A 55,577-nucleotide genomic window follows, 5' to 3' on the forward strand; every position below is an offset into this window, starting at 1 on the left:
CGTGTTCACGAACCCGACGGGCGCGAATCTGCCGCAGGGCGTCACCAGCGCGCTGCTCGCTGATGCGACGCTCACCGGCCGCATCCGTGCCGACGTCGCCGTGCTCGAGATCGACGAGGGCTACGCGGCGGATCTCGCGGATCGGCTCTCGCCGTCGGTGATCCTCTCGCTGAACGTGCAGGTCGACCAGCTGTACCGCTTCTACGAGACCGAGCGCGTGGCCGACATGATGCTCGAGGCGTCGAAGCGTGCCACCGGTCATGTCATCGTGAACCGTGACGACCCGTACCTGAGCAAGATCGACACGAGCGCGATGCGCGGTGAGGTGTCGTTCTTCGGCGTCTCGCCCGAACTCGTCGCGGCCTCAGCGCACGGCCTCGCGAATGCCGCGGACACCCGGAGCGGCAACGCCGGAATCCTCGACCACGACGCCTTCGCCGAGGTCGTCAGCGCCCGTGGTCGTGATGTGGTCGTCCGCGTCGACGGCGTGGACGCCGAGATCACCCTCCCCGCCCGCGGCCTGCACTACGCGGCCGATGCGGCCGCCGCGCTGACCGTGGCGTCGCGGGTCCTCGGATCCGACTTCACGGTGGAGAGCGCCGCGAAGGGCTTCGCGCAGATGGCGCCCGCGTACGGACGCGGCGAGGTCATCCCGCTCCGCCGCGACCCGGCGGGCGAGCAGGTCGAGTTCGTCATGTTCAAGAACGCGCCCAGCCTGCAGATGAACCTGGATGCGCTGGAGGGGGCCCCCGAGCGTGCCCTCATCGCGATCGACGAGGGCACCCCCGACGTCTCCTGGCTGTACGACGTCGACTTCGACGTGGTGAAGCGCATCGACGTCGTCACCGGGGAGAAGGCGTACCAGCTCGCTCTCAGCCTCGAGCACGCCGGCGTCGAGATCGGCGTCGTCGAGCCCGACATGGAGAAGGCCGTGGCTCTCATGCGGGCGCTCGAGCCCGCGGCCTCTGGTCGTCAGACCTGGTTCGTCAACTACGAGCTGATGATGATCGGGCGCAGGCTGCTCGGTCACGGAGATCAGGAGATTGCGCGCCGATGACCGACACCGTGCGAATCGTCCAGCTCTATCCGGTGGAGCTCGGTATCACCGGCGACCGCGGCAACGTGCGTGCCCTGCAGGTGCGCCTGGAGCGCGCCGGAGTGCCTGTCGACGTCGTCCGCGTCGGCATCGGGGAGGCACTCCCCGCGGATGCCGACATCATCGTGCTCGGCAACGGCCCCCTCTCCGCCATGCGCATCGTCGCAGACGACCTCCGGGCGCGCGCCGCGGAGCTCGAGAGGTTCGTCGAAGCCGGCCGCTCGCTCTTCGCGATCGGCGCATCCGCCGAGCTCCTCAGCGAGGGCGTCGATCTGCTCGACGGCGAGACCCTGGAGGGCCTCGGCCTGTTCCCGTTCCGTGTGGCGCGCACGCGCGACCGCAACGTCGGATACATCATCGCCGACGCCCCGTTCGGTCGAGTCATCGGATTCGAGGACCACGCCTCCCGCTGGACCCTCGGCCCGCAGGCCGAGGCCGCCGGCACAGTGGTGGCGGGCAAGGGCAGCTTCTCTCATGACGGCGCGGCCGGCGAGATCGTCCGCAGGGGAGAGTCCTACGCGTCCAACGTGCAGGGGCCGGCGCTTCCGCTGAATCCGCAGTGGTCCGACGCGATCCTCACCGCGGTGACCGCGCGGCGCGGCATCGCATGGTCCGCCGGCGAAGCGCACACGCATCTGAACGAGTACGCAGACGGAGCCCGCGCGGCCATCGAGCACCTCGTTCACAGCAAGGACTTCAGCACGATCGGTCTGTGATGATCAGCAGCGCGCTTCCCCGGGCGGTGATCTCGCGATCGGCGCTCACCGCATCTGCGGCGGCCGCTGTCGCCGCAGGAGGCCGAGTGGCCGATCTGCGCTCCGATGCCTGGGGGCACGGCATCCTCTCCGTCGCCCACGCGGTGACGATGGCGGGAGCAGAAGCGGTGCTCGTCGACTCGGCGAGTCAGGCCGAAGCCCTGTCCCTGGAGGGCATCGGCGCGGTCGTCGGCATCGAGCCCGACATCGACTCCGCGCGGCTCTACGGGCTGCCGGACGATGACGGCGTGCTGCTCACCGATCCCGTGATGCGGCTGGCCGGCCGCGTGATGTCGACCAAGAGGCTCAGACCCGGTGACGCCGTGTCCTACGGGTACACCCACCGCGCGACCGCGCACACCGTGGTCGCGCTGGTGACCGGCGGATACGCACAGGGGATCGTGCGAGCGCTCGGCAACAGCGCCCACGTCGAGGTCGACGGCAGAGAACGGCCCATCGTCGGCCGGGTGGCGATGGATGTCTGCGTCGTCGACCTGCAGGGCGAGGACGTTCCCGTGGGCACAGAGGTGACGTACTTCGGCGGCCGAGGTCCTGCCGGACCCGCCCTCGCCGGGTGGAGATCGGTGACGGGGCTCTCCGTCGCGGAGCTCGTGACGGTCGCAGGGTCCCACGCCGAGAGGGAGTGGGAGTCATGACCCGTCCGCAGCTGCGTCTGAGCAGCGCCCGCTTCATCGCGAACATCGACGCGGTGCGGGAGCGCATCTCGCCGTCCGAGCTGATGCTCGTCATGAAGGACGACGCCTACGGGCACGGGATCACCTGGGCCGTGGAGACCGCGGCGCGCACGAGCGTGGAGTGGTTCGGCAGCTACGACGTCCGCGGAGGTCTCGAGATCCGTCGCATCCTCGAGCGCCCGGCGCGCGTGTTCGCCTGGGCGACGGCGACGGATGACGAGATCGACGATGCTCTCCTGCAACGGATCGACCTCGGGGTGGGCACCGATGAGTACCTCGACCGGATCATCGCGAGGGCCCTCGCTCTCGGGCTCCGCGCGCGCATCCACCTGAAGATCGACACCGGGCTGCACCGCAACGGCGTGCTGCCCGAGGACTGGGCCGCGGTCGTGGAGCGCGCCCGTGGGGCCGAAGCCTCCGGCGCCATCGAGCTGGTCGGCGTCTGGAGCCACCTCGCGGAGGCGAGCGATGCCGAGGACGACGACGCCCAGAATGCCTTCCTCGACGCTGTGCAGGTCGTGAACGCGTCCGGCGCCGCTCCGGACGCCCTCCACCTCACCGCCTCAGCGGCGTCGTGGTGGCGTCCTGAGCTGCGCGGATCCGTCTCCCGGATCGGGGCGTTCTGCTACGGCGTCCGATCGGCCGATGGGCCTGATCTCGACGGGGTCCTGCCGGTGGCGGAACTCACCGCGACGGTTGTCGAGATCGCAGACGGCGCCGCGGTGATCGGCATCGGCAGCTTCGACGGCCTGCTCTCGACCCTCGCGGGCATGCCCGTCGGGACGGAGTCCGGAACTCGGCTGCTCACGAGCATCGGCCACACCACGTCCGTGATGTCCGATGCGGCCGACCTCGCGGTCGGCGACACCGTCTGGATCTTCGGTGCCGGCGCTCACGGAGAGGTGAGCGCGACCTCGCTCGCGGAGCGGGTCGACACCGTGGGCGAGGAGATCCTCACCCGTCTCACCTCACGCGTGCGCCGCGTGGTCATCGACTGACGCACGCGGCGCCGGTCGAGAGCAGAGAGTCAGGCCTCGATGAGGCGAGCGGTCTCGTCGTGCCAGCTCGTCGCGATGCTGCGGAGCTTCTCTTCGTACTTGCGTCCGTGGTGAGCGCAGAAGAGCAGCTCGGAACCGTTGACGACCGCCGCGATGTAGGCCTGAGCGCCACACGAATCACAGCGATCCATGGCGGTCAGGCGGAACTCGACGGCGGAGGTCTCACGTTCGGTCGTTGCATTCATCTCGGTGCCTCCTTGGGTGTCGGGTTCACTGTCGGGGTGTGCTCAATACAACCACGCGCAACCTGTACGCATGCCCGGCTTACGGCGTGTTTCGCTCAGCGCGTACGCCACGGTGGCGGTCTGGCGCAGATCGGGGAGTGTCTGCGGCTCTGGAGGGGGTCGCGAGAATAGAATCGGAGATTGTGACCGCCGAGTATTCCGCCCATCATCTCCAGGTGCTTGAAGGGCTCGAGGCCGTCCGGAAGCGCCCCGGCATGTACATCGGCTCCAACGGCTCGCCGGGCCTCATGCACTGCCTCTGGGAGATCATCGACAACGCCGTCGACGAGGCCGTCGCGGGCAACGGCTCGAAGATCGACATCATCCTGCACACCGACGGCAGCGTCGAGGTGCACGACAAGGGCCGCGGCATCCCCGTCGACGTCGAACCGCGCACGGGTCTGACCGGTGTCGAGGTGGTCTTCACCAAACTGCACGCCGGCGGCAAGTTCGGCGGCGGCTCGTACGCGGCATCCGGCGGCCTGCACGGTGTCGGCGCCTCCGTCGTGAACGCGCTCTCCGAGCGGCTCGACGTCGAGGTCGACCGCGGCGGCAAGACCTATGCGATGTCCTTCCACCGTGGCGAGCCGGGGAACTTCGCCGACACGGGGGAGAAGCGCCCCGACGCGCCGTTCACGCCGTTCCAGGACAAGAGCGAGCTGCGCGTCATCGGGAAGGCCCCCCGCGGTGTCACGGGCACTCGCATCCGGTACTGGGCCGACCGGCAGATCTTCACCAAGGACGCGGCCTTCCAGCTCCCTGATCTGGAGACCCGCGCACGGCAGACAGCGTTCCTCGTCCCCGGCCTCGAACTCGTCGTCCGCGATGAGCGCGCCGAGGAGAAGAACGAGACCTCGTATCACTACGAGGGCGGCATCTCCGAGTTCGTCGAGTACCTCGCCTCCGATGCGCCGGTGACCGACACGTGGCGCATCCAGGGCGAGGGAACCTTCAAGGAGACCGTGCCGGTGCTGCAGGCCGACGGTCACATGGTCGCCACCGAGGTCGAGCGCGTGTGCGCGGTCGACATCGCGATGCGCTGGGGAACCGGCTACGACACGACGACGCGCTCATTCGTGAACATCATCGCGACCCCGAAGGGCGGAACGCATCAGCAGGGCTTCGAGCAGGAGCTCCTCAAGGTGCTGCGCACGCAGGTGGAGCAGAACGCCCGCCGGCTGAAGGTCGGCAACGACAAGCTCGAGAAGGACGACGTGCTGGCCGGGCTCACCGCCGTGCTCACCGTCAACGTGCCCGAGCCGCAGTTCGAGGGCCAGACGAAGGAGGTGCTCGGCACCCCCGCTGTGCGCCAGATCGTCGCCCAGGTGCTCCGGAAGGACCTCGGCGACCGCTTCAGCTCGACGAAGCGCGACGACAAGAGCCAGGCCGTGCAGCTGCTCGACAAGATCGTCGCCGAGATGAAGGCGCGTGTCTCCGCGCGCGCACACAAGGAGACGCAGCGCCGCAAGAACGCGCTGGAGTCGTCCACACTGCCGACCAAGCTCGTCGACTGCCGCACGAACGAGGTGGAGCGCAGCGAGCTCTTCATCGTCGAGGGCGACTCGGCTCTCGGCACGGCGAAGAACGCGCGCAACAGCGAGTTCCAGGCGTTGCTGCCTATCCGCGGCAAGATCCTCAACGTGCAGAAGGCCTCGGTCGGGGACATGCTCTCCAACGCCGAGTGCGCCTCGATCATCCAGGTGATCGGCGCCGGATCTGGGCGCAGCTTCGACATCGACGCCGCGCGCTACGGCAAGGTCATCCTGATGAGCGACGCCGACGTCGACGGCGCCCACATCCGCACCCTGCTGCTCACCCTCTTCTTCCGCTACATGCGGCCGCTGATCGAGCAGGGGCGCGTCTTCGCCGCTGTGCCGCCGCTGCACCGGGTAATCGTGATGAACCCGGGGTCCAAGCCGAACGAGACGATCTACACATACAGCGAGCAGGAGATGCACGCGCTGCTGACGAAGCTGAAGAAGTCGGGCAAGCGCTGGCACGAGCCGATCCAGCGGTACAAGGGTCTCGGCGAGATGGATGCCGAACAGCTCGCGACCACCACGATGGATCGGGGCGGACGCCTGCTCCGGCGGGTGCGCATGGAGGATGCGGAGGCCGCTGGGCGCGTCTTCGAACTGCTCATGGGCAACGAGGTCGCCCCTCGTCGCGAGTTCATCATCGAGTCGTCCGACCGTCTGTCGCGCGAGGCGATCGACGCCTGAGTCGTCGCGGAGGTCGGTCATGGGTCGGTTGGACGGATTCCTCGATCGGCCGGGCTCCCGCATCGCGTTCGCGGACCACGGCGGACGGGGCCGTCCGGTCGTGCTCACCCACGGCGCGGGCATGGACCACCGCATGTACGACGATCAGGTGAGGGCGCTGGCCGCGGCCGGCTTCCGGCCGATCGTCTGGGATCTGCGCGGTCATGGGGAGTCGACCCTGATCGGGCGACGGTTCACCGCTGAGGATGCCGTCGGCGATCTGAGGGCGCTGCTCGCATCGATCGGAACCGAAGGCGCCGTTCTCGTCGGGCACTCCCTGGGCGGCAACCTCTCCCAGGCAGTGATCCGCGAAGCCCCTCTGGCCGCACACGGACTGGTCGTGGTCGACGCGAGCTGGAACACCGGACCGCTGTCCGCGATCGAGCGCTTCGCTCTGCGCATCGCGGCGCCCTCGTTGGCCATGATCCCCGCGCGGGCGCTCCCCGGACTCATGGCGAGAGCGTCGGCGACCACCCCGGCGGCCGTCGCCCGCACGGAGGAGGTCTTCGCGCGGATGCCCAAGCGCGTGTTCCTCGACGTCTGGCGCGCCACCGCCTCCCTGATCGCTCCGGAGCCCGGCTATCGCACGCCGGTTCCCCTCGGTCTGATGCGGGGCGCAGAAGACAGGACGGGCAACATCTCGACCGCGATGCGGGCCTGGGCCGATGCCGAGGGCGTCGTCGAGCACGTCATCGCGGGTGCAGGGCACATCGTTACCTGGGATGCACCGGACGCCGCCTCGACGGCGCTTCTGCGCATCCTGGACGGTGCCGCCTTCAGGGGCCGAACGTCCTGAGACGCGGGGATCGACAGACCCCGCGCGGGCTCTCGGCTCGCGCGGTCTGCGCGACGCAAGGGCGATGGGCGTTCTCGGTCGCGCTCATCCCGGCCCCTCGGAGGCCGCGACTCAGACGATCGTGCGGCCGATCGAGCCGATCACGCCGTCGATCGGCTGGCCGGACGCGTCGCGGCGAGAGCCGCTCTCGGGAAGCTTGCGGACCGCACCGGTCGGATCGACGGCGAGCGCGGGGTCCGGACCCACCCACGCCACCGTGAGCCGGTCCTCGCCCTTCAGGAAGGCGTGCGCACGGACACCGCCCGTGGCACGGCCCTTGGCGGGGTACTCCGCGAAGGAGGAGACCTTGGCGCGTCCCGGCTCGGTGCCGGGCAGAGCACTGTCTGCGCCCGACACGGTGGCGACGACGGCCTCGGCCTCTGGGGACACCGCGCCGAAGAACAGCACCGAGGCGCCGGCTCCGAGCTTGACGCCCGCCATGCCGCCGGCCGGTGCGCCCTGCGGACGCACCGCGGATGCCCCGAACCGCAGCAGCTGCGCATCCGTCGTGATGAACACGAGCTCGGCCTCGTCCGGAGCTTCGGCGGCTCCGACCACGGTGTCGCCGGGCTTCATCCCGATGACCTCGAGATCCGGGCGCACGGGGAGGGTCGAGGGGACGATGCGCTTGACCGTGCCCTGCGCGGTGCCGAGTGCGATCGGCGTCTCGCTGTCGAAGCGCACGAAGCCGATGACACGTTCTCCGCGCGTCGTGACGCCCAGGTAGTCCCGCAGCGGGGTTCCCGCGGCGAGCTGCACCGACGTCGACGGCACCGACGGCAGATCGACGGGGGAGAAGCGCAGGACGCGCCCCTCGCTGGTCAGCGCACCGAGATCCGCACGCACGGTCGTCTGGACCGTGGTGAGGATCGCGTCGTGCTTGCTGCGGCGCGCCGGTGCCGTCAGCTCCTGCCCCTCGGCGAGGTCGACGCGCACGGCACGACCGGTCGTGGAGAGCACGAGCACGGTCGGGGCATCGGCGATCTGCAGATCGGCGGCGCCCTTCGTGGCCCGCGGCTTCGGAGGGGCGGCGTTCATGAGCAGTGTGCGCCGGGGGGTGCCGTAGGCGTCGGCCACGGCATCCAGCTCCCTCGCCACGGCAGCTCGCAGCAGCACCGGGCTCGCGAGGAGCTCCTGCAGTGCGGCGATCTCCGCGCGCAGGGCATCGCGCTCGGCCTCCAGCTCGATCCGGGAGAACTTCGTGAGACGACGCAGCCGCAGCTCGAGGATGTACTCGGCCTGCAGCTCGCTGAGGTCGAACACCGACCGCAGGCGGGTGCGCGCCTGCTCGGAGTCGTCGGACGAGCGGATGACCTGGATGACCTCGTCGATGTCGAGGATCGCGATGAGCAGACCTTCGACGAGGTGCAGGCGCTCCTCACGGCGGGCGAGGCGGTAGCGGCTGCGACGCGTGATGACCTCGAGGCGGTGCGCCACGTAGACGCTGAGCATCTCCTTGAGGCCGAGCGTCCGCGGCTGTCCGTCGACCAGGGCGACGTTGTTGATGCTGAAGGAGTCCTCCAGCGGGGTCAGCCGGTAGAGCTGATCGAGCACGGCGTTCGGATCGAAGCCCGTCTTGATGCCGATCGCGACGCGAAGGCCGTGGTTGCGGTCGGTGAGGTCGGTGACGTCGCTGATGCCCTGCAGCTTCTTCGACTGCACCGCGTCGCGGATCTTCTCGATGAGGCGCTCGGGGCCGACCATGTACGGCAGCTCCGAGACGATGATGCCTGTGCGGCGCGGGCCGAGCGGCTCGACGGAGACCTTGCCGCGCACCTTGAGTGCACCGCGTCCGGTCGTGTAGGCGTCCTTGACGCCGTCGAGGCCCATGAGGATGCCGCCGGAGGGGAAGTCCGGCCCCGGCACGAACTCCATGAGCTCCTCGGTGGAGGCGTCGGGGTTCTCCAGCAGATGCGTCGCCGCGGCGACGACCTCGATGAGGTTGTGCGGCGCCATGTTCGTCGCCATGCCGACCGCGATGCCGCTGGCGCCGTTCACGAGCAGATTGGGGAAGGCCGCGGGGAGGACCGACGGCTGCTGGAACTGCCCGTCGTAGTTCGGGATGAAGTCGACGACGTCCTCGTCGAGGTTCTCCGTGAGGGCCATGGCGGGCGACGCGAGGCGGGCCTCCGTGTATCGCGCGGCCGCGGGGCCGTCGTCGAGCGAGCCGAAGTTGCCGTGCCCGTCGACGAGGGGCACGCGCAGGGCCCACTCCTGAGCCAGGCGGACGAGGGCGTCGTAGATGGCCGAGTCGCCGTGGGGATGCAGCTTTCCCATCACCTCGCCGACGACGCGGGCGCTCTTGACGTGTCCGCGGTCGGGACGAAGACCCATCTCGGCCATCTGGTACAGGATGCGTCGCTGCACGGGCTTGAGACCGTCGCGGGCGTCGGGCAGAGCGCGCGAGTAGATGACCGAGTAGGCGTACTCGAGGAACGAGCCCTGCATCTCGCTTTCGAGGTCGATGTCCTGGATTCGTTCCGGGGCGAGCTCGGGCGGCGGGGTTTTCGGCATGGAGTTCCTGAGGGCGTAGATGGAGCCTGTGTCAGACTGGCTCGGATGTCCCTCATGCTACCGTCCGAGTCCCCGACAGCCCGGAGCGTCGTCGGGGTGGCGGACGACCTGTTCGCGTCCCTGCGCGGTGAGTCCTCGGTGCTGCCGCGGGCGGACTCCGTCGTGCTCGTCCTCATCGACGGCCTCGGGGCCATCAGCCTGCGAGCTCACGCCGGACACGCGCGGAGTCTGACGGCCGGGATGGCGAAGAAGGACGTCGCGCACTCGGTGTTCCCCTCGACGACGGCGGCCGCCCTGACGAGCATCCTCACCGGGGTGTGGCCCGGCGAGCACGGCCTCGTGGGATACCGCGTGCTCGACCGCGAGCGCGATGTGCTGGTCAATCAGCTGTCCGGGTGGGAGTCCGAGGGCATCGACCCCGCCGTGTGGCAGTCGGCGCCCACGGTGTTCGAACGCGGACGCGCCGAGGGCAGGCCGGTCTTCGCCGTGGGGGTCGCCGCCTACGCGGGCAGCGGGTTCACGCGGGCCACGCTGCGCGGTGCGGACTTCGTCGCGGCGCAGTCGCCCGCGGATCGCGTCGAGGCCGCCTACGAGCTCGCGGAGCGCCACCCCGGTGCCCTCGTCTACTGCTACCTTCCCGAGGTCGACAAGGCGGGGCACAAGCACGGCATCGCATCGCGCCAATGGGTGTCGGCGCTCGAGGACGTGGACGCCGCGCTCGCACGCAGGATCCCTCCGGGCGTCGGGGTCATCGTGACCTCCGACCACGGGATGGTGGACGTGCCGAGCCATCGGCAGACGGTGCTGGAGGCCGAGCACCTCGACGGAGTACGGCACGTCGGAGGAGAGCCGCGGATGCTCCATGTGTATCTGCAGCCCGAGAGCGACGTCGATGCAGTCCTCACGCGGTGGCGGTCGGACCTCGACGGCGTCGCCGACATCGGGTCGAAGGCCGAGGCCATCGCCTCGGGGCTCTTCGGGCAGACGGTGACGGATGCCGCGGCATCCCGTATCGGCGACCTGCTCGTCGTCGCGCGGGGGAGCGGGGCCGTGTATGACGGGACCGCCGCCGATCAGCGCAGCCGAGGGATGGTCGGGCAGCACGGCGGGCTCACTCCCGAGGAGCGTCAGGTGCCTCTGCTGAGATTCGGCGCGTTCGCTCGCTGAGCGGTCGCGCGCGGATCACTCGTCGGTGCGCGCTCCGAAGACGATCTCGTCCCACGACGGCATCGCGTTGCGGCGACGGCGGCGGCCGTTGTCCTGCGCGGGCTCGGGGGTGGGCTCCGGCTCGTCGTCCGGCTCGTCCTGCGACGACTCGAGAGCGTCGAACAGGGCGATCGGACTCGGCTCCGGCGAACGGTCCTCGTCGTCAGCGTCGATGTGGGGCGCGCTCTCGCGCTGGCCGCGACGACGGCGCAGAGCCTCGAGCAGGTCGGCCGTCTCCGGGCTGGTCGTTTGGGACTCCGGTGCGCGCTTGATCGCGGCATCCTGAGCGGCGGACGGCGAGCGCTCCGGGAGGCTCGGGTCTTCGACGTCGGCCTCCGGCGCCGGGACGAGACGGGGTCCGAAGGCTCCGGAGTCGAAGCGGCTCTCGTCCTTGTAGGGCGAGGCGGGGCGCTCCGCGTCCACGGCGCGCAACCGCGGGATAAGACCTTCGGGCAGGGATCCCTGGCGGGAGAGCTGGGTGGCATCGGCGTTCAGCGGTGCGAGAGCGCTGCGGCGCGGGTCGAAGCTCCAGCGCGCATCGTGCTCGACCTCGTTCGCCGTGAACTCGAGCTTGACGATCCAGCCGCTCTCGTCCTTCCAGCTCGCCCAGCGCTCGGCGGATGCCTCGAGCTCTGCGAGCTTGGCGCGGATGGCGGTGCCGAACGTCGGCTGGGCATCGGGCTCGACTTCGCTCCCGATCAGGACGGGCACGGCGAGCGCCTGCCCGATGACGTGCTCGCGCTCGGCGAGCACTGGCCCTTCGAACCGTGCGACGTCATCGACGCCGATGCCGAGGAGCTCGGCGACCTCCGGTGCCGTGAGTCCGGCGCGGATCTGCGCCTGGATGTCGCGGGGGCTGGCGGCGAGGCGCTGCACGACGGGCTCGCTCTGTCGCGTCGCGCGGCGGATCTCCCGGTGCAGCACGTCGTCGATGGGCAACGCGAACCGCGCGCCCGATTCGGTCGCGAGTACCAGCACTCCTGCTTCAGTGCCGACGATGGTGACGTTTTCCATGCGAATGCCCCTCTGGTGGGTGTGCTTTCATGGTGTCACGCATGATCCGGCAGGGCCGGGAATACCCTGGGCGTGCCGTGAGTTTGCTCTGTCGCATGCGAGGGCATTTGCGAAATCTCTCGCGGTCATGCAAACTATGGCCGCCGATTACCCGACGGCGCATCCCGACCACTCGCACCATGAAAGTGGAGATTTACCACATGGCAACCGATTACGACGCTCCCCGCAAGAGCGAAGACGACTCCGAGTCGATCGAAGCCCTCAAGGAGCGTGTGCCGGACAAGCTCTCCGGCTCGACCGGGGACGAGGACTCGGACAACCCGTCCAGCTTCGACCTCCCGGGTGCCGATCTGTCCGACCTGGAGCTCGACGTCGTCGTGCTCCCCGCTCAGGAGGACGAGTTCACCTGCATGAGCTGCTTCCTCGTGAAGCACCGCTCGCAGCTCGACCACGAAGACGCTTCCGGTCCGATCTGCAAGGAGTGCGCTGCCTGACGCAGCGACACGCGATCGTCACGCGCTCTGAACCTCACGGTTCAGGGCGCGTCGTCGTATCCGGGCGCTGGTCGCCGCGGTGCCGGAGGGGCCGGCCGGTCGAGACGGATCAACTGGCGAGCGGACGGACGGCGGATCAGTCGGTGACGGGCCGGGCGGCGCGGATCGCCGCGGCGAGGCGGTCGGGGGTCCGTGTGGAGATCGTCCAGGTGTCGACAGGGTCGTCCGGATCGATGTTGGGGACGGTCACGACGCCGTCGATGCCGCCGCGGATGAGGTGCCAGCCCCGTGCGGGGAGCCGCGGGCCGCGAGCCTGCCGCGCCTCGTCGCCGGTGAAGGCCTCGGGATCGCCGAGGAAACGCGCGTCGATGTGCGCCCTGCCGGCGCGCAGCACAGTGCCCTCGACGGACAGCACAGGAGTGAAGCCGATGAACGCCGCCACGAGCGCAGCCGAGACGGCGGCGCCGGCGAGGAGAGCCACGGTCGAGCCGATCGGGACGAAGATCAGAGACACCATGGGGCCCGCGAGGGCGACGGTCACGAGCAGCCAGAGGCTCGGCGACAGCCGCTCGCGGTAGAGCGGACGTGTCTGTGGGGCGCGGTTCTGCATTAGCCTCGTGGGGTGACTGAATCGGTGGACATCCCCATTATCGCCCCTGTGCTGAACGACGCCGCCGTCGTTCCCGGTTACGCGCACCCCGGAGACGCCGGAGCCGACCTCGTCGCGGCGGAGGCCGTGCATCTCGGACCGGGCGAGCGCGCGCTCGTCGCGACCGGCGTCCGCATCGCTCTGCCCGAGGGATACGCCGCGTTCGTGGTGCCTCGCAGCGGCCTCGCCGCCAAGCACGGGATCTCGATCGTGAACTCCCCTGGGACGGTGGATGCCGGCTACCGCGGGGAGATCAAGGTGAGCCTGATCAACACCGACATCCACAGCGCGTACGATGTGGCCGTCGGCGATCGCATCGCCCAGCTGATCATCATGCCGGTGACCCGAGCGACCTTCATCCCCGTCGAGGAGCTGCCAGACAGCGTCCGCGGCGAGGGCGGGTTCGGATCCACCGGATACCAGGCAGCATCCCACCAGAACGAAGCAGGACAAGGCTGATGACTGACAACAACGCCACCCCGTCGAAGTCGGCGCCCGACAACCGGGCCACCGAGGGCCCCCTGGACGACTCCGAGGCGAATCCCGTCCGCCCGTACATCGACCTCGGCGGCATCAAGATCCTCCCGCGGGAGGGCCTCAACCTGCGCCTCGAGGTCGAGGAGCAGACCAAGCGCATCGTCGCCGTCGGACTCGACTACGCGGACTCCTCCCTGCAGGTGCAGCCCTTCGCCGCACCGCGCTCCGGGGGCCTGTGGGACGAGACCCGCGTGCAGCTGCGTGACCAGGTCAAGGCCCAGGGCGGCCGGGTCGAGGAGCGCGACGGCCCCCTCGGCAAGGAGCTGCTCGCCGAGGTGCCCGCACCCGCCAACGAGGGCTCCGAACTGCGCCTCGCGCGCTTCATCGGCATCGACGGCCCCCGCTGGTTCCTGCGCGGCGTGATCGGCGGTGCGGCGGCATCCGACCTGGAGGCCGCGGCCAAGGTCGAGGACCTGTTCCGCTCGATCGTGGTCGTCCGCGGAGGCGCTCCCATGCCCCCGCGCGACCTGATCCCGCTGAAGATGCCAGCGACGCCGGGCTCCGCGTGAGCGCAGCAGAGCCCGACGACCAGCGCGAGCCCTCCGCATCCGAGATCCTCGGGGCGGCGCTCGGCGGCGCTGCGCGGCGTGCAGGGCTCGATCCCGCCGACAGCGCGAGCACGCAGAAGGTCGTCTGGTCCGCCATGGGCGGCTGGCGCGGCATCCTGGAGTCGGTCCTGCCGAGCCTCGCATTCGTGATCCTGTTCACCATCCGCCCCGAGCCGCTCATCCTCGCGCTGGGAGTGTCCGTCGGTCTCGCGGCGGTGTTCACGATCATCCGGCTGCTGCAGAAGTCGCCGCCGTCGGCCGCGATCGGCGGTCTCATCGCCGCTGCGGCCGCCGCCGGTCTCGCGCTCTGGACGGGACGAGGGCAGGACAACTTCGTCCCCGGTCTCATCACGAACGCCGCCTACGGGACGGTGCTGCTGATCTCCGCACTGATCGGATGGTCGCTCATCGGCCTGGCGGTCGGGTTCCTCATGGGCGACGGCACCGCGTGGCGCAGGGATCGCCGGAAGAAGCGCGCGTTCCTGTGGCTCGGGATCGCCTGGTCCGCGCTGTTCTTCGCGCGGCTGGCCGTGCAGTTCCCGCTCTACCTCGCGGGGGAGGTCACCGCGCTCGGCACTCTGAAGCTGATCATGGGGCTTCCGCTGTTCGCTCCGATGATCGCCGTCACGTGGCTCGTGGTCCGAGCGCTCTACCCCCGCGAGTCGGTTGCCGAGTCCTCCTCCGAGGCATGATAGATTTATCTTGACATCAAGATAAATTGCAGGCTTTCGCCCGAGGCCCGCGGGGAGCAGACTGGGTTAGGTCCACCTTGCTAGCCGGACGGCGTCGGAGGCGAGCAAGATGGAGGCGCCTGTCGCTCCCATCCGAATAGAAGGAGACGGATTCGTGTCCACGGTGAACAGCTTCGGTGCCAAGAGCACCCTGACGGTCGGCAGCACCGACTACGAGATCTTCCGCATCGACACGGTGCCCGGTTTCGACAAGCTCCCCTTCAGCCTCAAGGTGCTCCTTGAGAACCTGCTTCGCACCGAGGACGGCGCGAACGTGACGAAGGCGCAGATCGAGGCGCTCGGGTCGTGGGATGCCGCGGCGGAGCCGAACACCGAGATCCAGTTCACGCCGGCGCGCGTGGTCATGCAGGACTTCACGGGTGTTCCCTGCATCGTCGACCTCGCCACGATGCGCGAGGCCGTGACGGCGCTGGGCGGCGACGCGAACAAGATCAACCCGCTCTCGCCGGCCGAGATGGTCATCGACCACTCCGTGATCGCCGACCTCTTCGGCTCGGAGAACGCCCTCGAGCGCAACGTCGAGATCGAGTACGAGCGCAACGGCGAGCGCTACCAGTTCCTGCGCTGGGGCCAGACCGCGTTCCAGGACTTCAAGGTCGTTCCTCCCGGCACCGGCATCGTGCACCAGGTGAACATCGAGCACCTCGCCAAGGTCATCTACGACCGGAACGTGAACGGCGTCCTGCGCGCCTACCCCGACACCTGCGTCGGCACCGACTCGCACACCACGATGGTCAACGGCCTCGGCGTGCTCGGCTGGGGCGTCGGCGGCATCGAGGCAGAGGCGGCCATGCTCGGCCAGCCCGTGTCGATGCTCATCCCGCGCGTCGTCGGCTTCAAGCTGTCCGGTGAGATTCCGGCCGGCGTCACCGCGACCGACGTCGTGCTGACCATCACCGACCTGCTGCGCAAGCACGGCGTGGTCGGCAAGTTCGTCGAGTTCTACGGCGAGGGCGTCGCATCCGTCCCGCTCGCGAACCGCGCCACCATCGGCAACATGTCTCCGGAGTTCGGGTCCACGGCGGCGATCTTCCCGATCGACGACGTCACCCTCGACTACCTGCGCCTCACCGGTCGCAGCGAAGAGGCCGTCGCACTCGTCGAGGCGTACGCCAAGGAGCAGAAGCTCTGGCACGACGCGTCGCACGAGCCCGTGTTCAGCGAGTACCTCGAGCTCGACCTCGGCACCGTCGTGCCGTCGATCGCCGGTCCGAAGCGCCCGCAGGACCGCATCCTCCTCTCGGACGCGAAGTCGCAGTTCGAGCACGACATCCTCAGCTACGCGACCCCGTCGACCTCCGACGACCTCGTCGACCTCGAGGGCAAGCACTCGTTCCCGGCATCCGACCCCGGTCAGGTCCCCGGAGAGGAAGCCCCGACGACCCGTCCGGTGCACATCAACAGCGGTGCACCCGCCAACGCGTCGAAGCCGGTTCCGGTGACCACGCCGTCGGGGGAGAAGTACATCCTCGACAACGGCGCGGTGACCCTCGCGGCCATCACCTCGTGCACCAACACGTCGAACCCGTCGGTCATGATCGCCGCCGGTCTCGTGGCCCGCAAGGCGCTCGAGAAGGGGCTCAAGCAGAAGCCGTGGGTCAAGACCACGCTCGGCCCCGGCTCCAAGGTCGTCACCGACTACTACGAGAAGTCCGGTCTCGACAAGGACCTCGAGGGTCTCGGCTTCTACACCGTCGGCTACGGCTGCACGATCTGCATCGGCAACTCGGGTCCGCTGATCGAGGAGGTCTCCGAGGCGATCAACTCGCACGACCTCGCCGTGACCGCCGTGCTCTCCGGAAACCGCAACTTCGAGGGCCGCATCAGCCCCGACGTGAAGATGAACTACCTGGCGAGCCCGCCGCTGGTCATCGCCTACGCACTCGCCGGTTCGATGCACTTCGACTTCGAGAACGACGCGCTCGGCAAGGGCACGGATGGCGAAGACGTCTTCCTGAAGGACATCTGGCCCACTCCGGCCGAGGTGCAGGAGCTGGTCGACTCGTCGATCTCGCGTGAGCAGTTCATCAAGCAGTACGCGACGGTGTTCGACGGCGACGAGCGCTGGCGCAGCCTCCCCACTCCGGACGACGACATCTTCCAGTGGGACGAGAACTCGACCTACGTGCGCAAGGCGCCGTACTTCGAGGGCATGACGATGGACCTCACCCCGGTGCGGGACATCGAAGGTGCGCGCGTCATAGCGACTCTGGGTGACTCGGTCACCACCGACCACATCTCGCCCGCCGGCAACATCAAGGCCGGCACGCCCGCCGCTCAGTACCTCACCGAGCACGGCGTCGACCGCAAGGACTTCAACTCCTTCGGCTCGCGCCGAGGCAACCACGAGGTCATGATCCGCGGCACGTTCGCGAACATCCGCCTGAAGAACCTCCTGGTCTCCGCCGTCAACGACGGTCAGGTCGTCGAGGGCGGCTTCACGCGCGACTTCACCAAGTCCGACGGCCCGCAGTCGTACATCTACGACGCGAGCATGAACTACCAGGAGCAGGGCACACCGCTCGTCATCTTCGGCGGCAAGGAGTACGGCTCCGGCTCGTCGCGCGACTGGGCGGCCAAGGGCACCAGCCTCCTGGGCGTGAAGGCGGTCATCACCGAGAGCTTCGAGCGCATCCACCGCTCGAACCTCATCGGCATGGGCGTCGTCCCGCTGCAGTTCCCCGCGGGGGAGAGCTGGGAGTCGCTGGGCCTCGACGGCACCGAGATCGTCTCGATCACGGGTCTCGAAGAGCTCAACAACGGCGTGACCCCGAAGACCGTCCGCGTGACCGCCACCCCGAGCGAGCACTCGCCCGAGGGCAAGCAGGTCGTGGAGTTCGACGCGGTCGTCCGCATCGACACCCCCGGTGAGGCGGACTACTACCGCAACGGCGGCATCCTGCAGTACGTGCTGCGTTCGCTGGTCTGATCAGCTGAGCACGGAAGCGGGCGGAGCGTCTACAGACGCTCCGCCCGCTTTTGCATTCCCCAGAGCACGCAGCCATACGGCGCCGAGGATCACAGGGGGGATGAAGGCCGCGACGAGGTCGAGCATCCGCACGGATGGAATCAGCAGGAGCGGGGAGGCCAGAGCGAGCGGAGGAAGGCTGGGGAAGCGCCCTGTCGCGAGCCCGCACATTCTCAGCAACATCAGCAACAGCGCAATCGCCAGTGCGACGAGCACCGGACTCGCCCAGCGGAGAACGTCGTGCAACGTCCCGGTCCCTGAGGCGACCACCAGCTCCGGCGTGATCCTCCCCGCACAGTCGAGCGCCGTCGAGACGACAGCGGCCAGCGAGAGTGCGATCACGATCGGACCGAGTACGTGTCCACGACGAAACCGTCGCAGACGCGACGCGATGATGGCGACAGCGATGGCAATCGCGATCTGAGCTGCAGCGAGGACGATCTGCGCGACCGCGAACCCGGCCATCATGCCTTCGAAGATCCCGGTCATCTCGTCCCAGCCCGACTGCGGGTTCGCCGGCTTCGGGGTGAAGACGCTGACGATGCCGAGCGCGAGAACCGAGAAGACGAAGGATATGACGATCGAGAGCGGAGACAGAGCGAGCATCCGGCCGAGTACGAGATCGGAACGGCGCCACGCATACCGCGGTGCGGCTGAGAGCATGGAGACTCCTTCGGATCTGTGACGATGCTAGGGCAGACATCCTCCGCGACGGGCGGGGCGAACGCCTTCTCACCGAGGATTCCCGGCCTTGCGCGATAGGATCGTAGCGGCCTTCGAACCGGAACTCGGATGCCGCGTACAGAGCCTGTGAGGAGGCGCAGATGCCCATTCTTCCGAGCATCTCAGGACCCCGAGACCTGGACGCCCTGTCCACTGAGCAGCTGATCGAACTCGCTGCGGAGGTCCGCGACTTCCTCGTGGAGAACGTGTCCCGCACGGGCGGTCACCTGGGTCCGAACCTGGGTGTCGTCGAGCTCACGATCGCACTGCACCGGGTCTTCTCCTCGCCCGACGATCCGTTCATCTTCGACACGGGTCACCAGTCGTACGTCCACAAGCTGCTCACAGGGCGGCAGGACTTCTCCGATCTCCGGGTCCGCGGCGGTCTCGCAGGGTACCCGCAGCGCAGCGAGAGCCCGCACGACGTCGTCGAGTCGTCGCACGCGTCGAGCTCGCTGAGCTGGGCCGACGGCGTCTCTCGCGCTCTCACCGCGACCGGTCGCGCCGACCGCCATGTTGTCGCCGTGGTCGGCGACGGTGCCCTCACGGGCGGCATGACGTGGGAGGCGCTGAACAACATCTCCGACGACAACGACCGCAACCTCGTGATCGTCGTGAACGACAACGGGCGCTCCTACGCGCCGACCATCGGCGGAATGTCCCGCTACCTCAACCGCGTGCGCACCGCAGCGGCGTACAAGGACCTGCACCGCAAGTCCGACCGCCTGTTCCGGGCCTTCGGGCCGGTCGGCCGTGCGGTGTTCCGTGGCGTGCGCGGCGGAACGCACGGGTTCCTCTCCCGGTTCACGAACAACGAGGCGCTCTACTCGAACCTCGACATCAAGTACCTCGGCCCCGTGGACGGACACGATCTGCCGGCGCTGCTGGAGACGCTCGAGCTCGCGAAGTCGTACGGGGCCCCGGTCATCGTGCACGCGATCACCGAGAAGGGCAGGGGCTACCAGCCGGCGCGTGATGACGAGGCCGACCAGTTCCATGCCGTCGGCAGGATCGATCCGGCGACGGGGGAGACGCTCTCCTCCGGCGGGCTGGGGTGGACCGATGTGTTCTCGAAGGCTCTCGTCGATGTGGGCGAGCGCCGGAGCGACGTCATCGCCATGACGGCCGCGATGCTGCGCCCCACGGGCCTCGCGCCGTTCGCCGAGCGCTTCCCCGATCGCGTGTACGACGTCGGCATCGCCGAACAGCACGCTGTGGCATCCGCCGCGGGTCTCGCCTACGGCGGCCTGCACCCGGTGGTCGCCGTGTACGCGACCTTCATGGGACGCGCATTCGACCAGGTCCTGATGGACGTCGCTCTCCACCGCGCGGGCGTCACGTTCGTACTGGACCGCGCAGGCGTCACCGGACCCGACGGGCCCAGCCACCACGGCATGTGGGATCTCGCGATGCTGCAGATCGTCCCGCACATCCGCATCGCTGCTCCCCGCGATGCCGCGCGCCTCACAGAGGCGCTGGAGGAGGCGGTCCTCGTCGACGACGCCCCCACGGTCATCCGTTTCCCGAAGGGCGAGGTCGCCCCCGACCTCCCCGCGATCGAGCGTCTCGACGACGGCGTCGACGTGCTCGCGAGGGGCGAATCGGAAGACGTCCTCATCGTCGGCATCGGCCCGTTCGCCGCGCTCGCGATGGACGTCGCCGCACGCCTCAGGGCGCAGGGCATCGGGGCCACCGTCATCGATCCGCGCTGGGCGATCCCCGTGCAGCCCTCGGTCATCGAGCTGGCCGCGCATCACCGTCTCGTGATCACGCTGGAGGACGGTATCCGCGTGGGCGGGATCGGCACCCGCGTGCGTCAGGTGCTGCGCGAGGCCGGGATCGACACGGCCGTGGACGAGCTGGGGCTTCCCGACGAGTTCATCGATCACGCCTCGCGCGAGCAGGTGCTGGCGGATGCCGGCCTCACCGCGCCGAAGATCGCTCAGGACGTCGTCGCGCAGGTGCTCGGCACGCGCATCCCCGTCGCCCGCAACGCCGGTGAGACCGGGGCGATCGACCTTCCGCTGCACGAGCGGCACTGATCCCCGGCTAGGAAGCGCTCCCGGGCGCACCCCCCTCGGTGTGCGGTCGCCCTGTGCGGTGCTCCGTTCGACGTCGATCCGCGAGCAGGAGCCGGTGAGCGGTGCACCACCAGCCGAGCGGAACCGCGAGTGACGTAGAAACGGCGGTTCAGTTCAAGGCGTGCAGAGCGGCGACAGCCTGGGCGCCGCGGTCTCCGTCGCGCATGGCGGTGGAAAGAAGATAGCCGTCGGTGAGCGCGTCGCCCGTGACCATCACGCGGACGAGCTCCACGCCGCAGGCTCGACGGATCTCCTCTGCGCTGGCGGCGATCACCCTCGTGTTGATCTCGTCGTTGTGGGGCAGTTCCGCACCGTCGAGGCCGCGGATCACGTCGCGCAGCGCGGCGCCGACGATGTTGGACGCTCGTTCCTTGACGTTGACGACGTCGAGCTCGAAGACCCGCATATCTCGTCCGGTCGGTATGGGGCGCCACTCGAACGACGCGTGCACGCGGTGCTGGTGTCCGCCGGCGCCGGTCATCTCGCGCGCGGGGAGATCGGTCGCACGGCAGCGCACATCGATGAGCTTGTACCAGTAGAACAGCGGGAAAGCGCCGTGCGAACCGGGATCGAGCACGACCACTTCACCGACGGCCCCACGCCGGTTGGCCGGTCGGCGCTGCGGACGATTGCGGATGATCGGCTTGCCGTTGCGCGTGCGGATGGCGGCCCAGCCCTCGTCGACGGTGACCACGAAGAGCTTGAGGAGAGCCGGAAGGACCAGGAGTGTCGTGAGGATCGCCGTGCCGGTCTTCAGCAGCCCCGACATCCCCTTGCCGCCCAGCATCGTGAAGAGCATGTCCATGACACCACTGTGCCGCGTCGTGTCGCAGCAGATCGCCTCCGGAGCGCGTGCGGCGGGGGAGTTCATGCGCTGTTCGTCGGCCGTTCGCCGGAGTGCCCCGCAGCGGTTACGCCCCGGCCCTGATCGGCCGCCGCATGGCCTCAGTGGAGGTCGGCGAGAGTACGCTCGACCAGCTCCTCGACGGCGGGGCGGCAGCGTTCCCGGTCGGCGTCGACGAGTCCGACCCTGGTCCGCCGATCGAGCACGTCCTCGGCCGTCATCGCGCCCTCGCTGCGCACGGCGAACTCCACATCGGCTCGTGTGAGACCGGTGATCTCGTCGAGGGGTTCCCCACCGGCCACGGTGCGCTCCACCAGACGCAACGATGCGGTGCGACTCGACGGAGCGCTCAGCTGTCGTGACGAGACGGCGAGGTCGACGGCATCCTCGGCCATCCGACGGTAGGTGGTCAGCTTGCCGCCCAGAACCGTCACGAACCCGGCATCCGACGACACGACGAGATGCCGTCGGGAGACGTCGGAGGTGGCGTCCGCACCGCTGTCGACCAGGGGCCTGAGGCCCGCGAATGCTCCGCGCACCTGATCGCGCCTGACCGGCACGGCGAGGACCCGGTTGAGAGTGCTCAGGAGGAAGGCGATCTCGGGCTCGGTGGGCTGGGCGACGGTCGGCACCGGCCCTGGCGCATCCTCATCGGTGAGGCCCACGATCACCCGTCCGTGCTGCTGCGGCAGGGCGAACACGTATCGACTGATCGACCTCTCGTGAGGGATCGTGAGCGCCGCTGTGGGGGAGCCGAGGTCAGAGGCATCGAGGACGATGTGAGTGCCACGGCTGGGGCGAACGCTGATCGCGCCGTCGAGAGACCCCGCCCAGACGCCGGTCGCATTGATGACGGCGCGCGCCTTGATCTCGAGCCGTTCGCCCGACATGGCGTCCTCGGCCGTCGCGCCGTCCCCTCGAAGCTCGATCGCGCGCACGCGGGTCAGGATGCGCGCTCCGAGGCATGCCGCGGTGCGGGCGACCGTGGCGACCAGGCGGGCGTCGTCGACGAGCTGTCCGTCGTACGACAGCATCCCGCCGCGCAGCCCGAGGGGGTCGAGGGCGGGAGCCAGGCGATGCGCCGTACGCCCGGAGACGAGCCTCGGGGCGGGGAGCACGGTGCGCGGTGTGCGGGCGCGCATCCGCAGCAGATCGCCGAGACCCATGCCGACCGCCCCGGCCGCGCGCTGGCGGAGAGCGACCCCCGGACTGAACGGCAGGAGCTGTGCCAGGGGGCGGATCAGATGCGGAGCGATCGTCGTCATCAGCAGATGCCGTTCGAGAGCGCTCTCCCAGGCCGTCGCCACATCTCCGGTCGCGAGATAGCGCAGTCCGCCGTGCACGAGCTTGGAACTGAACCTGCTCGTGCCGAAGGCGAGGTCCTCGGCCTCGATCAGCACGACCCTGAGGCCGCGGGAGGCCGCGTCGAGGGCGGCGCCGACGCCGGTGATGCCGCCGCCGACGACGAGCACGTCCGCGGTGCCGTCGGCCGCCCTGGCGAGATCGGTCCTGCGCCGAGCGACGTTGAGAACCGTGGGGTCCGGAGTCATGGCCGGAGCAGTCCGTCGAGCGCCGAGCGCAGTTCGCGCTCCCAGGCGGCGTCGGAGATGAGCTCGGACACGGTGCCGTGCGAGAGAACCGCCGACTGGGCGATGAGGAGCAGCATCACGGCGATCTCCAGAGGCTCACCGTGCCGTACCGTACCTCCGACCTGTGCGGTGCCGATCGCCGTGGCGAGCCACTGCAGGATCATCCTCTGGCTCGACCCCACGCGCTGCAGCGTGTAGCGCGTGAACGCCTCCGGCTCGTCGGCGAGGAGACGGCCGTAGACGGCATCGGAGCGGAAGAGCGCGGTGAATCGCAGGACGTCGTCCACCAGATCGGCGCGTGTGCGCGCATGCTCGGGAAACGCGTCCAGGATGCCGCCCACGCGGCGCAACAGGGCGGCGCGGACGACATCGTCGGCGTCGCTCCAGCTGCGGTAGATCGTCGGTCGGCTGAGATCGGCGCGGCGTGCGAGCTCGGCGATCGTCACGCCGTGCACGCCTCTGCGTTCGATCAGCGCATCGGCGGCGTCGAGAATACGCACTTGCGTGGCGTCCCAGATCACTTGACGTTCTTCCATGATGTGTCACACTGTAACGCATGAGCCCAGAAGATGGCAGGGTCGAGGACGACCCGTCGATGAGATGGAACGGCTGGGGCGACCCGGCGAAGGCGAAGGACCTCCCGCTCGCGGTGCGCACGCTGCTGCCCCTTCTGCTCGGACGCATCCGCAAGCCCGAGCAGGCCGCCGCCCTCGGCGAGGTCGTGCTCGGCTCCTCCGCACTCGACGACGACGATCTCGCCGCCTTTCAGGCAGCGGTGGGGGCACAGCACGTCGACCGTTCCGACGAGGCACGCATCCGTCACGCGGGAGGACGCTCCACGCCCGATCTGCTGCGGAGGCGGCGGATCGGTCAGGACGCGCCGGATGCGGTCATCCGACCCGCCGATCACGACGAGGTCCGCGCGTGCCTGCGCGTGGCTGCCGATCGCGGCGTCGCGGTGATCCCGTTCGGCGGAGGAACCAGCGTGGTCGGCGCCCTGGACCCCGAGCGCGGACGACACCACGCCGTCGTCAGCCTCGATCTGCGCAGGCTCAGCGGGCTCGTCCGGCTCGACGAGGTCAGCGGCGAAGCGGTCCTCGCGGCGGGCACCACCGGTCCCGAGGCGGAGGCGCTGCTCTCCGCTCACGGCCTCGAGCTCGGCCACTATCCGCAGAGCTTCCGCTATGCCACGATCGGCGGCTTCGCCGCTGCGCGGTCATCCGGTCAGAACTCCGCGGGCAACGGCCGCTTCGACACCATGGTGACCGGCATCCGCGTCGCGACGCCGACCGGAGACATCGCCCTCGGCCGCTCACCTGGTTCTGCCGCCGGGCCCGATCTGATCAGGGTCTTCCTCGGATCGGAGGGCATCTTCGGCGTGATCACCGAGGTGGCCGTGCGCGTGCATCCGATTCCGCGTGATCGCGTCTTCGAGTCGTGGTCCTTCCCCGACTTCGTGAGCGGCGCCGAGGGGCTCCGCCAAGTCGCCCAGCACGGGAACGGGCCGACCGTCATCCGCCTCTCCGACGAGGCGGAGACCGCGGTGAGCCTCGCTCAGGTCGGGAAGATCGGGAAGGCGCTCGCGAAGGGCGCCAGCGTCGTCACCGTCTACGAGGGCGACGACATCGCGGAGCGCCGGTCCAGGGTCAGCGCTCTGCTCGCGGCAGCAGGAGGCGTCTCCGCGGGCGAGGGAGCGGCGGAGGAGTGGTTGAAGGGGAGATTCGACGGACCGTACCTGCGCGATTCGCTCCTGGACGCCGGCGTCTTCTGCGAGACGCTCGAGACGGCGACGACCTGGTCGAACCTCTCGACGCTGCGATCGGCGGTGGAGGCCGCCCTGAAGGACGGCTTCGCGCAGGCAGGGGCCAGGTGCTACGTCATGTGCCATGTCTCGCACGTCTACCCGACGGGGGCATCGCTGTACTTCACGGTGCTGGCCGGCATCCGCTCCGACCCGCTCGCCGTGTGGGAGCCCGTCAAGGCGAGCGTCAACGACGCCATCCTCGCCGCGGGGGGCACCATCAGCCATCATCATGCGGTCGGGCGGGATCACGCCGCATGGCTGGAGCGCGAGATCGGGGAGACCGGCATCCGCATCCTGTCCGCGATCAAGCGGGAGCTGGATCCCTCGGAGATCATGAACCCGGGCGCTGTGATCCCGATCGAGCGGACGCGCTGACGTGGCCGAGCACATCGCCGTGCTCGCGAACCCGTTCTCCGGCAAGGGCCGAGGCAGGCGGGCGGCGGAAGCGGCGGTCGCGCACCTGCGCGATCGGGGCGCCGACGTGCGGGCGTACGCGGGCGGCTCAGCCGCCGACACCCATCGGCTCGCCGCAGCTGCCCTCGCCGACGCCCCGCGGGTGCTCGTCATCGTCGGAGGCGACGGCACCCTGTCGGGAGTGCTCGACGAACTGTGCGCGGCATCCGTTCCCCTCGTGCTCGTCCCGGCCGGGACGGGGAACGACCTCGCACGCGCGCTGGGGCTGCCGCGCGGAGACGCCTCGGCCGCGGCGGAGCTCGCGCTGACCGGGGTACCGCGTCCCATCGACGTGGGCGTCGTCGCCACCAGGGACTCGACGCGTCGGTTCCTGACGATCGCCGCACTCGGGTTCGATGCGAAGGTGAGCGATCGCACGAACCGCCTGAGATGGCCGCACGGCGCCCTGCGCTACTACCTCGCGCTCCTCATCGAACTCGCGCGTCTGCGTCCGATGGACTTCCGCCTGTCCGTCGACGGCGCCGACCCCGAGCACGCTCCGGGAACGCTGATCGCGGTGGGGAGCACGTCGAGCTACGGCGGGGGGATGCCGGTGTGCGCGGGCGCCATCCCCGATGACGGGCTCCTGGACGTGGTGCAGGTCGCGCCGATCGGTCGGATGAGGCTGCTGCGCCTGTTCCCGCTGCTGCTCCAGGGGCGGCATCTGGATCGTCGAGAGGTGAGGCACCGTCGCGCGAAGACCGTATCGGTGTCCGCTCCCGGGCTCGTGGTCTATGCCGACGGTGAGCGGATCGGCGAGGATGATTGCACCATCTCGCTGATTCCGGGCGCGCTCACGATGCTGGTGCCGAGGGAGAACAATGACTGAGTTCGACGAAGACGTCGTCATCGTGGGTTCCGGGTTCGGAGGCTCCGTCGCCGCACTGCGGCTGGCGGAGAAGGGCTACCGGGTTCGCGTGTACGAGGCCGGCCGCAGGTTCGAGGACGAGGACTTCGCGAAGACCAGCTGGAACGTGCGGCGGTACCTGTGGGCGCCGGCGTTCGGATGCTTCGGCGTGCAGCGCATCCATCGACTGCCGCACGTGATGATTCTGGCCGGTGCCGGGGTCGGTGGCGGATCGCTCAACTACGCGAACACGCTGTACCAGCCGGGCGCGAGCTTCTTCCAGGATCCGCAGTGGCGAGGCATAGCCGACTGGGAACGGGAGCTCTCCGCGCACTACGCAACGGCGAAGCGGATGCTCGGCGTCGTCGAGCACTATCCTCACACCGGTCCCGTCGAGCGGATCATGGCCGGGGCCGCGGAAGACCTCGGCGTGGGAGACACATTCCGGCGCGCACCGGTCGGCGTCTGGTTCGGAAAGCCGGGGGAGCGCACCCCCGATCCGTTCTTCGACGGAGAGGGTCCAGAGCGCACCGGATGCACGCTCTGCGGGAACTGCATGGTCGGATGCCGGGTCGGCGCGAAGAACACGCTCATGAAGAACTATCTCGCTCTGGCCGAGCGCCGCGGCGTCGCGATCGAGCCGCTGCGGACGGTCATCGACGTGGCCGAGCTCCCGGGCGGAGGGTTCGCCGTCACGACGCAGCGCAGCGGCACATGGCTCCGGCGAGGACGGCGGACCGTGACCGCCAGGCAGGTGGTGCTCGCCGCGGGCACGTGGGGGACGCAGCAGCTGCTGCACCGCATGAAGGAGTCGGGCTCGCTGCCGCGGATCTCCGATGCCGTCGGGCGCCTCACCCGGACGAACTCGGAGGCTCTCGACGGAGCGATAGCGACGAAGGTCCCCGAATCGCTGGAACTGGCGCGAGGGGTCGCGATCACCACGTCGTTCCACGTGGACGACCGCACCCACGTCGAGAACGTGCGCTACGGCCCCGGCTCGAACCTCATGGGCGCTCTCGCCACGGCTCTGGTCCCCGGCGACCGACGGCTCGGTGCTCGGCTGACGAGCCTCGCGGCACAGGTGCTCCGTTCGCCGGTGCGGCAGTTCCGACTCGGCAACCTTCGGCGCTGGAGCGAGCGCGGCATCATCGCTCTCGTCATGCAGACGGCGGACAACTCGCTCACGCTGTCCCTGCGCCGCCGCTTCGGCCGACTGGTGATGACCAGCGAGCAGGGACACGGCGAACCGAACCCGAGCTACCTCCCGCAGGCCCACGCGGCGGCCGCGGCCATCGCCGCACGTGTCGAGCGCGACGGCGGTGAGCCGGCCGAGGCCCGCGGCTCCTGGCCCGAGGTCTTCGGCATCCCGCTCACCGCGCACTTCCTCGGCGGAGCGGTGATCTCGTCGTCGCCGGAGGAGGGCGTCATCGACGCCTACCACCGTGTCTGGGGTCACCCTGGTCTGCACGTCGTCGACGGCTCCGCGGTCCCCGCGAATCCCGGGGTGAATCCTTCGCTCACCATCACCGCCCTCGCCGAGCGGGCTCTGTCGTACTGGCCGCGTGCGGGCGTCGAAGATGTGAGGCCGGTCCAGTAGGAGCACGCCACCGCACGCGCGCCTGGCGAGGAGTGCAGGGATACGCGAAACGCCTCATCCGACGTATGACGTCGGATGAGGCGTTTCGTCTCGCTTCGCTCGCTCAACGACCGGGGGTCAGCGGGCTTCGACACCCCTGATCTGCGGAGTGTGGAACGACCCGCCGAAGGCGCGCTCCGAGGCCCCTTCGCGGTCGAGGTACGGCGATGCGCCGCCGTCGATGAAGGGCCAGCCCGCACCGAGGATGAGGCACAGATCGATGTCCTCGACCTCGGGCACCACGCCCTCGTCCAGCATGAGCTTGATCTCGGTCGCCAGACCATCCTGAACACGCTGCAGGATCGTCGCTGCGGACGCGGGCGAGCTGCCCACCGCCGGCTTGAGGAGCTTCTCCGCCTGCTTGGTCCAGCCGGTCACGCGACCGCCCTTGTCCTTCTCCACGACCGCATCCAGCGCGGCCAGCTCGTGGAAGTTCTCGTTCGCGTAGAAGCGGTCGGGGAACGCGCGGACCATCGTGTCCTGCACGTGGGCGGCGACCTTCCAACCGACCAGGTCGATCAGCTGGAACGGGCCCATCGGCAGGCCGAGCGGACCGAAGGCCTTCTCGACATCCGCCACGGGGGTGCCCTCGTACACGGCACGAGCTGCCTCGCCCATGACCTTCGCAAGCAGACGGTTCACGACGAATCCGGGGGCGTCGGCGGTGAGCACCGCGTTCTTTCCCAGTCCCTTCGCGACCACGAACGCGGTCGACAGTGCGGCGTCAGACGTCGAGGGCGTCTTCACGATCTCGATCAGCGGCATCACCGCGACCGGGTTGAAGAAGTGGAAGCCCACGAGCCGCTCGGGGTGCGCGAGCTTCGAGCCGATCTCCTCGACGGACAGCGACGAGGTGTTGGTCGCGAGGATCGCGTCCTCGGCGATGATCTTCTCGATCTCGCCGAACACCTGCTGCTTGACGCCGACCTCCTCGAACACGGCTTCGATCACGAAGTCGCAGTCCGCGTAGAGGCTCTTGTCGGTGGTGCCGGTGACGAGGCCGCGCAGCTTGTTCGCCGAGTCGGCGTCCAGACGGCCCTTGGCCTCGAGCTTGCCGATCTCCTCGTGGATGTAGGCCACGCCCTTGTCGACGCGGGCCTGGTCGAGGTCGGTGATGAGCACGGGCACCTGGAGCTTGCGCACGAACAGGAGCGCGAACTGGCTGGCCATGAGGCCGGCGCCGATGATGCCGACCTTGGTGACCTTCTTGGCGAGAGCCTTGTCGGGTGCACCGACGGGGCGCTTGGCGCGCTTCTGCACCAGGTCGAACGCGTACATCGACGCGGCGAACTGGTCGCCGGTCACGAGCTCTGCGAGCGCCTCGTCCTCGCGGGCGAAGCCCTCGGCCTTGGTGCCGCTCTTCGCCTTGTCGAGAAGGTCGAGAGCCGCATAGGGCGACTTCGGCACCGTGCCGATCTTCGACTCGAGCATGCCGCGGGCCATCTTGATCGCGATCGGCCACTTGGTGAGCCGCTCGATCTTGCCCGGCTCGTTCTTGCGCTCGACCTTCCTCCCGCCGAGGACCGCATCGGCCCAGGCCAGCGAGTTCTCGAGGTAGTTCGCCGCCGGGAAGATGGCGTCGACCACTCCCAGATCGAAGGCCTGCTGGGGCTTGAGCATCCGGTTCTGCTTGAGCGGGTTCGAGATGACGACCTCGAGGGCGTTCTCGATGCCGATCAGGTTCGGCAGCAGATAGGCGCCGCCCCAGCCGGGGATGATGCCGAGGAAGACCTCGGGCAGGGCGATCGCCGCCGCGGAGGCGTCGACGGTCCGGTACGTCGAGTTCAGAGCGATCTCGAGGCCGCCGCCGAGCGCGAGGCCGTTGACGAAGGCGAACGACGGGACCCCGAGCTCGGAGAGCTTGCCGAGCACCTTGTGGCCCAGCTGAGCGATCAGGCGCGCGTTGTCGCGCGACCCGACCTTGCTGATGTCCGACAGGTCGGCGCCGGCGGCCAGGATGTACTGCTTGCCGGTGATGCCGACGGCCTGGATCTCGCCGGCTGCGGCGCGTGCCTTGAGTCCGTCGAGGGTGGCGCCGAGCTCGGTGAGCGTCGCCGGACCGAGGGTGTTCGGACGCGTGTGGTCGCGCCCGTTGTCGAGGGTGACGAGAGCGAGCACCTTGCCGGAGGCGAGGCGGATGTCGCGCACGGGGGAGTGCGTGATCACCTCGCCCTCGGTGAGCGCCTGGATGGGGGAGAAGTCGATGTCGTCGTAGTTGGTCATCGTGACTTACTTCCTCTTCTTGCCGTTGTAGTGCGGGTTCTCCCAGATGACGGAGCCGCCCTGACCGAGGCCGACGCACATCGCGGTGAGGCCGTAGCGCACGTCAGGACGCTCTGCGAACTGCGCGGCGAGCTGGATCATCAGGCGCACGCCGGACGCAGCGAGCGGGTGACCGAGCGCGATCGCACCGCCCCACTGGTTGACCCGGGGGTCGTCGTCGGCGATCCCGAAGTGGTCGAGCAGGGAGATCACCTGGATGGCGAAGGCCTCGTTGAGCTCGAACAGACCGATGTCGTCGATGGTGAGACCGGCCTTCTTGAGGGCCTTCTCGGTCGACGGGATCGGGCCGATGCCCATGATCTCCGGCTGCACGCCGGCGAAAGCGAACGACACCATGCGCATCTTGGGCGTGAGGCCGAACTCCTTCACCGCTCCGCCTCCGGCGAGCAGCGACATCGTCGCGCCGTCGGTGAGGGGAGAGGAGGTGCCGGCCGTGACGCGTCCGTGGGGACGGAACGGCGTCTTGAGGGCGGCGAGGTCCTCCATGGTCGTCTGCGGGCGGCGGCCCTCGTCCTCGGTCGCGAGGCCCCAGGCGCCGTCGGCATCCTTCGTCGCGACGGACACGAGGTCGGGCTGGATCTTGCCTGCGTCGTAGGCGGCCTGTACCTTGTGCTGGCTGAGCATGCCGAACCGGTCGGAGCGCTCCTTGGTGAGGTGCGGGAAGCGGTCGAAGATGCGCTCCGCCGTCACTCCCATGTTCAGCGCGCCGGGGTCGACCATGCGCTCCGCGACGAAGCGGGGGTTCGGGTCGGCGTTGCCGCCGATGGGGTGGTGCCCCATGTGCTCGACGCCGCCGGCGAGGGCGAAGTCGTACATGCCGATGCCGATCGATGCCGCCATCGTGGTGACGCTCGTCATGGCGCCGGCGCACATGCGCTCGACGGCGAGGCCGGGGACCGTCTGCGGAAGGCCGGCGAGGATCGCCACCGAGCGGCCGAGAGTGAGGCCCTGGTCTCCGGTCTGCGAGGTCGCGGCGATCGCGACGTCGTCGATGCGGTCGGCCGGGACGGCCGAGTTCCGCTCCATCAGGCCGATGGTCGCCTTCACGGCGAGGTCATCTGCGCGGGTGTTCCAGTACATGCCCTTTTCGCCGGCGCGCCCGAAGGGGGTGCGCACTCCATCGACGAAGAAGACGTCCGAGATCTCGGCCACTCTGCCTCCAAGTTTGTGCGGTGACCTCAGTCTAGGAAGGCCGCGGAGGCGGGAGGAATCGGTTGGATCGAACCTACGAAGCGGGTGTGGGGGTCTCGTCGGGCGATTGACCAGCCTCTACAAAGGCGTCGGCGATCTTCTGTGCAGTCTGTGCAATCTGCCACGGGCGCGCTCCCAGCGCGGCGAGCGCTGTGCCGACCTCTTCGACGGTCGTCCCCGGCAGATCCCACGCGATGCGACGGAGGAACTCCGGGGTGAGCAGATTCTCCGTGGGCATGCCGAGCTCCTCGGCGACGGCCTCCACCACGGGGCGTGCGGCCTTGAGCCGGGCGTCCGCCTCGGGATTGCGGTCGGCCCACGCGCGGGGCGGGGGCAGCGTGTCGCTGGGAACGCGCTCGCGCGGCAGCACCTCGGCGGCGCGCCCGTCGACGATCGCCTGCCACCACCGATCGATCTGGGTGCGGCTGGCCCTGCCCTGGAAGTCCTTGGTGCCGGCGAGCGCCGACTTGCTCTGCGGGTTGGCGAGCACGGCGGCCACCAGCGAACGATCGGGCACCAGCCTGCCGGGGGAGACGTCCTGCTCCTGCGCGAAGGCTTCACGCGCCCGCCACAGCTCGCGGGCAACGGCGAGGTTGCGCGCACCGCGCACCTGGTGGAGACCGCTCAGCCGACGCCACGGGTCCTCGCGGGGAGGCTTCGGCAGGCGGGTGATCGTGGCGGCGAACTCCTCCGCGGCGAACTCGGTCTTGCCCTGCTCCTCGAGCTCGGCGACCAGCACCTCCTGCACGTCGATGAGGTGGAGGACATCGAGCGCGGCGTACTCCAGCCAGGCCGGCGGCAGCGGCCGGGTCGACCAGTCGGATGCCGAGTGCTCCTTCTTCAGGACGATGCCGAGGGTCTCCTCGACGACGGCGGCGAGGCCGACGCGCTCGTGTCCGAGGAGTCGCGACGCCAGCTCGGTGTCGAAGATCGTCGCAGGGACCAGTTCGAGCTCACGCAGCGACGGCAGATCCTGGCTCGCCGCGTGGAACACCCACTCCACGTCGCCGATCGCGGCCTGCAGCGGTGCGAAGTCCCCGATGGCCGGAGGGTCGAAGAGGAAGACCCCCGCGCCCCTGCGGAACACCTGCACGAGGTACGCCCGCTGGGAGTAGCGGAACCCGGATGCCCGCTCCACGTCCACGGCGACGGGACCTGTGCCCTCGGCGAGTGCGGCGCATGCCGCCAGGAACTCCTCGGCATCCGAGATCACGGAGTATTCAGTCACGTGCAGCCTTTCGCGCGCCGATCACGGCGATGCCCTCGGATCCGGGCGGAAGACCCGCCAGCATTCCGACCAGTTCGGCCCATGCCTCGACGTGCGGTCTGAACGGGCCCTCTGGAGTCCAGGACGCCCGCAATTCTATCTGTGCGCCGTCGCCCTCGACGGCGAGCCCGCCGAAACCCTTCGACAGCGTCTTGGTCGAGGTGCCGGATGCAGAGTGGTAGATCGCATCCCTCGAGTCGAGAGCATCCACCAGCCAGGACCAGGCGACGTCCGCGAGCAGCGGGTCCGTGCCGATCTCCGGCTCGAGGGGAGCCTGGGCGAACAGCACGATGCGCCACGGGCCGTCCCACGGCGCCGGAGCATCGGGATCGTGGAGGAGGACGAAGCGCCCGGTGCCGTACACCGAGTCTCCGGTGTCGTCGGGGCGGACGTCCGCGGCGAGCGCGATCGCGAACGGGGCGAGGCCCTGGGGCGTGGTGATCTCCCGAACGGCGATGTCCGCACGGAAGGCGGTCTCACGCAGTTCGGCCACGGCGGCGTCGAAGAGGGTCCCGTCATCGGGCTGTGCGGTCACGGCAACAGGCTAGAGTCAGGAGGCGATGAAGAGTCTCAGGCACGCCGTTGCGCTCCTTGTCCCCGCACTGCTCGCGCTCGGGGCTGCGGTCGCCCTGCTCGTGTTCGGCACCGCGCGTCGCGTCGTCACCCCGGGCAGGAGGCCGCTGGACACGGTCATCCGCGCTGTCGACACGGGCGCGCAGACGATCGAGCTGCAGCGGACCCTCGACACGGAGCTCCCGGGGCGCTACGGCCTGTTCACGACCGGAACCTACGGCTACGTGAAGCTGGGCGCGGTGCTCAGCGCAGATGCCACGACGGTGCGGCGCAAGCTGCTCACGCAGATCGAGCCGGGCGCCAGGGTCGACCGGGGTGCGACGTTCAGCGGCTACTACTACTCGACCCCGAGCGAGCTGCACCTGCGCTGGGAGAACGTCCTGATCGGATCGCCCGCCGGTCCGTGCCCTGCGTGGTACTTCCCCGGGGAGTCGTCGACGTGGGTGATCCAGGTCCACGGGCGCGGAGCGGTGCGGGCGGAGTGCCTCAGGGCCGTGCCGGTGCTGCACGCCGCGGGGCTCCCGAACCTCGTGGTGTCGTATCGCAACGACGGCGAGGCGCCACGGAGCAGAGCCGGCGCGTATGCGCTGGGTGCTGCGGAGTGGCGCGACGTGGACACGGCGATCTCCTATGCGCTGCGCCACGGCGCCGACCGCGTCATCCTGATGGGCTGGTCGATGGGCGGAGCGATCTCGCTGCAGACCGCGGTCAACTCGGCGAATCGCAGCAGGATCGTCGGACTCATCCTCGAGTCGCCGGTGGTCGACTGGCGCAGCGTCCTGCGGTTCCAGGCGAGGGAATCCGGACTCAGGGGGCCGCTGCCGGACATGGCCATGGGCGCCCTCCAGCTCCCGCTCACCGCGCGCCTGAGCGGCGCGGACGACGCCATCTCCTTCGATCGGCTCGACATGGTGGCCAGGGCCGAGGAGCTCGACGTGCCGATCCTCATCCTGCACAGCGACGACGACGGCTTCGTCCCGTCAGACGCCTCCCACTCACTCCAGCAGGCCCGTCCGGACATCGTGACGATGCCGCGTTTCACGGTGGCCCGGCACACCAAGCTGTGGAACTACGACCAGACGGCGTGGACATCTTCCATCACCGATTGGGTGAGCGGGAACGGCTTCAGCTCTTCTGCCTGACCTGGTTCTTGGCGCGCATCAGCATGCCCGTCATGCCGCCGATGCGCAGCGGGGAGACGAGCTTGGTCAGGCCGATCGACTGCGGGTAGTCCTCGGGGATCGAGAGGACCTCGTCGACGGTGAGTCCGGAGATCCCCTGCACCAGAATGCTGGCGAAGCCCCTGGTCGTCGGGGCCTCCGGGGGAGCGGTCGCGTGCATCGTCACGACGCCGTCGTGCACCTCGACGTAGATGTAGACGGGGGACTGGCACTCGGCGACCCGCTCGCACATCTCCGGATGCGCGGCGACCTCGTCCGACACGGCGGGCAGCTCGTCCGCGAACTCGAGCAGGAGCAGGAGCCGATCTGGCTCCGGGGTCTCCAGAAAGGAATCGCGGATCTCGGCGAGGACGTCGGGGACGGTGCTGGTGCTCATCCCTGACATTCTCGCACCGTCAGAGGGCGCCGGGCTCTGCCCCGGTGACGATCGGCACGCGCACCGCGCTGCCCCATTCGGTCCAGGAGCCGTCGTAGTTGCGGACGTTCTCGAACCCGAGCAGGTGCGTCAGCACGAACCAGGTGTGGCTGGAGCGCTCCCCGATGCGGCAGTACGCGACGACCTGGTCGCCGTCGGCGAGGCCCGCGCCGTCGCGGTAGATGGCGTCCAGCTCGGCACGCGGCTTGAAGCCGCCGTCCTCGGCGACCGCCTTGCCCCACGGCACGCTCTGCGCCGTGGGGATGTGGCCGGCGCGAAGGGCGCCTTCCTCGGGATAGGCCGGAGCGGTGGTGCGCTCACCGCTGTACTCCTCGGGGGAGCGCACGTCGATTAGCGGGTTGCCGATGTGGGCGAGCACGTCCTCCTTGTAGGCGCGGATGACGGAGTCGTCGCGCTCGACCACGGGGTACTCGGTCGCGGGGCGGACGGTGGCTTCGCGGGTGATCTCGCGTCCCTCCGCGATCCAGCGGTCGCGGCCGCCGTCGAGGAGGCGCACGTCCTCGTGGCCGAAGAGCGAGAAGACCCACAGCGCGTAGGCCGCCCACCAGTTGTTCTTGTCGCCGTAGATCACGACGGTGTCGTCGCGGGAGATGCCCTTGCTGCTCAGGAGCGTCGCGAAGCCCTCGCCGTCGACGTAGTCGCGGACGACAGGGTCGTTGAGCTCGGTGTGCCAGTCCACCTTCACGGAGCCCGGGATGTGTCCCGTCTCGTAGAGCAGCACGTCTTCATCGGACTCGACCACGACGAGTCCCGGATCGCCGAGGTGCGCGGCGAGCCAGTCGGTGGTGACCAGACGGCCGGGTTCCGCGTACTCGGCGAACTTGGACGAAGACGAATCGAACTCGATGGCCACAGGGATCTCCTCAGACGTTGAGCGGGCGATGACGCAGGTGCGGACGGCGTAGTGTTGAGCCGTCCCTTCGACGATAGATCCCCGCTGCGCCTCCGGCACCGGATTCGTAAGACTTCGACACAGGAAAACGATGACTGACACCACCACCGCCACGGGCGTCGTGCACCTGACCGAGCGCCAGCCGACCGTCACCGGTCCCGAGATGCTCGCGAGCCTGGTGCCCCCGCCCCAGTTCGATGGAGCGACGTTCGACAGCTATCGCGCGGACGCCGCGTACCCCTCTCAGGAGGAGGCGAAGGAGACCCTGATCCGGTTCGCAGGGCGCGGTGCGCCGGTGAAGCGCGGAGGTCTGTTCAGCCGGGCGAAGAAGGAACCCGAGATCAAGCCGGGCGTGTACCTCGACGGAGGCTTCGGCGTCGGCAAGACGCACCTCCTCGCCTCGATCTATCACGCGATGCCCGCGCGCAGGAAGTACTTCGGCTCGTTCATCGAGTACACCGCCCTGGTGGGCGCACTCGGGTACAAGAACACGGTCGACCTGCTGAAGGGCGCCGATCTGCTCTGCATCGACGAGTTCGAACTCGACGATCCCGGCGACACCATGGTGATGACGCGCCTCCTCGGCGAGCTCGTCCCCACCGGGACCAAGCTCGCGGCGACCTCGAACACCCCGCCGAACGCGCTCGGAGAGGGGCGCTTCGCCGCGCAGGACTTCCTGCGGGAGATCCACGCGATGTCCGACAGCTTCGAGACGCTGCGGATCGACGGCGTCGACTTCCGGCAGCGTGCGCTCGACGGCCACGCCGTCGTGTCGTCCGATGCGGAGTACGCCGACGCCATCGCGAAGGGTGCGACCGGGGGCGCGGCATCCGATGACGCGTTCGGCGACGTGATCTCCCACCTCGCCCGCGTGCACCCCTCGCGGTACATCCGTCTGATCACGGGCCTCGGGCTCGTGGGCCTTCGCGATGTGCGCGTGCTGACCGATCAATCGGAGGCGCTGCGTTTCGTCGCCTTCGTCGACCGGGTCTACGACGCGCAGATCCCGATCGTGGCCACCGGTGTCAGCCTGGATCAGGTCTTCGCCGAGGAGATGCTCGGCGGCGGATACCGCAAGAAGTACCTGCGGGCGATCTCGCGTCTGAACGCCCTCACCCACGCCGAACGCTGACCTGCGTAACGCGATGTTCACACGGGCGCTCGGCCTGTAACGTGCGCGCAACAAACTTCACGCATCCCGGAAATCGGGTGTCGCCACACTGAACCTCACAGTTTCCCGAATGTGAGGTTTACACATGGATGCACCCGGCAACATCTCCTGGGCGATCACAGCGACGGCTCTCGTGCTGCTGATGACGCCCGGAGTCGCCTTCTTCTACGGAGGCCTCGTCAAGGCGAAGAGCGTCGTGAGCATGATGATGATGAGCTTCGGCTCGATCGGTCTCGTCGCGGTGCTCTGGATTCTCTTCGGATTCTCGATGAGCGCCGTCGACAGCCCGACCGCCTTCGCAGGCAACCCCTTCGCAGACTTCGGCCTGAGCTCGCTGGCCAGCGGCGAGGGATCCAACGTCGCCCTGCTCGGCGTCGCGTACGGTGCGACCTTCGCGATCATCACGGTCGCACTGATCTCCGGCGCGATCGCCGACCGCGCGAAGTTCGGATCCTGGCTGATCTTCGCCGGCGTGTTCGCGACGGTCGGCTACTTCCCGGTGGCCGCGTGGGTCTGGGGCGGCGGCTGGATCATGAATCTCGGCACCACCCTGTTCGGCGAGGACAGCGGCATCGCCGTCATCGACTACGCCGGTGGAACCGCCGTGCACATCAACGCGGGTGCGGCGGCCCTCGCGCTGGCGATCGTCCTCGGCAAGCGCATCGGCTTCCAGAAGGGCATCCTGAAGCCCCACAACGTCCCGCTGACGCTCCTGGGGGCCGCCCTGCTGTGGTTCGGGTGGTTCGGCTTCAACGCGGGTGCGGAGTGGCTCGCTGAGGACATGGGCGGCGTCGGTCTGATCGGCCTCAACACCCTGGGCGCCACCGCGGCGGCGATCCTCGGCTGGATCCTCGTCGAGCGCATCAAGGACGGCAAGGCGACCTCTGTCGGGGCGGCGTCCGGTGCGGTTGCCGGTCTCGTGGCCATCACTCCGGCCTGCGCGAACCTGACGCCGGGGTGGTCGCTGCTGCTCGGCGCCCTGGCCGGCATCCTGTGCGCGCTGGCGGTCGAGCTGAAGTTCCGCCTGGGCTTCGACGACTCGCTCGACGTGGTGGGCATCCACCTCGTCGGCGGCCTGTTCGGCACGCTCTACCTCGGACTCTTCGCGACCGGCACCGGCCTCTTCGTCGGTGGCGACCTCCGCCAGCTGGCGGTGCAGGCGATCGCCGCCGTGGGCGTGCTGCTCTACTCGTTCATCATCTCCTTCGCGATCGGCTTCGCGATCGAGAAGACGATCGGGTTCCGCATCACGAACGAGGACGAGATCGCAGGAGTCGACCTGGTCGTGCACGGCGAAGAGGGGTACGCGCTCGCGGACGCGTGAGCGCCTACAGCATCGTCGTGCGAACGCGGAAGGGCGTCTCGGTTCCCCTGAACCGAGACGCCCTTCCGGCGTGCGCTGGCGTGGAGCGGCAGCGGATAGGGTGACCCTGTGGGCAATGGCAACGGCATCCTGACCTCGATCCTCGAGATCCTCCTCAAGGCGGTGGGATCCGGGCGACGAACCCCCTCCCAGGGCTCTCCGACACGCCCGAGGGCGCGCCTGAAGACGGATGCCGAGCGCACCGGCTCCGCGGATTCCGGGCATGTCGTCGAGCCGGGGCAGGCCGCGGGCACCGACACCGTGCGCATCGATCCGGAGCGCATCCGCGACCTGCGGATCTCCTATGCGCCGGCACGTGACGGCGCTCCGGACGCCGGCGAGGTCATCTGGACCTGGGTGCCCTATGAGGAGAACGACGGCAGGGGCAAGGACCGGCCGGTGCTCGTGATCGGCCGCCAGTCATCGGACCGCGTGTACGCGGTGCGGATGACCAGCAAGGCGCACGAACGGGACAGGGACTTCCTGTCGATCGGCTCCGGCTCCTGGGACTCGCAGGGCAGGGAATCGTGGGTCGACATCGAGCAGTTGTACAGCGTCCACGAGCGCGGGCTGAGGCGCGAAGCCGCCGTCCTGGACAAGGTCCGTTTCGGCCGGGTCGCCGGCGCGCTCAGCCGGCGTTACGGCTGGCGAGCTGAGGGCTGAGCGCGGGGAAGGCCTGAAGCACCATCTCCACGAGCTCGCTCGCCGGCCTCGTGAGCGGATCGGTGGCGGGGATGCCGAGCTCCCCTTCGATCTCGTCGATCGCAGCGGCGAGCTGGGGAGCGGTGAGATCCTCGTGGTTGACCGTGATGCCGATCACGCGGGTGTCGGCGAACGACTCGATAAGCGCCACCTCGCTCGCGACGGACGGCATCGCGACCATCGGGAAGTCTCCGAGCGTCTTGCGGGCCGGTGCGTGCTGCACGATGACGGCTTCGGGGCGGCTTCCCCGGAGGATGTGCGCCGAGGTCAGGTACGCGGGGTGGCTGAGTGCGCCCTGTCCTTCGACGATGATCACGTCGGGATTTTCGCCCTCGAAGGCCGCGACGACCTGGTTCTCGACCTCGCCCGAGCAGAACTGCGGCACGAGTGCGTCGAGGGCGACACCGTAGCGTCCGCCCTGGATGATCGTGGTCTGGCCGGTGCCGACGAGGACCGCCCGGATGCCGGCGTCGGTGAGGGCGCGGACGAGGAGCGTCGCGGTGGTCCGCTTGCCGATGGCGCCGTCGGTGCCGAGGATCGCGATCCGAGGGCAGGTCACGTCGAAGATCCGACCGGAGAAGAGGTGGAGGTCCTTCTTGTCGCGCGGGCGGCGCACATCGGTGATGGTGGCTCCTGCGGCGATGCTCGCCGAGACGAACTCGGCATCGTCGCCGAGGAACTCGTGCAGGCCGCTGACGATGTGCATGCCTCGCGAGATGCCGTCGAGCAGTGCCCGGCGCACGGCGGGGGAGATGAGCCCGTCGGCGGGGGCGACACCGCAGATGAGGTAGTCGGGCACCCGCCCGGCGTTGACGATCGCCTGGGCGAGATTCGCGAGGATCGGGATGCCGTTGTCCGCGCCGTCGAGGAACGCACCCGTGTCCTGGAACGCGCGTGTGCTGTCGATGACGCTGAGGATCTCGTACTTCTCGGAGTGGCGCACGAGCCCGTTGGCGGTCTTGCCGTCCTGCTCGCCGAACTGTCCCTCGCAGTACACCACGGCCGTCGAACCGGCGGGAAGCGTCGCGGGGAGCGCCCAGTCGAGCGCAGAGGAGTCGATCGGGTCGGAAAGGGAATGGGCGGGCATGGCGCGCTCCTAGGATCACCCAGAGGAGGCGACGGAGAACGAAATGGCCGGTGGGGCCCGTTGGTCGACAAGAAGTCTTCCCTGACGTCGACGAGGTGCCGACCCGGTCACCGTAGCAGTCGAGCCTGGGACTACCCCGCGAACCCGGTCGACGCCGTGGCGACCCCGCGCTGACGACTCATCGTCCAGACCAGTGCGGCCGCGGCGAGGAGGGCGAGCAGCAGGCCTCCGGCGGTGGCCGCGAGCTGCGCGGCGCCCCGTTCGGGAAGGAGGAATCCGTACGGGACCCATCCGTCCGTCGCGCCGCGGACGAGCGTCACGACGAGCCAGGTCAGCGGATAGGGGAGGACGATCCAGAGCCGCCTCCAGGGCAGCGGCGGCCGATCGCCGACGAGGAGCCAGTCCAGCACCAGCAGCACGGGGAAGACGAGGTGCAGCGTGATGCTGACCCATGCGGGAGCGGTTCCTGTGCCCGGGACGATGAGGTTGTAGATCAGCGCGACGATGATCATGCAGGTGACGGCCGCGCCGCGCGCCTGCGGCATCCAGTCCGGCACCGTGCGCGGGACTGCCGCCGCAGCCCCGCTCGCGATCAGGATCAGGCCGGTCAGCAGGCTGGTGAGGTTCGTGAAGTAGCCGAAGTAGTCGAACGGATTCGCGCCCTGTGCCGGGATGCCGATCGCATACGTGTAGATCAGGATGCCGATGACGACGGCCCCGACGAGCATGCGTGCGATGGCGACGGGGCGAGAGGCGGGGCGGATCTCGGGCACGTCCCCAGGCTATGCGGGGAAGGCGGCAATCCGTTTCCCCCTGCGCTCCGAACCAGCTGTGAGTCGCGATCCGCGGCGCAGCTAAGGAGGAATCATGCGTTTCATCCCCACCAAGGTCCACGGTGCCCTCGACTACATCGTCGGCGTGGCGTTGATCGCCGCACCGTGGCTGTTCGGCTTCTCCAGCGTCGGGGGCGCTGCCGTCGTCATCCCGATCGTGCTCGGAATCGGGCTCATCGTCTACAGCCTCTTCACCAAGTACGAGTGGGGTCCGTTCGGGTTCATCCCGATGCCCGTCCACCTCGTGTTCGACATCGTGGCGAGCCTGTTCCTCGCACTGTCGCCGTGGCTGTTCGGCTTCTCGGGACAGGCGCTCAACGTCTGGCTGCCGCACGTCGTGGTCGGCGTCGCGGTGATCGTGGTCGTGCTGTTCTCGCAACCCCAGCCGGCCCGCGCGAAGGTCTCTGCGGCTCACGCGTGAGAGCGACGACGGCGCTGCCGGACCTGTCCGGTGGCGCCGTCATCGGCGTGTGAGGTCACCGAAGGGCATCGCTCAGCCAGCGGGCGTAGAGCGTCCACGGCTCGCCCCGTTCGCGCAGAGCCGCGATATGCGCTCTCACCTCGTCGGTCAGGGTGAACCACTCGCCGCCCTCCCTGGCCGAGGCGAACTCTCGATGTCGCTGCTGTTCGAGGTCCCTGCCTCCCTGTTCGAAGGCGAGGAGCTCGTCGTGCCGGATGCTCGCGAGGCGCTGCCGTGGCCTCCGGCTCGTGCCGATCTTCACCCGGCGGTCGTATCGGAGGTAGTAGACCACTTCGATCACGGGAAGAGGCAGGTCGGGGTCAGGTGCGTCTCCGTAGCGCCAGCCGCAGTCGGCGCAGATCAGGGAACCTTCGCGCCGCGTGCCGCGCAGACCCCCGCAGAGTCCGCAAGGCCCGGGCAGTGGAGGAAGGTCTGACACGGTGTGAACGGTAGTCGTGGGCTCCGACACCCGAGGCCGACCCGGTCGGAGCTTCGGCCGCTGTGAGACGAAGAAACCCCGCGGAGCCGAAGCTCTGCGGGGTTCTGTGGTGGGCGATACCGGACTCGAACCGATGACCTCTTCCGTGTGAAGGAAGCGCGCTACCAACTGCGCCAATCGCCCATACCCGTGGGGTACGTCAACCGATACTACCCGACCGTCGGAGGCCCTGTTGACCAGATCGCGGGACACGCGCGAGATTCGGGTCTGGTTTTGACAACCGCCGATCGTCGGCTAATGTTTATCAAGTGCTCGGGGCAACAACCCGGGAACAACGCGGATGTAGCGCAGTTGGTAGCGCACAACCTTGCCAAGGTTGGGGTCGCGAGTTCGAGTCTCGTCATCCGCTCAAGTGCAGGGGCCTTCTTCGGAGGGCCTTCCGCACGTGGGGTCAATCCACACGGTGGCGTGGCCGAGCGGCTAGGCACCGGCCTGCAAAGCCGTTTACACGGGTTCGAATCCCGTCGCCACCTCTCAGAAACTGAATAGCCCCAACGGGCGCGATTGGCGCAGCGGTAGCGCGCTTCCCTGACACGGAAGAGGTCACTGGTTCGATCCCAGTATCGCGCACAGATGAAAACCCCCGGTTCATCCGGGGGTTTTTGCGTTCCCAGGCCTTCGAGGGTGACCCGGCGGGGAGCTCGGATCGAGGTCGACGCAACGGCCGTGGATCGGAGGGCACGCGATGATCTCGCGCGGCGAGAGGACGGGGAGCTCCGCGCTACGATCATGCCCGTGGTCTACGTCTTCCTCACTGTCTGGAGCATCGGCGCTCTCGCGATCGGGGCGCTCTTCGCCTTCAAACCTGAGGTGCCTGCAGATGTGTACATCGCGCAGATGGCACGCTCCCGTGTCGCGAACCGACTTCGCGAGAGACTTGCCCCGCGGACAGCGATCCTCGTGTGGTACCGGATCGGCGGGGTGACTTTCATGATCCTCGGCGTGGTCATGCCTGTACTCGCGTTCACGGGCGTTCTCCCTATTGAGGACGTGTAAGCCCGGCCATGCGTCTCGCGTACCCGGTGGGAAGACACTGCACCGTGTCCGTGAGCTGTGTCGTGGGCACCTTGGGTGAAGTTCGTACACTCGAATCATGTGCTGGCCCGACCTGGGCTGGAGCGCAAAGACAGGATGTAGTCCCGTGGAGGGCATGAAGTGACTGAGCAGATGCCGAACTGGGAAGGCTTCATGATCCCGACGCTTCGCGTTCTCGACGACGGGATCGTCAGGCATTGGCGGGAGTTCCAGCCGCTGGTCGCAGACTCGGCGGGGCTGACGGAGTCTCAGAAGCAGGAGATGCTGCCGTCGGGCAGTCAGGTCAAGTACGAGAACCGCATCGGCTGGGCGGTCTCGTTCCTCACCAACGTCGGTGCGCTCGCACGGCCGAAGCGGGGCCATTACACGATCACAGACGCCGGCCGCCAGCTCATCGGCTCCTTTCCCGACGGCATCCGCGAGCGCGACATCCGTGCGCTCGGTGCCGACCCGGAATCGCCGATCCGCCTCTACGAGAAGACCGAGCGGGCGAAGCCCAGCGATACCGTCGCGGCGGTCGACGGCGAGTCGATGACCCCGATCGAGCAGGTGCAGAGCGGTATCGCTCGCATCGATGAGGAGGTCGCCGCCGAGCTCCTCCAACGACTCCAGGGCAAGGAACCCGGATTCTTCGAGCAGGCCGTCGTGGAACTGCTGCTCGCCATGGGGTACGGCGGAACGACCGGCGGCGGCAGCGTGACCCAGCGGAGCAACGACGGCGGGATCGACGGGGTCATCGATCAGGATGTGCTCGGGCTCAGCCGCGTCTACATCCAGGCGAAGCGCTATGCCGACCACAACGTCGTCCAGCGTCCCGACGTGCAGGGCTTCGTCGGGGCTCTCAGCGGAAAGGCGGACAGCGGCGTCTTCATCACGACTAGCCGGTTCTCCGAGGGGGCGCGCACCTATGCCGAAGGCGTCCCCATGCGCGTCATCCTCATAGACGGTGCGCGGCTCACGAGCCTGATGATCCGTTACGGCGTCGGGGTCCAGGTGCGCGAGACGTACAAGGTCGTCGAGATTGACGAGGACTTCTTCGCCTGAGCCGACGCGCGACGTACGACGCTTCTGGGTGCGCACACTGCCGAAACCCCAGGCGGGACACTCGGAGTCAACGGAGCGGGCCGAGATCCTCGGCGGTCGCCCAGAGCGCCCAGAGCACGAGCAGCGGCTGCAGGAAGAGACGGCAGAGCCGGCGGGCATCCGTGTCGAGGCCGGGTGCGGAGCGGCGCGTACGCCACTGGTGCACGTTCCCGGGGAACACGGCGACGAAGAACCCCGCCACGGCCCAGCCCATCCTGCGGCGCTCGCGGGGGAGGGCGACGAGACCGGCAGCCAGCGCGAGCTCCGCCGCCCCCGAGGCGACGACGATCGTGTCCTTGTCGAGGCGCGAGACCCGCGTCGCCCAGTCCGGGACGACGATCCGGAAGCCCCGAGTGCGGACGAGATGCGCGGCGCCGGCCGCGGCGAGCACCAGCGCGAGCATCCATCGTGCAGCAGTCCTGACCATGTGCCCACGCTATCCGGTGCCCGCCGGCGAGCTCAGCCGACCTGTGCCGATCGAGCCGCCTCCCATGTACGGAACTCTTCAGCGATCCGCGGCGACTGCGTGTGGTGCAGATAGTGCGAGCCGTCGAGGACGATCACCGTTCCGTCATCGACGCTCGCAGCCTGCTTCTCGTGCAGTTCCCGCCACTCCGGGACCTCCTCGTTGTGCTCCACGACGAAGAGCAGCAGCGGCAGCGCCGGGGCGAATCCGGTGCCGAGCGCGTCAGCGAAGTTCGTGCGGATGTGGGACATCTCATCGAGATACGTCGCACTCAGCGAGTTCCGGTTGGAGAGCATCACCAGCTGCTCGCGCACCTCTTCGGAGTACACGTCCTCCTCGTAGCCCGTGGCGGACGTGGCGACAAGGCGGATGAGCCCGAGGTTCTTGGCGGCGCCGAGCAGGCCGATGGGGAACGCGGTGTCCGTTCGGGGCTGACCGGGCACACTGGAGTCGATACCGACGAACGCCTGGACCTCGTCGGGATAGCGACGTGCGAGTTCGATGCCGTACACCCCGGCGATCGAGTGCCCCATCAGCACATACCGGTCGATGTCGAGCTCGTCCAGAGCCTCGTGCACCTCGGAGACGATGTTCGCCGTGGTCCGTTCGCGGTCCGTGCCGTCGCTCAGGCCGTAGCCGAACGGCTCGACCACGACGACGCGGTGATCCGCCGACAGGTCATCGACGAGAGGCGCGAAATCGAGCGCGGGGGACGCCGTGCCGAACCCGGGGAGGAGCACGATGGTCTCGTCGCCCTTGCCGCTGATGGCCACGTTCATGTGGCGTCCGTCGACCTCGACGAGCTGGCCGTAGGGCTCGATCCGATCCTGTTCGGCGTCGGTGGCGACGACGTTCACGATCGTGGTCGTCGCCAATCCGACGGCGATCACCGCGGCGACGGCGGTCACCGAGACGAGCACTCTCTTCACAGACTTCTTCATTCGGACCTCTCCCGCGGCGCACGGTGCGCCCCGTCCTTCCAGCGTCGTTCGGATGCCGGCTCGAGGCATCGCCCCGGCGCAGGCATCTCCCTACCGCGTTCGCAGTACGGGGAAGTCATCCTCAGGGCGGACTCCCGATCCGGCCGCGCGCGGAATACTGGAAGGATGCCCGCCCGCCCCGCTTCCGGACTCACCGCGCCGTTCGGGGATGTGATCGCCGTCGCCGTCATCGTCCTGTTCGCGGTGCTGCCTTACCCGGAGGCGGTCTTCCAGGTCCCCGGGATGCTGCTCCCGATCGCGCTCCTGCCGGCCGCGGCGATGCCGTTCCGTCGTCGGTGGCCGCTCGCGGCACTGGGCGTCAGCGTCGTCGTCGCGGTCGTCCTCTCGGTGACGGGGGTACTCTCGCCGAGCTCTCTCATCGCGACGGCGATCAGCGCGTTCGCCGTCACCGCGCACACGCGTCGCACCGTGGGGCTGATCGCGCTGACGCTGGTCGTCGGAGTCGTCTTCGTCTCCAACGCGATCCCGCTGCACGGCGAGTTCTTCGATTCGAGGGCCCTGCAGTTCCTGTTCTTCATCGCACTGGCCGGGGCGATCGGCGATGCCACACGATCTCGTCGCGAGTTCGGCGCCGCGATGACCGAGCGTGCGGAACGTGCGGAGCGCGGCCGGGAAGAGGAGGCCAGACGTCGGGTCGCGGAGGAGCGTGTGCGCATCGCGCGCGATCTCCACGACGTCGTCGCGCATCAGATCACGGTGATCAGTCTCAACGCGGGTGTCGCGTCATCGGCACTGGAATCGCGACCGGACCGCGCGAGAGAGGCGCTGACGACGATTCGACGTGCGTCCCGCACGGTCCTCACCGACATCGGGGGCCTGATGGCGCTGCTGCGCTCCGAGGATCCGGAGGACACCCGTGATCTGCGCCCGCAGACAGGGCTCGCGGGCGCCGCCGACCTGATCGCGCGCTTCGTGGACGCGGGGCTGCGCGTCGAGCTCCACGACGAGTCCGCCGGGGTCGCGCTGTCTCCGTCGAACGATCACGTCGCCTACCTCGTGCTCCTGGAGGGTCTCACCAACGCCCATAAGCACGGGGCGGATCGTCCCGTGCGCGTCCGCCTGGACGTCGTCGGCGGCGATCTCGTCATCGACGTCCGCAACGAGGTGCGTCCGGGGCCGGAGGCGTCCGCTGGCGGTCACGGGCTCGTCGGGCTGCGTGAGCGCGTCGCAGCCGTCCGCGGTACGGTCCGGACGGAGAGCGTCGACGGGGTGTTCCGTCTCGACGTACGACTCCCCACAGACGGAGGGAATGACGAATGGTCACCGTGATCATCGCCGATGACCAGCCGCTCATCCGGCAGGCCGTCCGCGACATCCTCGGCGACGCCGGCATCCTCGTGGTCGGCGAGGTCGCCACAGGGCGGGACGCCGTGCGCGCCGTGGAGCGCGCGTCGCCGGACGTGGTGCTGATGGACATCCGGATGCCCGATCTCGACGGCATCGCCGCGACGGCCGAGATCTGCGCAGAGGGCGCAGGGGGTCGCACGCGCGTGCTGATCCTCACGACCTTCGAGGAGGACGAGTACGTGGTGGCGGCCCTGCGCGCGGGCGCCAGCGGATTCATCGGCAAGGGCGCCGAGCCGGAGGAGATCGTGCGCGCCGTGCTCACGATCGACCGGGGAGACTCGCTGCTGTCGTCCACTGCGACACGCGCCCTCATCGAGCGCTCGCTGCGCGCCGCCGACGCATCACCCCGCGTCCCGGATCAGATCCTTCTCGACGCGCTCACCGACCGCGAGCGCGAGGTGATGCTGCTCGTCGCCGGCGGACTGACCAACCAGGAGATCGCTGAGACCCTGACGATCTCTCCGCACACCGCGAAGACCCATGTGAATCGGACGATGATGAAGCTGGGAGCCCGCGACCGCGCACAGCTCGTGATCCTCGCCTATGAATGGGGCCTCGTCGTTCCCGGCGTCTGACGAGACCTCCTCGTACCGCAGAGGGAGGCGGGTTCCATACCCCGGTAGCTGTTCAGCGGCCCGACGCCTCCGTAGCGTGTCTTCCATGCGCTCCCGTCTGCTGTCCTCCACCGTCATCCTGCTCGCCGTCACCGCCGCCCTGACCGGTTGCGCGGTGTTCGACCCGGGGACACGGGTGAGCGAGGACCGACCGATCACCGACATCAGCGAGGTGGTGCTGGACACGAGCGGCGATCTCACGATGCGCGTCGGCAGCACGCCATCCCTGCGCGTCACCGCAGGGGAGAACGTGATCGGCGAGCTCACGTCTGAGATCTCCGATGGGGTGCTGACCCTCGGCATGGAGAAGACGCCCATCGGATGGAACGGCGAGATCCGCTACGAGCTCACGGTGACGACCCTCGAGACTCTCCACGTGCGAGGCTCGGGCGACGCGCAGGTCGACTTCACCGGCGCGACGGCGCCCTCGATCGACGTGCAGGGTTCGGGCGATGTCGAGGCCACAGGCGTCGTCGCGGACTCGGCCTCCGTCGTCGCGGACGGTTCAGGCAGCATCTCCGTCGACGATGTCCAGCTCTCCGAGCTGACCGTCCGCATGACGGGATCCGGGGGCGTCGAGATCGACGGCACGGCCGCCGCCCAGGACGTCGAGGTCGCGGGGTCGGGTGGGTTCAGCGCGGCATCCCTGCGCAGCGACCGCGCCCGCGTGGTCGTCACCGGGTCGGGGGACGCCGATGTCGACGCCCGGCTCTCCCTCGATGTCGTGATCGACGGGAGCGGAGACGTCTCCTACGCGGGGGACCCGAGCGTGACGAAGAGGATCGCCGGCTCGGGGGAGCTGTACCGTCGCTGAACCTCGGAGGTCAGCTCCGGGACCGCGTACGCGAGCTCACCAGGAGCGCAGCCCCTCCCGCGCCCAGCAGGACGGCCAGGACGCCGAGACCGAGCGCGGCGCGCGCATCCGATCCGGTGGTCGCGAGAGTGCTCCCCGACCCCGGCGAGGTCGGCGCTTCCGGAACGACGGGACGTGCGGAGACGGCGACCTCTGCGGTGGGCACCGGCGGCTCAACGGACTCTTCCGCGTTCCGGGGCACGACTCCGCGGGCGTTCCCGCTCCAGGAGACGGTTCCCGGACGAGGACCTGACGCCGTCGCGCGGAACGTGTAGGTCACCACGAGCGTCTCGCCGGGGCCGACGATGCCGGTCCAGCGGACGGCGCTGCCGTCCACCGTCACGGCACCGGAACTCGCGTCCGCATCGCGGATGAGGACGGAGGCGTCGTTCGCGGCGAGGAGGTCGGCGACGTTCACGTCGAGGGGGGTGTTGCCGGTGTTCGCGATGGTGAGGGCGACCCGTCCGGTCGTCTCTCCGGGGGCGGCGGTGTCGGGGGTCACTGCGCGGTCCACGGACAGCGACGGGGAGATCGGGGTACCGGAGGCCGCTCCGCCCGAGCCGGCGAAGAAGGCGAGAGTGGACAGCCCTCCCACTCCGTTCCCCCCGCCCTGGTGCCCGCCGACCGATCCGGTCACGATACGGGTGCCTGCGCCGAACACCTTCCGTCCCTGAAGCGGGAGGGCGGTGTTGGGAGCGTCGAACAGCGAGGGGCCCGCCGAGACGAGGTCGTACGCCTGTTCGACGACGATGTATCCGGTGGGCGAACCGGTGACCGTGACGCCGAACACCGGCTCGCCATCGTGCGTCTCCTGCTCGTCCACCGTGTAGTCGACGCCGTCCTGCCACAGGGATGCCGGATCCGTGAACCCGTCCAGAGCGGCGGGGAGCTCGTCCAGCCCGAACACCCGGGTGGTTCCGCTGACAGGGGCGAGTCTTCCGGTCCAGTCGTTCGCGCCGCCCACTCCGATCCACTGGCCGCCGTCTTCGGCGAACTCGGGGACGGCCTCGACGACGGAGCGCGCGAGGAAGCGCAGGGAGCCGGTCGGGCTCGGGACCCACGTACCCACGGTGCCGCCGGGGTTCCAGGCGAGTCCCGTGTAGGAGGCGCTGAGCGGGAACACGACGCCGTCGGCCGCGGCCTGAGCCGTGAGCGTGTCGTTCCCCGGGCCCACGGAGTCGGCGCTGACGAAGATCGCGAGCTCGGCCTGCAGATCGACGACCGCGGCGGCTGCGGCGGAGTACGTGACGGTGATGCGGTGTCCGTCGGGTGACACGGCGAAGGTCGCGAGCTCCACCCCGTCTTCATCGCGCAGCGTCCCGGGGGCGGCGGCCGCTGTGAGATTCGCGGAGAGGTCGATGTTCGTGGCTTCGCCGGGCACGGGGTCGGCGTCGGAGAGATCGATGCGCAGCGCCCAGGTCGGGTATGCGGTGGACGGCCAGGACGGCTCGCCGGGGAAGTACGGCCCCAGCGACACGCCCACGACCGGAGTCACGTCGTCGGAGGGAGTGACCGCGGCGACCGCGGCCGTCGGCAGCGCGATGATCGCGAGGGCGAGAAGGCCGGTGACGGCGGCGGGGCGGGAGCGGACAGAGCGCATGGCGTGGCCTATCGGGTGCAGTGGGGGAGACGGGGATGCGATCAGCTCCCCGTGATCACCGTATCGATCAGGACGGTGAGCGCGGGAACCCTGGAACACTGAACGCATGACCGTTCTGCGCATCAGCATCCTGTTCCTGCTCGCGGCCGTCGCGGAGATCGGCGGCGCCTGGCTGATCTGGCAGGCCGTGAAGGAGGACCGCGGGTGGCTGTTCGCCGTGTTCGGCGTGATGGCCCTCGGAGCGTACGGGTTCATCGCCGCGCTGCAACCCGATGCGAACTTCGGGCGAGTGCTCGCGTGTTACGGCGGTGTGTTCATCGCCGGCTCCCTGGCGTGGGGCATCATCGTCGACGGATTCCGGCCCACGACATGGGACTGGGTGGGCTCGGCCGTCGCGCTGGTCGGGGCGGCGATCATCGTGTTCGCTCCGACGGCTGGCGGCGCGAGCGAGCCGGCGGCGCTCTGAGTCAGGGGAGATCCGCGGAGGTTCGTTTCATCCGCTCGTAGGCCGCGAGAGCCGCTTTCCTCGTGGTGCCCAGGTCGACGATCGGCGCCGTGAGGAGGGAATCCCCGGCCCATCGTTCGACATAGCGGGACTGCGGATCGAACTTCTTCGCCTGAAGCTCAGGATTGAAGACCCGGAAGTAGGGCGCGGCATCGGCGCCGGACCCGGCCACCCACTGCCAGTTGAAGGGGTTGCTGGCCTCGTCCGCGTCGACGAGCGTGTCCCAGAACCACTCCTCGCCGATCCGCCAATCGATCAGCAGATTCTTCACCAGGAATGAGGCGGCCACCATCCTGACGCGGTTGTGCATGAATCCGGTGCTCCAGAGCTCCCGCATCCCGGCATCCACCAGCGGCACGCCGGTGCGCCCCTGCTGCCACGCGGTGAGCTGTTCGACGTCGACCGGCGGCCAGGGGAAGGCGTCGAACGACGGGTGCAGGTTGCGGGTCGCCAGATCGGGGAAGTGGAAGAGGGTGTGCCAGGCGAACTCCCGCCATCCGAGCTCTGCGAGGAACTTCCCTGTCCCCGGTGCGCCCGCGGCGCTGTGCCACACGGTGAACGGGCTCAGCTCTCCCCAGCGCAGTCGAGGAGAGAGCAGCGAGGTCATTCCTGCTGCGGGCTCATCACGCGTGCGTTCGTAGTCGTCGACGTCTTCCGTCAGGAACTGAGCGAGGCGGTCGATCGCTGCGGGCTCGCCGGGTGTCCACGTCTCTCGCAGACCTCCGGCCCAATCAGGGGACGTCGGGCGCAGAGCCCACCCGGCGATGTCGTCGGAGTCGAGAGCGGGCGGGATTCCGACGAAGTCGTCAGGTTCCGGCAGCGGATGCCGGGGCGCCGGAAGCGCCTGGCAGGCGCGCCAGAACGGAGTGAAGACGGAGAAATGGGTGCCCCCGCCCGTCCTGACCATCCACGGCTCGTGCAGAAGCGACGCCGAGAAGGACTCGACCAGAAGACCGGCCTCGCGCAGGGAGGACTTCAGGGCGCTGTCGATGTCGCGCTCGGCCGCCCCGTAGCGCCTGTTCCAGTACACGGCGCCGGCGGAGCTCTCCCGAACCACATCCTCGACGACCCGTGACGCGGGGCCTCGCCTCAGCACCAGGGGCACGCCCTTCTCGCCGAGCCGCTCCGCCAACGACGCCAGCGAGTGGTGCAGCCACCAGCGAGCGGCCCCTCCCAGAGCGCGGACACCGGGAGACTCCTCATCGAGCACGTACAGCGCGATGGTCGGCTCCCCGCGGCGCGAGGCCGCGAGCAGGGCGGGATTGTCCGCGATTCGGAGATCATCGCGCAGCCAGACGATCGTGGGAGAGGGCATATCTCATTGTCCCCTCTGCGTGCTCTTCACCGCGGAGCTGCCCACGGTTCGCCCGATTCCGAGGGCGAGAGCGGTCTGAAGCACCCGGTCGTGCGGGTAGCCTGGATTCCTGACCCAGATGGAGTGCTCAGTGCCTGAAAACGCCCAGCCGAAAGACGGCTTCGCCCTGTTCTCTGACCGATCCGTCGTCGCGATGCGCGTCGGCGGCGTCCTCAAGGACCTCGCCGCCACCGTGACCGACGTCGACGAGGTCGAGCCCGTCACCATCGACAGCCCCGACGGGCTGAACATCCTGCGTCACTCGGCCGCGCACGTGCTCGCCCAGGCGGTGCAGCGCATCAATCCGCAGGCGAACCTCGGCATCGGCCCGCCCATCACCGACGGGTTCTACTACGACTTCGGCGTGGACACGCCTTTCACCCCCGAAGACATCAAGGCCATCACCAAGGAGATGCAGCGCATCGTCCGCGAGGGCCAGCGCTTCGTGCGCCGCGTCGTCACCGACGATGAGGCGCGCGCCGAACTCGCCGATGAGCCGTTCAAGCTCGAGCTCATCGGTCTCAAGGGCTCGAACGCCGACGCGGCCGAGGGCGCGTCAGTCGAGGTCGGCGAGGGCGAGCTCACGATCTACGACAACACGACCCGAGACGGCGAGGTCGTCTGGAAGGACCTCTGCCGCGGGCCGCACCTGCCCAACACGCGGATGATCGGTAATGGCTGGGACCTCACCCGCATCGCCGCCGCGTACTGGCGCGGCAGCGAGAAGAACCCGCAGCTGCAGCGCATCTACGGCACGGCGTGGCCGTCCAAGGACGAGCTGCGCGCGTATCAGGAGCGCCTCGCCGAGGCCGAGCGTCGGGACCACCGCAAGCTCGGCGCGGAGATGGACCTGTTCTCCTTCCCCGACGAGATCGGCTCCGGTCTCGCGGTGTTCCACCCGAAGGGCGGCATCATCCGCTACGAGATCGAGGAGAACCTGCGCCGTCATCTGCTGCGCAACGGGTACGACCTCGTGAACAGCCCGCACATCACGAAGAAGGATCTCTTCATGACGTCGGGTCACCTGCAGACGTACGCCGACGGCATGTTCCCTCCGATGCACCTCGACGAGATCGTCGACGAGGAGGGGAACATCACGCGGCAGGGGCAGGACTACTACCTGAAGCCGATGAACTGCCCGTTCCACAACCTCGTCTTCCGTTCACGTGGACGCTCGTACCGCGAGCTGCCGCTGCGGCTCGCCGAGTTCGGCACCGTCTACCGATACGAGAAGAGCGGCACCCTGTCCGGCCTGACCCGCGTCCGAGGGCTGACGCAGGATGACGCGCACATCTACGTGGCCCAGGATCAGGTCAAGGAGGAGCTCACCACCAACCTGAACCTCGTCCTGGACCTCCTGCGCGACTACGGGCTCAACGACTTCTACCTCGAGCTGTCCACGAACGAGGAGGGGAACCCGAAGTTCCTCGGAGAGCCCGAGCAGTGGGCCACGGCCATCGAGACCCTGCGCGAGGTCGCCGTCGCATCCGGCCTCGAGCTCGTCGCCGATCCCGGCGGCGCGGCCTTCTACGGTCCCAAGATCTCGGTGCAGGCGCGCGACGCGATCGGCCGCACCTGGCAGATGTCGACGATCCAGCTGGACTTCAACCAGCCCGATCGCTTCGAGCTCGAGTACACCGGATCCGACGGGCAGAAGCACCGTCCGGTGATGATCCACCGCGCCCTGCTGGGTTCGGTCGAGCGCTTCTTCGCGATCCTCCTCGAGCACTACGCGGGAGACTTCCCGCTGTGGCTGGCGCCGAGCCAGGTCGTCGGCATCCCGGTGGCCGAGCAGTACGGCGACTACCTCGACGATGTGATCGGCCAGCTGCGCGCGGCGGGAGTGCGCGCAGACGTCGACCACTCCGACGACCGCATGCAGAAGAAGATCCGCAACCACACGACGGCGAAGGTCCCCGTGATCCTCATCGTCGGCGAGCAGGACAGGGCCGCTGGTACGGTCTCGTTCCGCTTCCGCGACGGCACGCAGGAGAACGGCGTGCCGGTGGCGGATGCCGTGCGCCGGATCACCGCGGCGATCTCCTCGCACGCGCTGGTTCTGAAAGCAGGGGACCTGGCGTGACCTCGGGTCCAGAGTCGTTGGAGGACGCCGGTCATCTGGCCGGCGTCCCCGACGAGTTCCAGAGGCTGTGGACACCGCACCGGATGGCGTACATCCAGGCGGGCCCGGAGCCGCTGCGCGAGGAGTGCCCGTTCTGCGAGGCGCCGAAGCACCCGGACGCGGAGAGGCTGATCGTGGCACGGGGCGAGACCGCCTATGTGCTGCTGAACCTGTTCCCGTACAACTCCGGCCACATGCTCGTGTGCCCGTACCGGCACATCGCGACCTACGATCAGGCGACGCCGGAGGAGGTCGCCGAGATCGGCGCCCTCACCCAGACCGCGATGCGCGTGCTGCGCGAGGTGTCACGCTGCGACGGCTTCAACCTGGGCATGAACCAGGGCGCCGTCGCCGGGGCCGGCGTCGACGCCCATCTGCACCAGCACGTGGTGCCGCGATGGACGTCGGACGCCAACTTCTTCCCGATCATCGCCAAGACGAAGGCGCTGCCGCAGCTGCTCGGCGAGGTGCGCTTGGCCGTCGCGAACGCCTGGCCCTCCGCCTGAGCCGCACACGTTTCGTCTCGTCGCTGCGCTCCTCGCTCAACGACCAGACGCGGGAGTCCGGTCGCTGAGCGAGCGAGCGCAGCGAGACGAAGCGCGGTATCGTCCGCGCCTCAGCGCACCTGGCGTGCGGTGAACTGGAGTCGCGGGTTCGCGTAGAACTCCTGCGCCTCGATGAGCTGCAGCTCGCGTTCGCCCGACTCGAGGGTCAACGACAGCAGGTCGAACACGCTCGACGCCGTGCGCTCCAGCGCCGTCTGCGCGCTGCGGGTCTGCACGTAGTGGGCGGTGAACAGTGCGGCGGTGACGTCGCCGGAGCCGTTGGCCTTCATCGGAAGGCGCGGGGTCTGGACGATCCACGCACCGGTCGCGTCGGCGACGAGCATCTCGATCGTCCCCTCTTCGCGGTCGGGTCGCTCGACGCTGGTGACCAGCACGGTCGAGGGGCCCATGGCCATCGCGAGGTCGACGGAGGCGAGAGTCGACTCCAGCGTGTCGGGCTCGGTCTCGGTGAGGAAGCCCAGCTCGAACTGGTTCGGCGTGATGATGTCGGCCACGGGGACGACCTTCTCGCGGAGCAGAATCGGAATTGCGGGAGCGACGAAGCATCCGGACTTTGCGTTCCCCATCACCGGATCGCACGCGTAGACGGCCTCCGGGTTGGCGGCCTTGACTCGGGCCACGGCGTCGATGATGACGTCGCCGATGCCCTCTCCGCCCTGGTAGCCGCTGAGCACCGCGTCGATCTCGCCGAAGACGCCGCGCTCCTCGATGCCGGTGATGACCTCGGCGACGTCGGCCGGCGCGATGAGCGGGCCGCGCCAGGCGCCGTAGCCGGTGTGGTTGGAGAAGTTCACCGTGTAGACCGGGAGCACCTCGACGCCGATGCGCTGCAGCGGGAAGACCGCCGCCGAGTTGCCGACGTGGCCGTATGCGACGGCGGACTGGATGGAGAGGACCTTCATTCTCCGATCCTTTCGTTCAGAGCGGGCCGGAGACCGCGGGGGTGGATCATCGCACTGCCGCGACGAGGTCGGTGACGAGCGTCGCCGCATCGTCATCGGAGAGATCGTGCACGGTGAGGCGCAGGTGGCGCGACGGCTCTGCCCTGTCGTCGAGAGCGAAGTCGTCACCTGTGCGGGCCAGCCAGCCGCGCCGCATGAGGCGCTCGGCGACCGTGCGCGCGGCGATCGGCAGGGCGACCCACAGGCTGAGTCCGTCTGATGCAGCGGCCTCGATGCCGTACTCTCGCAGGCGCGTCGCGAAGTCGTCGTTCCTGGCCGCGTAGTGCTCGGATGCCGCCGCGATCCGCGCTGCCACGGTCTCGTCGGTCAGCTGCGCGAGGGTCAGGCGCTGCAGTAGGTGGCTCACCCAGGTGGTGCCGGGGCTCAGCCGCATCGCGAGACGCTCTGCGGTCTCGGGATCGGTCGCCGCCACGGCCAGGCACATGTCGGGACCCAGGAACTTCGAGACCGAGCGCACGAGCGCGAACCGTCGATGCGCGGGGCCGATCAGGGTCTCGTAGGGGCGGCGCGACAGCATCGAGAAGTGATCGTCCTCGATGATCAGCACG

At 69.0% G+C, this 55,577-nt stretch carries 52 protein-coding genes and 4 tRNA genes (2 of these 56 cut by a window edge); 32 read left to right on the plus strand and 24 right to left on the minus strand.

Annotated features, from left to right (window positions below):
* The 4 genes in view from ACFVRO_RS11105 to ACFVRO_RS11120 are tightly spaced (each overlapping or abutting the next) and all read left to right on the plus strand, a layout consistent with a single transcriptional unit that may run on beyond the window.
* Positions 1 to 1,057, plus strand: partial view of a MurT ligase domain-containing protein gene (locus ACFVRO_RS11105; protein ID WP_341942061.1) — the 3' portion only. It extends 260 nt beyond the left edge of the window; only the last 1,057 of its 1,317 coding nucleotides appear in the window; its start codon lies off the left edge, out of view; its stop codon occupies positions 1,055 to 1,057.
* Positions 1,054 to 1,812, plus strand: coding sequence for a type 1 glutamine amidotransferase (locus tag ACFVRO_RS11110; RefSeq protein WP_386952210.1), 759 nt, complete (start codon positions 1,054 to 1,056; stop codon positions 1,810 to 1,812). The genes ACFVRO_RS11105 and ACFVRO_RS11110 overlap by 4 nt, the downstream gene beginning before the upstream one ends.
* Positions 1,812 to 2,507, plus strand: coding sequence for an alanine racemase (locus ACFVRO_RS11115; protein ID WP_386954446.1), 696 nt, complete (start codon positions 1,812 to 1,814; stop codon positions 2,505 to 2,507). The genes ACFVRO_RS11110 and ACFVRO_RS11115 overlap by 1 nt, the downstream gene beginning before the upstream one ends.
* Entirely contained in the window at positions 2,504 to 3,544 is a 1,041-nt protein-coding gene (locus ACFVRO_RS11120) for an alanine racemase (RefSeq protein WP_386952213.1), read from the plus strand. Before ACFVRO_RS11115 ends, ACFVRO_RS11120 begins: the two co-directional genes overlap by 4 nt.
* 29 nt (positions 3,545 to 3,573) lie before the next feature.
* Here ACFVRO_RS11120 and ACFVRO_RS11125 read toward each other — a convergent pair whose 3' ends face one another.
* On the minus strand, positions 3,574 to 3,789 hold the full coding sequence (locus ACFVRO_RS11125) for a hypothetical protein (RefSeq protein WP_105673060.1): 216 nt from the start codon (positions 3,787 to 3,789) through the stop codon (positions 3,574 to 3,576).
* A gap of 182 nt (positions 3,790 to 3,971) precedes the next feature.
* Here ACFVRO_RS11125 and ACFVRO_RS11130 point away from each other — a divergent pair, with 182 nt between their 5' ends.
* Positions 3,972 to 6,050 (plus strand): type IIA DNA topoisomerase subunit B, encoded by a 2,079-nt coding sequence (locus ACFVRO_RS11130; RefSeq protein ID WP_386952215.1) that lies wholly within the window; start codon positions 3,972 to 3,974, stop codon positions 6,048 to 6,050.
* Positions 6,051 to 6,069: 19 nt separating this feature from the next.
* Positions 6,070 to 6,885, plus strand: a complete 816-nt coding sequence (locus tag ACFVRO_RS11135; protein ID WP_386952218.1) for an alpha/beta fold hydrolase — start codon at positions 6,070 to 6,072, stop codon at positions 6,883 to 6,885.
* A 111-nt stretch (positions 6,886 to 6,996) separates the two neighbouring features.
* On the opposite strand, the gene ACFVRO_RS11140 is transcribed toward ACFVRO_RS11135, so the two are convergent.
* On the minus strand, positions 6,997 to 9,438 hold the full coding sequence (locus tag ACFVRO_RS11140; RefSeq protein WP_386952221.1) for a DNA topoisomerase (ATP-hydrolyzing) subunit A: 2,442 nt from the start codon (positions 9,436 to 9,438) through the stop codon (positions 6,997 to 6,999).
* Positions 9,439 to 9,483: 45 nt separating this feature from the next.
* On the opposite strand from ACFVRO_RS11140, the gene ACFVRO_RS11145 reads away from it, so the two are divergent.
* A complete protein-coding gene (locus ACFVRO_RS11145; protein ID WP_386952224.1) occupies positions 9,484 to 10,605 on the plus strand; it encodes an alkaline phosphatase family protein in 1,122 nt (373 codons plus the stop codon).
* 15 nt (positions 10,606 to 10,620) lie between these two features.
* Here ACFVRO_RS11145 and sepH read toward each other — a convergent pair whose 3' ends face one another.
* Positions 10,621 to 11,658 (minus strand): septation protein SepH, encoded by a 1,038-nt coding sequence (gene sepH, locus ACFVRO_RS11150; RefSeq protein WP_386952226.1) that lies wholly within the window; start codon positions 11,656 to 11,658, stop codon positions 10,621 to 10,623.
* Between the two features lie 200 nt (positions 11,659 to 11,858).
* Between sepH and ACFVRO_RS11155 the strand changes: the two genes are divergently transcribed.
* Complete coding sequence (locus tag ACFVRO_RS11155) at positions 11,859 to 12,152, plus strand: DUF4193 domain-containing protein (protein ID WP_105673065.1); 294 nt, start codon at positions 11,859 to 11,861, stop codon at positions 12,150 to 12,152.
* A 136-nt stretch (positions 12,153 to 12,288) separates the two neighbouring features.
* Here the strand turns inward: ACFVRO_RS11155 and ACFVRO_RS11160 are convergent, their stop codons facing one another.
* Complete coding sequence (locus ACFVRO_RS11160) at positions 12,289 to 12,762, minus strand: DUF3093 family protein (RefSeq protein WP_386952229.1); 474 nt, start codon at positions 12,760 to 12,762, stop codon at positions 12,289 to 12,291.
* 12 nt (positions 12,763 to 12,774) lie between these two features.
* Between ACFVRO_RS11160 and dut the strand changes: the two genes are divergently transcribed.
* From dut to acnA, 4 genes are all read left to right on the plus strand, one after another.
* A complete protein-coding gene (gene dut, locus ACFVRO_RS11165) occupies positions 12,775 to 13,260 on the plus strand; it encodes a dUTP diphosphatase (protein WP_386952232.1) in 486 nt (161 codons plus the stop codon).
* Complete coding sequence (locus tag ACFVRO_RS11170) at positions 13,260 to 13,847, plus strand: DUF3710 domain-containing protein (protein WP_105673068.1); 588 nt, start codon at positions 13,260 to 13,262, stop codon at positions 13,845 to 13,847. Before dut ends, ACFVRO_RS11170 begins: the two co-directional genes overlap by 1 nt.
* Positions 13,844 to 14,578, plus strand: a complete 735-nt coding sequence (locus ACFVRO_RS11175; RefSeq protein WP_386952235.1) for a DUF3159 domain-containing protein — start codon at positions 13,844 to 13,846, stop codon at positions 14,576 to 14,578. Before ACFVRO_RS11170 ends, ACFVRO_RS11175 begins: the two co-directional genes overlap by 4 nt.
* 154 nt (positions 14,579 to 14,732) lie before the next feature.
* Positions 14,733 to 17,567: an aconitate hydratase AcnA gene (acnA, locus tag ACFVRO_RS11180; RefSeq protein ID WP_386952238.1), complete on the plus strand. Its 2,835-nt coding sequence runs from the start codon at positions 14,733 to 14,735 to the stop codon at positions 17,565 to 17,567.
* Here acnA and ACFVRO_RS11185 read toward each other — a convergent pair whose 3' ends face one another.
* A complete protein-coding gene (locus ACFVRO_RS11185) occupies positions 17,568 to 18,269 on the minus strand; it encodes a hypothetical protein (RefSeq protein WP_386952240.1) in 702 nt (233 codons plus the stop codon).
* 161 nt (positions 18,270 to 18,430) lie between these two features.
* On the opposite strand from ACFVRO_RS11185, the gene dxs reads away from it, so the two are divergent.
* Complete coding sequence (dxs, locus tag ACFVRO_RS11190) at positions 18,431 to 20,371, plus strand: 1-deoxy-D-xylulose-5-phosphate synthase (protein WP_386952243.1); 1,941 nt, start codon at positions 18,431 to 18,433, stop codon at positions 20,369 to 20,371.
* A 148-nt stretch (positions 20,372 to 20,519) separates the two neighbouring features.
* On the opposite strand, the gene ACFVRO_RS11195 is transcribed toward dxs, so the two are convergent.
* From ACFVRO_RS11195 to ACFVRO_RS11205, 3 genes are all read right to left on the minus strand, one after another.
* Positions 20,520 to 21,281, minus strand: a complete 762-nt coding sequence (locus ACFVRO_RS11195; protein ID WP_386952246.1) for an SPFH domain-containing protein — start codon at positions 21,279 to 21,281, stop codon at positions 20,520 to 20,522.
* A gap of 74 nt (positions 21,282 to 21,355) precedes the next feature.
* On the minus strand, positions 21,356 to 22,804 hold the full coding sequence (locus tag ACFVRO_RS11200; RefSeq protein ID WP_386952249.1) for a glycerol-3-phosphate dehydrogenase/oxidase: 1,449 nt from the start codon (positions 22,802 to 22,804) through the stop codon (positions 21,356 to 21,358).
* The gene (locus tag ACFVRO_RS11205; protein ID WP_386952251.1) at positions 22,801 to 23,379 is read right to left on the minus strand and encodes a TetR/AcrR family transcriptional regulator; all 579 of its coding nucleotides are present in this window, start codon (positions 23,377 to 23,379) and stop codon (positions 22,801 to 22,803) included. Before ACFVRO_RS11205 ends, ACFVRO_RS11200 begins: the two co-directional genes overlap by 4 nt.
* Before the next feature lie 20 nt (positions 23,380 to 23,399).
* Between ACFVRO_RS11205 and ACFVRO_RS11210 the strand changes: the two genes are divergently transcribed.
* From ACFVRO_RS11210 to ACFVRO_RS11220, 3 genes are read left to right on the plus strand one after another with little or no spacing between them, the layout of a single operon-like run.
* Positions 23,400 to 25,022, plus strand: coding sequence for an FAD-binding oxidoreductase (locus ACFVRO_RS11210; protein ID WP_386952254.1), 1,623 nt, complete (start codon positions 23,400 to 23,402; stop codon positions 25,020 to 25,022).
* Position 25,023: 1 nt separating this feature from the next.
* Entirely contained in the window at positions 25,024 to 25,929 is a 906-nt protein-coding gene (locus ACFVRO_RS11215; RefSeq protein WP_386952257.1) for a diacylglycerol kinase, read from the plus strand.
* Positions 25,922 to 27,544, plus strand: coding sequence for an FAD-dependent oxidoreductase (locus ACFVRO_RS11220; RefSeq protein WP_386952260.1), 1,623 nt, complete (start codon positions 25,922 to 25,924; stop codon positions 27,542 to 27,544). The genes ACFVRO_RS11215 and ACFVRO_RS11220 overlap by 8 nt, the downstream gene beginning before the upstream one ends.
* A gap of 117 nt (positions 27,545 to 27,661) precedes the next feature.
* Here ACFVRO_RS11220 and ACFVRO_RS11225 read toward each other — a convergent pair whose 3' ends face one another.
* From ACFVRO_RS11225 to ACFVRO_RS11240, 4 genes are all read right to left on the minus strand, one after another.
* The gene (locus tag ACFVRO_RS11225; RefSeq protein WP_386952263.1) at positions 27,662 to 29,806 is read right to left on the minus strand and encodes a 3-hydroxyacyl-CoA dehydrogenase NAD-binding domain-containing protein; all 2,145 of its coding nucleotides are present in this window, start codon (positions 29,804 to 29,806) and stop codon (positions 27,662 to 27,664) included.
* A gap of 6 nt (positions 29,807 to 29,812) precedes the next feature.
* Positions 29,813 to 31,018, minus strand: a complete 1,206-nt coding sequence (locus ACFVRO_RS11230; RefSeq protein ID WP_341942084.1) for a thiolase family protein — start codon at positions 31,016 to 31,018, stop codon at positions 29,813 to 29,815.
* Between the two features lie 73 nt (positions 31,019 to 31,091).
* Complete coding sequence (locus ACFVRO_RS11235; RefSeq protein WP_386952266.1) at positions 31,092 to 32,285, minus strand: ribonuclease D; 1,194 nt, start codon at positions 32,283 to 32,285, stop codon at positions 31,092 to 31,094.
* Positions 32,278 to 32,859: a DUF3000 domain-containing protein gene (locus tag ACFVRO_RS11240; protein ID WP_223586378.1), complete on the minus strand. Its 582-nt coding sequence runs from the start codon at positions 32,857 to 32,859 to the stop codon at positions 32,278 to 32,280. Before ACFVRO_RS11240 ends, ACFVRO_RS11235 begins: the two co-directional genes overlap by 8 nt.
* A 25-nt stretch (positions 32,860 to 32,884) precedes the next feature.
* On the opposite strand from ACFVRO_RS11240, the gene ACFVRO_RS11245 reads away from it, so the two are divergent.
* A complete protein-coding gene (locus ACFVRO_RS11245) occupies positions 32,885 to 34,039 on the plus strand; it encodes an alpha/beta hydrolase (RefSeq protein ID WP_386952269.1) in 1,155 nt (384 codons plus the stop codon).
* Here ACFVRO_RS11245 and ACFVRO_RS11250 read toward each other — a convergent pair.
* Positions 34,023 to 34,454, minus strand: a complete 432-nt coding sequence (locus tag ACFVRO_RS11250) for a SufE family protein (RefSeq protein WP_105673086.1) — start codon at positions 34,452 to 34,454, stop codon at positions 34,023 to 34,025. The genes ACFVRO_RS11245 and ACFVRO_RS11250 overlap by 17 nt on opposite strands.
* 19 nt (positions 34,455 to 34,473) lie before the next feature.
* A complete protein-coding gene (locus ACFVRO_RS11255; protein ID WP_386952271.1) occupies positions 34,474 to 35,367 on the minus strand; it encodes a sulfurtransferase in 894 nt (297 codons plus the stop codon).
* A gap of 130 nt (positions 35,368 to 35,497) precedes the next feature.
* Here ACFVRO_RS11255 and zapE point away from each other — a divergent pair, with 130 nt between their 5' ends.
* From zapE to ACFVRO_RS11270, 3 genes are all read left to right on the plus strand, one after another.
* A complete protein-coding gene (gene zapE / locus ACFVRO_RS11260) occupies positions 35,498 to 36,538 on the plus strand; it encodes a cell division protein ZapE (protein WP_105673088.1) in 1,041 nt (346 codons plus the stop codon).
* 124 nt (positions 36,539 to 36,662) lie between these two features.
* Positions 36,663 to 37,901 (plus strand): ammonium transporter, encoded by a 1,239-nt coding sequence (locus ACFVRO_RS11265; protein WP_386952274.1) that lies wholly within the window; start codon positions 36,663 to 36,665, stop codon positions 37,899 to 37,901.
* A gap of 108 nt (positions 37,902 to 38,009) precedes the next feature.
* The gene (locus tag ACFVRO_RS11270) at positions 38,010 to 38,603 is read left to right on the plus strand and encodes a type II toxin-antitoxin system PemK/MazF family toxin (RefSeq protein ID WP_386952276.1); all 594 of its coding nucleotides are present in this window, start codon (positions 38,010 to 38,012) and stop codon (positions 38,601 to 38,603) included.
* On the opposite strand, the gene ACFVRO_RS11275 is transcribed toward ACFVRO_RS11270, so the two are convergent.
* Both ACFVRO_RS11275 and ACFVRO_RS11280 read right to left on the minus strand, forming a co-directional pair.
* Positions 38,569 to 39,729 carry a DUF1611 domain-containing protein gene (locus tag ACFVRO_RS11275; protein WP_386952284.1) on the minus strand — a complete coding sequence of 387 codons (1,161 nt, stop codon included), beginning with the start codon at positions 39,727 to 39,729 and terminating at the stop codon, positions 38,569 to 38,571. The genes ACFVRO_RS11270 and ACFVRO_RS11275 overlap by 35 nt on opposite strands.
* Positions 39,730 to 39,860: 131 nt before the next feature.
* Positions 39,861 to 40,502 (minus strand): Pr6Pr family membrane protein, encoded by a 642-nt coding sequence (locus ACFVRO_RS11280; protein WP_386952286.1) that lies wholly within the window; start codon positions 40,500 to 40,502, stop codon positions 39,861 to 39,863.
* Positions 40,503 to 40,596: 94 nt separating this feature from the next.
* Between ACFVRO_RS11280 and ACFVRO_RS11285 the strand changes: the two genes are divergently transcribed.
* Entirely contained in the window at positions 40,597 to 40,983 is a 387-nt protein-coding gene (locus ACFVRO_RS11285) for an SPW repeat protein (protein ID WP_386952289.1), read from the plus strand.
* Positions 40,984 to 41,038: 55 nt separating this feature from the next.
* Here ACFVRO_RS11285 and ACFVRO_RS11290 read toward each other — a convergent pair whose 3' ends face one another.
* Positions 41,039 to 41,323: a GIY-YIG nuclease family protein gene (locus ACFVRO_RS11290; RefSeq protein WP_386952291.1), complete on the minus strand. Its 285-nt coding sequence runs from the start codon at positions 41,321 to 41,323 to the stop codon at positions 41,039 to 41,041.
* A gap of 245 nt (positions 41,324 to 41,568) precedes the next feature.
* Positions 41,569 to 41,644 (minus strand) — tRNA-Val (locus tag ACFVRO_RS11295).
* A 153-nt stretch (positions 41,645 to 41,797) separates the two neighbouring features.
* On the opposite strand from ACFVRO_RS11295, the gene ACFVRO_RS11300 reads away from it, so the two are divergent.
* The 5 genes from ACFVRO_RS11300 to ACFVRO_RS11320 all read left to right on the plus strand — a co-directional run bounded on the left by ACFVRO_RS11300 (position 41,798) and on the right by ACFVRO_RS11320 (position 43,600).
* Positions 41,798 to 41,870: transfer RNA gene (locus ACFVRO_RS11300), tRNA-Gly, on the plus strand.
* A gap of 53 nt (positions 41,871 to 41,923) precedes the next feature.
* Positions 41,924 to 41,994, plus strand: a tRNA-Cys gene (locus ACFVRO_RS11305).
* Between the two features lie 25 nt (positions 41,995 to 42,019).
* Positions 42,020 to 42,091 (plus strand) — tRNA-Val (locus ACFVRO_RS11310).
* Positions 42,092 to 42,256: 165 nt separating this feature from the next.
* The gene (locus tag ACFVRO_RS11315; RefSeq protein ID WP_386952294.1) at positions 42,257 to 42,517 is read left to right on the plus strand and encodes a hypothetical protein; all 261 of its coding nucleotides are present in this window, start codon (positions 42,257 to 42,259) and stop codon (positions 42,515 to 42,517) included.
* Positions 42,518 to 42,688: 171 nt separating this feature from the next.
* Positions 42,689 to 43,600: a restriction endonuclease gene (locus tag ACFVRO_RS11320; RefSeq protein ID WP_386952296.1), complete on the plus strand. Its 912-nt coding sequence runs from the start codon at positions 42,689 to 42,691 to the stop codon at positions 43,598 to 43,600.
* Between the two features lie 67 nt (positions 43,601 to 43,667).
* Here the strand turns inward: ACFVRO_RS11320 and ACFVRO_RS11325 are convergent, their stop codons facing one another.
* Both ACFVRO_RS11325 and ACFVRO_RS11330 read right to left on the minus strand, forming a co-directional pair.
* Positions 43,668 to 44,066, minus strand: a complete 399-nt coding sequence (locus ACFVRO_RS11325) for a hypothetical protein (RefSeq protein ID WP_386952299.1) — start codon at positions 44,064 to 44,066, stop codon at positions 43,668 to 43,670.
* Positions 44,067 to 44,098: 32 nt separating this feature from the next.
* Entirely contained in the window at positions 44,099 to 45,046 is a 948-nt protein-coding gene (locus tag ACFVRO_RS11330; RefSeq protein WP_386952302.1) for an alpha/beta fold hydrolase, read from the minus strand.
* 165 nt (positions 45,047 to 45,211) lie between these two features.
* On the opposite strand from ACFVRO_RS11330, the gene ACFVRO_RS11335 reads away from it, so the two are divergent.
* The 3 genes from ACFVRO_RS11335 (at position 45,212) to ACFVRO_RS11345 (ending at position 47,881) form a co-directional block, all read left to right on the plus strand.
* Positions 45,212 to 46,375: a sensor histidine kinase gene (locus ACFVRO_RS11335; protein WP_386952305.1), complete on the plus strand. Its 1,164-nt coding sequence runs from the start codon at positions 45,212 to 45,214 to the stop codon at positions 46,373 to 46,375.
* A complete protein-coding gene (locus ACFVRO_RS11340; protein WP_386952307.1) occupies positions 46,363 to 47,028 on the plus strand; it encodes a response regulator in 666 nt (221 codons plus the stop codon). Before ACFVRO_RS11335 ends, ACFVRO_RS11340 begins: the two co-directional genes overlap by 13 nt.
* Positions 47,029 to 47,113: 85 nt before the next feature.
* Positions 47,114 to 47,881, plus strand: coding sequence for a head GIN domain-containing protein (locus ACFVRO_RS11345; protein WP_386952310.1), 768 nt, complete (start codon positions 47,114 to 47,116; stop codon positions 47,879 to 47,881).
* A gap of 10 nt (positions 47,882 to 47,891) precedes the next feature.
* Here ACFVRO_RS11345 and ACFVRO_RS11350 read toward each other — a convergent pair whose 3' ends face one another.
* Complete coding sequence (locus tag ACFVRO_RS11350; RefSeq protein ID WP_386952313.1) at positions 47,892 to 49,520, minus strand: hypothetical protein; 1,629 nt, start codon at positions 49,518 to 49,520, stop codon at positions 47,892 to 47,894.
* Positions 49,521 to 49,626: 106 nt separating this feature from the next.
* On the opposite strand from ACFVRO_RS11350, the gene ACFVRO_RS11355 reads away from it, so the two are divergent.
* Positions 49,627 to 49,986: a YnfA family protein gene (locus ACFVRO_RS11355; protein WP_386952315.1), complete on the plus strand. Its 360-nt coding sequence runs from the start codon at positions 49,627 to 49,629 to the stop codon at positions 49,984 to 49,986.
* Between the two features lies 1 nt (position 49,987).
* Here ACFVRO_RS11355 and ACFVRO_RS11360 read toward each other — a convergent pair whose 3' ends face one another.
* Positions 49,988 to 51,340 carry a cryptochrome/photolyase family protein gene (locus ACFVRO_RS11360; protein ID WP_386952317.1) on the minus strand — a complete coding sequence of 451 codons (1,353 nt, stop codon included), beginning with the start codon at positions 51,338 to 51,340 and terminating at the stop codon, positions 49,988 to 49,990.
* 118 nt (positions 51,341 to 51,458) lie between these two features.
* Here ACFVRO_RS11360 and thrS point away from each other — a divergent pair, with 118 nt between their 5' ends.
* Complete coding sequence (gene thrS, locus ACFVRO_RS11365) at positions 51,459 to 53,462, plus strand: threonine--tRNA ligase (RefSeq protein WP_386952320.1); 2,004 nt, start codon at positions 51,459 to 51,461, stop codon at positions 53,460 to 53,462.
* A complete protein-coding gene (locus ACFVRO_RS11370; RefSeq protein ID WP_386952322.1) occupies positions 53,459 to 54,007 on the plus strand; it encodes an HIT family protein in 549 nt (182 codons plus the stop codon). Before thrS ends, ACFVRO_RS11370 begins: the two co-directional genes overlap by 4 nt.
* Before the next feature lie 110 nt (positions 54,008 to 54,117).
* Here the strand turns inward: ACFVRO_RS11370 and pdxY are convergent, their stop codons facing one another.
* Both pdxY and ACFVRO_RS11380 read right to left on the minus strand, forming a co-directional pair.
* On the minus strand, positions 54,118 to 54,969 hold the full coding sequence (pdxY, locus tag ACFVRO_RS11375) for a pyridoxal kinase PdxY (RefSeq protein WP_386952324.1): 852 nt from the start codon (positions 54,967 to 54,969) through the stop codon (positions 54,118 to 54,120).
* 46 nt (positions 54,970 to 55,015) lie between these two features.
* A protein-coding gene (locus ACFVRO_RS11380; protein WP_386952327.1) for an aminotransferase class I/II-fold pyridoxal phosphate-dependent enzyme crosses the window boundary here: on the minus strand, positions 55,016 to 55,577 show its 3' end. 743 nt of this gene lie beyond the right edge of the window; only the last 562 of its 1,305 coding nucleotides appear in the window; the start codon falls outside the window, past its right edge — the gene reads right to left on this strand; the stop codon is at positions 55,016 to 55,018.

Source organism: Microbacterium sp. NPDC057944 (assembly GCF_042887445.1).
GTDB classification, from domain to species: Bacteria; Actinomycetota; Actinomycetes; order Actinomycetales; family Microbacteriaceae; genus Microbacterium; species Microbacterium natoriense.

What these genes read in the sequence shown, in the direction of transcription:
- ACFVRO_RS11245 (WP_386952269.1), top strand. Translation starts at nt 32,885, where the DNA reads ATGAAGAGTCTCAGGCACGCCGTTGCGCTCCTTGTCCCCGCACTGCTC.
- ACFVRO_RS11325 (WP_386952299.1), bottom strand. Translation starts at nt 44,066, where the DNA reads ATGGTCAGGACTGCTGCACGATGGATGCTCGCGCTGGTGCTCGCCGCG.
- ACFVRO_RS11170 (WP_105673068.1), top strand. Translation starts at nt 13,260, where the DNA reads ATGACTGACAACAACGCCACCCCGTCGAAGTCGGCGCCCGACAACCGG.
- ACFVRO_RS11225 (WP_386952263.1), bottom strand. Translation starts at nt 29,806, where the DNA reads ATGACCAACTACGACGACATCGACTTCTCCCCCATCCAGGCGCTCACC.
- ACFVRO_RS11345 (WP_386952310.1), top strand. Translation starts at nt 47,114, where the DNA reads ATGCGCTCCCGTCTGCTGTCCTCCACCGTCATCCTGCTCGCCGTCACC.
- ACFVRO_RS11110 (WP_386952210.1), top strand. Translation starts at nt 1,054, where the DNA reads ATGACCGACACCGTGCGAATCGTCCAGCTCTATCCGGTGGAGCTCGGT.
- ACFVRO_RS11335 (WP_386952305.1), top strand. Translation starts at nt 45,212, where the DNA reads ATGCCCGCCCGCCCCGCTTCCGGACTCACCGCGCCGTTCGGGGATGTG.
- ACFVRO_RS11220 (WP_386952260.1), top strand. Translation starts at nt 25,922, where the DNA reads ATGACTGAGTTCGACGAAGACGTCGTCATCGTGGGTTCCGGGTTCGGA.
- ACFVRO_RS11330 (WP_386952302.1), bottom strand. Translation starts at nt 45,046, where the DNA reads ATGAAGAAGTCTGTGAAGAGAGTGCTCGTCTCGGTGACCGCCGTCGCC.
- thrS (WP_386952320.1), top strand. Translation starts at nt 51,459, where the DNA reads ATGGAGTGCTCAGTGCCTGAAAACGCCCAGCCGAAAGACGGCTTCGCC.
- ACFVRO_RS11250 (WP_105673086.1), bottom strand. Translation starts at nt 34,454, where the DNA reads ATGAGCACCAGCACCGTCCCCGACGTCCTCGCCGAGATCCGCGATTCC.
- ACFVRO_RS11185 (WP_386952240.1), bottom strand. Translation starts at nt 18,269, where the DNA reads ATGCTCTCAGCCGCACCGCGGTATGCGTGGCGCCGTTCCGATCTCGTA.
- ACFVRO_RS11120 (WP_386952213.1), top strand. Translation starts at nt 2,504, where the DNA reads ATGACCCGTCCGCAGCTGCGTCTGAGCAGCGCCCGCTTCATCGCGAAC.
- dxs (WP_386952243.1), top strand. Translation starts at nt 18,431, where the DNA reads ATGCCCATTCTTCCGAGCATCTCAGGACCCCGAGACCTGGACGCCCTG.
- ACFVRO_RS11320 (WP_386952296.1), top strand. Translation starts at nt 42,689, where the DNA reads ATGCCGAACTGGGAAGGCTTCATGATCCCGACGCTTCGCGTTCTCGAC.
- ACFVRO_RS11360 (WP_386952317.1), bottom strand. Translation starts at nt 51,340, where the DNA reads ATGCCCTCTCCCACGATCGTCTGGCTGCGCGATGATCTCCGAATCGCG.
- ACFVRO_RS11275 (WP_386952284.1), bottom strand. Translation starts at nt 39,729, where the DNA reads ATGCCCGCCCATTCCCTTTCCGACCCGATCGACTCCTCTGCGCTCGAC.
- ACFVRO_RS11145 (WP_386952224.1), top strand. Translation starts at nt 9,484, where the DNA reads ATGTCCCTCATGCTACCGTCCGAGTCCCCGACAGCCCGGAGCGTCGTC.
- pdxY (WP_386952324.1), bottom strand. Translation starts at nt 54,969, where the DNA reads ATGAAGGTCCTCTCCATCCAGTCCGCCGTCGCATACGGCCACGTCGGC.
- ACFVRO_RS11355 (WP_386952315.1), top strand. Translation starts at nt 49,627, where the DNA reads ATGACCGTTCTGCGCATCAGCATCCTGTTCCTGCTCGCGGCCGTCGCG.
- ACFVRO_RS11350 (WP_386952313.1), bottom strand. Translation starts at nt 49,520, where the DNA reads ATGCGCTCTGTCCGCTCCCGCCCCGCCGCCGTCACCGGCCTTCTCGCC.
- ACFVRO_RS11140 (WP_386952221.1), bottom strand. Translation starts at nt 9,438, where the DNA reads ATGCCGAAAACCCCGCCGCCCGAGCTCGCCCCGGAACGAATCCAGGAC.
- ACFVRO_RS11340 (WP_386952307.1), top strand. Translation starts at nt 46,363, where the DNA reads ATGGTCACCGTGATCATCGCCGATGACCAGCCGCTCATCCGGCAGGCC.
- sepH (WP_386952226.1), bottom strand. Translation starts at nt 11,658, where the DNA reads ATGGAAAACGTCACCATCGTCGGCACTGAAGCAGGAGTGCTGGTACTC.
- ACFVRO_RS11155 (WP_105673065.1), top strand. Translation starts at nt 11,859, where the DNA reads ATGGCAACCGATTACGACGCTCCCCGCAAGAGCGAAGACGACTCCGAG.
- ACFVRO_RS11265 (WP_386952274.1), top strand. Translation starts at nt 36,663, where the DNA reads ATGGATGCACCCGGCAACATCTCCTGGGCGATCACAGCGACGGCTCTC.
- ACFVRO_RS11160 (WP_386952229.1), bottom strand. Translation starts at nt 12,762, where the DNA reads ATGCAGAACCGCGCCCCACAGACACGTCCGCTCTACCGCGAGCGGCTG.
- ACFVRO_RS11285 (WP_386952289.1), top strand. Translation starts at nt 40,597, where the DNA reads ATGCGTTTCATCCCCACCAAGGTCCACGGTGCCCTCGACTACATCGTC.
- ACFVRO_RS11205 (WP_386952251.1), bottom strand. Translation starts at nt 23,379, where the DNA reads ATGGAAGAACGTCAAGTGATCTGGGACGCCACGCAAGTGCGTATTCTC.
- ACFVRO_RS11125 (WP_105673060.1), bottom strand. Translation starts at nt 3,789, where the DNA reads ATGAATGCAACGACCGAACGTGAGACCTCCGCCGTCGAGTTCCGCCTG.
- ACFVRO_RS11200 (WP_386952249.1), bottom strand. Translation starts at nt 22,804, where the DNA reads ATGACTCCGGACCCCACGGTTCTCAACGTCGCTCGGCGCAGGACCGAT.
- ACFVRO_RS11135 (WP_386952218.1), top strand. Translation starts at nt 6,070, where the DNA reads ATGGGTCGGTTGGACGGATTCCTCGATCGGCCGGGCTCCCGCATCGCG.
- zapE (WP_105673088.1), top strand. Translation starts at nt 35,498, where the DNA reads ATGACTGACACCACCACCGCCACGGGCGTCGTGCACCTGACCGAGCGC.
- ACFVRO_RS11195 (WP_386952246.1), bottom strand. Translation starts at nt 21,281, where the DNA reads ATGAACTCCCCCGCCGCACGCGCTCCGGAGGCGATCTGCTGCGACACG.
- ACFVRO_RS11210 (WP_386952254.1), top strand. Translation starts at nt 23,400, where the DNA reads ATGAGCCCAGAAGATGGCAGGGTCGAGGACGACCCGTCGATGAGATGG.
- ACFVRO_RS11115 (WP_386954446.1), top strand. Translation starts at nt 1,812, where the DNA reads ATGATCAGCAGCGCGCTTCCCCGGGCGGTGATCTCGCGATCGGCGCTC.